We start from the raw sequence: 57,671 nt of genomic DNA on the forward strand, positions 1-57,671 counted from the left end.
TTAAAATCTCAGCAACCACTGGTAAAGATACAATCTTCGGTGGAATCGGCAACGATCTGATTGAAACGGGTTTAGGCAATGACTTACTCGTTGGAGAATATGACAATGACACCCTCAATGGTGGTGGTGGAAGTGATGCACTCTATGGCGATGATGGAAATGACTCGCTAATTGGTGGTGCAGGTAATGATAATCGAGATACCTATTTTGGTTCGAGTCGCTACGGTGGACTCTATGGCGGTGCTGGCAACGATACCCTTATAGGTGTACAGCCTACTAGTTCTAACCCTGGACGGGGCGAACAAGATTATCTAGCAGGAGGAACTGAAGCAGATCGCTTTGTTTTGGGGGATTCCACTTGGATTGGTTACGATGACGGGAATAGTGCAACCAATGGAAATAGTGACTATGCCGAAATTGCTGACTTTAATGCTGCTGAAGGAGACATTATTCAACTTGGAGGAACAAGCAGTAATTATCTTTTAGCTATTTCCGGTGCAGATACTCAAATATTAATCGACAAACCCGGAAGCGAACCTGATGAACTCATTGCCATCATTAAAAATCAAACAGGCTTGAGTCGAACTGGTACTTACTTTGTCTATAAGCCATTGCCACCTAACATTACCCTAGCTCTATCTTCAAACAGCGTCGTTGAAGATGGAACCACCAACCTAGTTTACACCTTCACCAGAACAGGTAACACCACCAATGCTTTAACCGTAAATTATAGCGTTGGTGGTACAGCCACCTTCAACACCGACTACAGCCAAAGCGGTGCGGCAAGTTTTACTGCAACCACAGGAACTATTATCTTTGCAGCAGGTGCAAGTACGGCAACTCTCACCATTAACCCAACAACAGACACCACTTTTGAAAGTAATGAAACCGTTGTTTTAACTCTAGCAACAGGCAGTGGTTACACCATCGGCACTACAACAGCCGTCACCGGAACCATTACTAATGATGATTCTTCCTCGTCCGTCAGCATCAACCTCAGTAATAACCAGACGATAGTCGAAGGTTACACCAGTCCGCAAAACGCTAGTTATAGTGTTAGTCTCTCCAACGCCAGCAGCCAAATTATTACCGTTCAATATGCCACTGCTAACGGTACAGCTACAGCAGGCGTAGACTATACCAGCACCACGGGAACCTTGACTTTCAACCCAGGTGACACCAGTAAAGTCATCAATATTCCCATTCTCAATGATTCCCTAAATGAAGCAAATGAAACCTTTACTTTAACCCTGAACTCTCCCACCAATGCCAGTCTTGGCACAACCGCAAACATCACCACAACGATTACCGATACCCTCACTGCTTCCGTTACCACCACTTTACCAACCAATGTAGAAAATCTTACCCTCACAGGAACAGAAGCAATCAACGGCACTGGTAATGCAGGCAATAATATTCTCAAAGGGAATAGTGGCAATAATATCCTCTCCGGTAGCGCTGGGAATGATACCTATTCTTTTGTAGCTACTACTGCCTTGGGAACCGACACAATTATAGAAACTACAACAGGTGGTACTGATACTATTAACTTTAGCGGTACTACAATTTCCGTAAACGTAAATCTGGGAGCAACCACATCGCAAACAGTTAATAGCAATCTGATGCTCATTATCTCTGCCAACAACGCGATCGAAAACGCCACGGGTGGTACAGGTAATGACCGTCTCACTGGTAATACACTGAATAACATCCTGATTGGTGGTGACGGAGATGACCAGTTACAAGGGCTAGGGGGAAATGACACCCTCCAGGGAGGTAATGGTAATGATATTCTCACAGGAGGAACTGGTGATGATAAATATCTGTTCCAAAGCAATGGTGTATTTAGCACAGCATTAGGTGTTGATTACATCAGCGAGTTTAAAGCGGGACAAGACCAGATTGTGCTGAGTAAAACCACCTTTAATACTATTACTAATACAGTAGGACAGGCTTTAACAGACTTTGCAGTTGTAAGTGACGATCAGTTTATCAACGCCAGTAATGCCCATATTGTCTTTAGCCAAAGTAGTGGCACTTTATTTTATAACCAGGATGGTAATGTTCTGGGTGCAGGAAGTGTATTTGAGTTTGCTAGTTTAGGGAATCCTGATATTACTCTGAGTAGTAGTGATTTCAGTTTGGTTGCCTAGTTTTCTAGGTAGTAGGCTGTTATCAAAAAAGTTAAGAGTTAACTTTTTGATATCGCATTCCTGGTAATTGCGAAACGAAACCCATAAGTTCCAACTGTAGCAACCCGCCGGAAACTGAACTAGCAGCCATACCGCTTTGTTGGACAATAAAATCGAAGGGTAAAGCTTCACTTGTGACTGCATTCATTAGCCTTTGCAATTCTGGCGATAAAGTTGGCATTAACTGTTCTGGTGCTGTATAAGCCTCAACTCCATCAATTTGTGGTATGGCTCCTAACATTGTTAACAGTTCGTCTAGCTCTTTAAGAATGAAAGAAGCTCCCTGACTGAGTAACTTTAAGCACCCTTGAGACGGATGATCGTCCAGTCTTCCAGGTAATGCATAGACATCTCTACCAAATTCATTTGCATAGGTAGCAGTAATTAAAGCACCAGATTTTAACGGCGCTTCCATTACCAGGATGGCGCGGCTTAAGCCTGCAATAATTCGGTTGCGCCGGGGAAAGTGAGTGCGATCGGGTGGGGTTTTTGTGGGGTACTCACTCACGACTAACCCAGCCGTCAAAATTTGTTTGTATAAATCCCGATTTTTATGGGGATAGATGACATCTACACCAGTTCCCAAAACTGCGATCGTGCGTCCGCCTGCTTTCATGGCGGCGATGTGGCTTTCTGTGTCAATTCCCTCTGCCATCCCAGAAACAACTGTAAAGCCATTTTTAGCCAAAGCTGTACTAATTTGGCGAGTCCAACGGATACCATATTCTGAGGGTTGGCGTGTGCCGACAATGCCAACCATCGGTTTTTGTCCGAGATTTTCTTGAAGTTCGACTTCACCGCGATAGTACAAAATCGGCGGTGGACTCGGAGTTTCTAGCAGTAAGCGGGGATAATCTGCATCTGCTGGTGTCCAGAAATGGGAATTTTCCTGCTGGTGTTTGGTAAATAATTGTTCTGGATGCAAACGCGATCGCTGTTGTACTACTTTTTCTAGTGTTTGCAAACCAAAACCCTCTACTTCTGCTAACTGTACCTTGGTAGCATTCCAAGCATTAGCCAGCGTGCCAAAATGCTGTTGCAGCCGTCGCAGTAATACAGGCCCAATTCCTGAAATTTGTGCCCAAGCTAGCCAATATGCGCCTTCTTCCACCACTTTGCAACCTCACACCTACTCTGATTGAGTATTCCCAAATTGGTGCTGACTGTTGATGTAGAGGAGTCACTTACACGCTGAAGTAGATAAAAGCTGCACGGATCGCAATGAACCACACTGCGAGGGTGGCGAATAGGTAGAGGTAGAAGCGAAGCATGATCAGATTGAATGTACAATGAACGATGCTATGCAATGCTCGAAATCCAACAAAAACCCATGCGGCATTCACATAGATTGCATCCACCTGCTTCGTGATGAAGAGGTATAGCATAAGAACGTAGAAAAGTACTGGAATCTCGAATAGGTTCTTTAGGTTATCTGATGGATTGGATACGCCAGGTGGCCATATATGCACGAGTGGCCCAGGTGCAGCCAAGTCTTGCGGGCGGATCTTTTGACTTGTAATGAACCCGATGCGGCGGATGTACATATATACCCAGACAAGGAGTGTCAAAAAAACTGTTGCGAAGAAGGGGCCAAAGACTTGATCTTGTGTCATTTCTAGCTCTTAAACTTGCTCATTTTGCTGATGCTAATATTAGGCTGAGTACTTTAATGCTTCTAGACCTCGATCGGGTACACTTCAGACCCTTAACCTATGACAAGTTCTTTGGAGCTTCTGTTTGAAGCCATCAACCAAACCGATAGCGAACATGAAATGCGATCGCAAATTGTGCCAAAAATTGGTGAGTATTTTGCAGCAAAACGATGGGGAATTTTTTTCTTCGCTCAATTGTCCTTTGAATATCCAAATCTTCAGAGAATCCTGAAAATTGCCCTCTCAATCGAACATAATCCTGTAGCGCGTTATTTAGTGGAGCGTCATGCTCCTGTCCACGAAGCATTAGTAACATCACCTAAAGCTTGGAAACTAATTTGTCCCCGTCCGGATCATTGGCATGTGATGGCTGGGCCAATCATCAATCGCGGTCAATTAGTAGGTGTAGTAGGCTGTACACGAGAAAAGTCAATGCCTGCCTTTGATACCGAAAATTTAGTCGATTTAAGTGCCATCTGCTTGCACTTATCTGTTTGGACGGCAACAGTGCGTTCACAAAGTGTTTCCGTTGGTGAATCCTATCCAATGAGTATAGAAAAGTTGCAAAATTCCCCCTCTAAAAATAATCGCTTAACGCTTCGTGAATTAGAGATTGCAGAGTTGGTTGCTTTGGGGCGAACTAATGCAGAAATTGGGACTGAACTTTGGATTACTGAAAATTCTGTCAAGCAAGCTTTAAAGCGAATGTTCCGTAAGCTTGAGGTTTCATCGCGTGCAGAAATGGTTGCACAACTTTTAGATCCAAAACATAATTCACTAAAAAGAAACTTAGTTTCCTTGCGGGGAGACAAAATACCCTAAACATAAATTCCTAATTCCCCTTGACTTTTGACTCTTGACTGTTGACTATTAACTATTGACTATCTTCTTATCTATCTTCTGTGATGAAATATTTCTATCGTCTTTTAATATGCCTATCTGGGTGCTTAATATTTTTACTGGTGCATAGTGGACTTGGTTTATTACCGAGTTTGGCTGCTGAGAAAATTACTGTCAGATACGGGTTGTTTGAGCAATCAATCCCGGTGGCCGATATACGCAGCTATAGTGAGACACAAAAGGCTTCTAGCGATCTAAAATCTTTTTTAGATTACCTCAGTGCTGAAGAGAAACAGAAGTTTCAAGAGACGCTTCAGGTGAAAATGTCTCTTGATATTGTGGCTGTAGATAAGCTGATAAATTCAGGTATGGGTAAGCAAATTTTATCTTTTGCATCCTCTGCGATCGCCCGGCGGGATCAAGCCAGTATACCAGCCCTACGCTCTGCCATTATCATCGGAGCAAAATCACCAGAAGGTCTAGGAGTAGTTAGCTTTCTAGAAGCATATCCCAGTAATCAACTAGTTATTGATGTGTCAAAAATTTCTAAGCTAGTCGGTCTGGCAAATTCCTCTTCTAGTGCTAATGCACCTCCAAAGGACAATGTAAGTTCTTCACCTTTAGGGAAAATTGCACTGCAATATCAGACACTCGCCGCCCAAGATAAACAGTTTTCCGGTTGCTTATTTGGTGATTCTATTTCGGCTGGACTTGGTAATACCCTTGGGAGTGGTACTTTTAATTTTGGGTTAAATGGTCTGAGTACAATCTCATTACTGGAACAACTTAAAATTTTAATTCCTACCAAGGTTAAATGTGAAAAAGCAATTATTGCTGTAGGTGGAAATGATGCTTGGTATGGAATTAGCGACGAGTTATTTACCAAAAATCTTCAAGAAGCGATCGCACTGATCAGAACAATGGGAAATAAAGAGATTTTTCTGATTCCAGCTTTTTATTCAACAGTTGCAGCAAGTTTAGATCCAACTGTAGCAGCCCCACTTCCTAAAGTTGAACAAATTAATGTTCTAATTAATCAAGTTGCGGAGAAAGAAAAAGTGCCAGTTGCAGCAGCAGGATTAGCACCCTTGTATGAAAATAATGTTCTTAAAGAAAATTTAACCAGTGATGGCGATCATCTGAATGCAGAGGGACTAAAAATTTATCGACAAGCCTTATTACAAATTCTACAAAAGTAATATAGCTATCCTAAATAATTAGTGGGAGTTTTAGAAGTGATTGGGTGAATTAATAGAGAGTACAACTAATTTGCCTCAATCAACCATAATTTTTCCATTGTTTACTTTATTTAATCTCCCCTCAATTGAGGGGCTGTCCAGTTTTTTGTCTTCAAAATACGTTTAACATCATCGTAATTTATAGGCGCATAATTATGGCAATCTACCCCCACATCAAAAGATAAAGACGTGGAATCGTCAGGGAGTTGACCATGTGAGTGTCCATAAAGATGACAAGTACCATAGTGAGAAGCTTGCCAAACCCTCATAGCATAGTGCAACAGAACAATTAACTGTCTACCTTGATATCCCTCAGAATCTGGAATTGTCAACTCGTAATAATCTTTGATCCACTCAAAACGTTCTTTACAACCTTCGGCTACTTTATCATGATTGCCACGAATTAGATAAATTTTACCGTTAAGCCGTTCAAGAATTTTCTGTAATTTCTGAGGAGAACAAAGTGCAACATCTCCTAAATGATATACTTCATCGTCAGCAGAAACTTTGCTGTTCCAGTTCTCAATTAATGCTTCATCCATCTCCTCAATAGAAGAAAATGGTCTTTGTGTGTACTCTAAAATTTTTTTATGCCCAAAATGAGTATCGGCAGTAAACCAAATCATTATTAAACTTGTTTTGTTAAAGTATTTTTGAAAAGTTGTATGTAAAGGGAACTCCTGGGAATATCTCAACTTTAGCCATTTTTCGCAAATAACGCTGCCCAATTCTGAACCATGAACAAAGCAATCGCTTTTAGGATTTCCAATTCAAAAACCGCGCATAAATATAAGCGATGCTTTCATCAATAATTGCCCGCACACCTTGACTAGAATCCCACCATTTGTTTGGTTCATAATCTTGTGTTTGAGCAGCGATCGCACCAACTTGAACGTTAGGTGTAAGTAGTTTTTTGAACAGAAACCAACTTCTTCGGGTGTGAACATCCAAAGAAAAAACATTAATTGATTGTAAGTTTAAATTTGAATTCGATAGCCAGCGATTAAATTCAGCAGCAGATGCATAACTACGATCCTTTATTACCATAGGTGTTGGAACGGCTACCACTTTCTCTGATTCTAAACCGAGCTTTTTGAAGGTAGCAGCTGAAACTTCTGCAAAGTTCTTGTATTCGCTCAGATAATTCCCTTTTTCTATTGAGCCTCCCGTAGTAATTACTAGACGATAAGAACCTGTTTTGAATTCACTCAGAGCTTGTTGTATGGCATAATCTGGTAGCCATCCTTCAACAACCAATACTTCTGCTGATTTGATCCGGGAAGTCACGGCGAGAAATGAGTGTACATGAGTAATAGTGAAGAATATTAAATAAGCAATCAAAGCGATGGCAATCGCCCACCCCTGAGCCGTAAGTGTCCACATTTCTTGGCGTTTTATTAGTTTGATTTTTGGAAATTTTTGACGCCGACGGTTTTTTGACTGCATTAAACCTTAGCTAAACGTTGCTCTTTTAAGTAAGTAAATACAGATTTATCTCCAATATCATCAGGAATTGCTTGCACTGTTTTTCGGAGAGCAAACACTAAAAACAACGTTGCCCAAATTCCTAATAAAACACTTTCCCCCTGAGTGGGTAAAATTCCCACTAAATGTCCCAATAACAGTAGCGGTACTATTAGGGTTAATACTTTGGTTTCCAAGCGATTGAAGCAAAAAGCTTCTTTAAAATAAATACCTGTCAAAGCAACAAAGATAAAACCAACTCCAAATAATGTAAGAGGCTGATTGTAAACAGTGAGAGTTAAAGGTTCACTACTAGAGAGTGCCAAAATCACTGATGCTATACTACCGATCGCCCAAAAAATTTGCAACATTCGGTGTAATGATGCCATATAGATATGAATGGTAAATAAACTTACACCAAGGGCAAGACTAAAACAAGCATATAGAGGTGTAAGTGCTGTTACGACAATCGGATTATTATTGAACAAAACCAAAGCGTTGCCTATGGCAAAGCTCAGTGCTGCTACCATTAACCCAGCACGGTAAATAATTACGCCAGTGCGATCGCTCTGAGTAATTGTAAATTCTCCAAACTGACCTTGATAAACCTCTGGTGTCGGTAGCGTTTGCGAAGTCATAGTTAAAAATATTGTTACGATTTACTAATAGAGTACAACGGGAATTTGCTGAGGGTTACTTTTATTATGGATAATAAGACTAACTTCGTGTCATCAATCCCTAAAGTCTTAAATAATTTTTGTAGTATTTAGTTGACTTAATAGACGCAGTAGGTGACTAATTATCTCTACCATAAGACCAGATTCTTGTGCAGAGCGAAAGACATAGTAACTAGTAAAGCACAGCATAAATCCAGTTACATACTCAATTAACCAGACTAAATAAAGGGATTTTGTGCCTTGTTAAAGATAGACAAAGTTGCTCCAGTGTGTACAGACAGTTTCTAGTTTAGCTGAGGAATTGATTCTAAAAGTGGACTCAATACTGCTCGGGTAAAGCATTTTTAACTCGGAATTGGATTTGGGCAAAAGGTTAAAGGTTTTTTCTTTCCCTTTTCCCCAAAACCCGACAAGTATTGAAAGTGGACTTTAGTTGTAGACACTAGATATTGACAAATTTAAAATTTAGTGCATAGAAAAATCTGGTAATCATCTAACCTCATAGCAAAAACAAAAGAATTGCAAGAGTGTAGATTCTTCCTTGGCTTGTCGGCAGATATCGCTTTTTGTCTAGCTGCGATCGCATTAGAGAATAGTTTCCACTTAAGTCGATAGCGATCGCAATTAAACAAACTGTATAATTTGGATCAAAAATATGCTTTGGCATAGAGGTAGGTGAGATGAGCGATGTCCAAAGACAAGCCGCTTCTCTACGAAATTCTCAGAAAGCAGCTACATCCAATTTTTCCAATCCGTCTTTTCTCTCAGCAACAACTCCAACGCTGGCAAATCCAACCCGCGGTTTTGGCGTTACAAATAACTTTCCAATCGAAACAGCAACCGAGGTATCGAAGGACTTTCACGAGGCGCAATCCTTAGAACCAGAAGTAGTCCAAGCAAAGCCCCTCAGCCATGACATTAGTCGAATATCGCTATTTCATCCACAAGCAAAACGTCAGCTAGCAACTAATTGGGTAGCTCATCAAGGAGAAGAAATTATCCCAGAAATTTTGCAGCGCCAAAGTGTTGGTTATGAACAGGGAGATATTTCGACGATCCAACGAGATGAAACCCCCATGCCACCTGTTCCCAGCTACCAACTGACTCCCCCTTCACTACTGCAACCTCCCGACCCTACTTCCCGCTATAAACTGGGTATGGATACGCATTTGCAACTAGATCCACAGTTGCAAGCAATGGTAATGCAGCATGTCGAGCAGCAACTGAATCCAGAAACCATTAGACCTGCACTAAATCAGATCAATTTAGGAGTTTTACCTACTTCGGGAACTACTAGTCCTAGCACACCAAACCCATTTGCCAGCCCAACATTACCCCCAGCCGCTCCAACCGTGCCTGCGGGTGCGGGGCCAAGCACTGCCCGAACTGCAACAGGAGGGGATTTGCTACGAGCGATTATTGCAGTTCCAGCGATCGATAGTGCCTTAACTTCCTTGAAAACCCAAGCAGGCGATCGCTTTCAACAAGACTGGCGACGGTTAAGCACAGGAGGACAGATTGGTGTCGTTAGCGCTACAGCTTTAATCGGAGTTGGAGCGCTAGCAGGTGTTCTTTCCGATCCCAATGCTCGACGGCTTGCACTCGATCAACTCAATGGACAAACCTTACCTGTACCCGGATTAAACTGGTTCCGCTTGGAAATTAATACAGCTGGCGACAACCTCATGTTAGGAATGCATGTAGATGTCGGACGATTGCTACCTCCCAGTTTAGGTTTTGGTTCATCTTCTCCAAGTGCGATCGGCGGCCCACCTCAACCTCAACCCGGTATTCCTGGTCAACCATGATTCAATAAGTTACAAATGCTCCAGAAGCGGATTCTAGGTAGGGAGTTCGTTTCAACTTGATATTAGCAGTATGTTTTAGTTTATTTTATCAAACAGAATTCAGGAGTCAGGAGCCAGAATTCAGAATTGAATTCTGAATGAAAGAGCGGATAGCGCAGCGTTAGCGAGTCCACGAGCGTCTGAATAAGTGGGTTTAAGAAAAGAGCTAAATCTTCGATTTAGCGGTCTACAATGAGTGGCGGCTCTGAATCCCCCACAAGAGTGATTCTGAATTCTGACTTCTGAATTCTGAATTCTGACTTCTGACTTCTGAATTCTTCTTCAATCATAGAGGAAAGTTAAAATGAGCGATATCCAAAGACAAACCGCTTTGCGTCCAGGAACATTGGGACGATCTGCTTTTTCAAATCCGTCCCTTGTCTCACCAACAACTCCAACACTGGCAAATCCAGTGCGCGGTTTTGCCATTGCCAATAATCCTCCGATTCAAACATCCTCTGAAGCATCAACTGACCCACAATTAGCCCAGTCTGTTGGGGAACAATCTTTAGAACCACAAGTTATCAAAAAAAAGCCAGTTCATGACATTAGTTCCATAGCGTTACACCGTCCACAGACAAAACTCACGGTTGGAGAACCAGGAGATCGGTATGAGCAGGAAGCCGATAGCGTAGCTCATCGAGTCATGTCAATGCCTAATACTGCTGTGCAACCGAAGATAGCACCAGAAGAACAGACTCAAGAAGAAGAAATACAAACCAAGCCTTCATTGCAACGAGCTATGAGTGGCAACTTGCAGGCTGGGGAAAATATTGAGAGTCGCCTGAATAGCAGTAAAGGTGGAGGAAGCCCATTAGGAGATGACGTGCGAGGCTTCATGGAACCCCGCTTTGATGCTGATTTTAGTCAGGTGCGGGTGCATACAGATGGTGCGGCTGTGCAGATGAATCAGGATTTGCAGGCGCAGGCGTTTACTCATAGTAGCGATGTTTACTTTGGGCAAGGCAAGTCGCCAGGTAATAATGAGTTGACAGCCCATGAGTTGACCCATGTAGTACAACAGACAGGTGGGGCATTGCGTAGAGATGTGTTGCAGAGAAAGCCAAAAGACCAAACAGTTACAGAACTTTCGACAAAATTGCCACTTACGCAAGCCAATGCAAGATTAATTGATGCTCATTATAATTTAGCCAGTATTTGTGTAGATTTATCTGTAGCACAGACTGATTTAATCAGTACAAAATTAAGAATTTTCTCTATAAATTACGATATGGCTTACAGCAATTACTCAAGAGTAATTGGTCAAGGAAGAGCAGAAGCACAAAATCAAACTCTTTGGAGAGGCATATTTTTAGGGATAGGAACGGGCGTTTTAGCTGGTCTTGCTGCCGCCTATATTGCTCCTTCTACCGCAGCTGGATGGTTTGCTCTTACCCTCGCTGATGGACTTACAGCAGCCGGTTCTTCATTTTTACAAGGGGCTGCATCTTCTGCAATAGCTCTTGCTGTATCAGATGCCATAACAACGCGAGGTAGCGATTTACAACCTAATGGGCTTTCCCCGGATGTGCTGAAAAGTAATATTTGGCAACATGTAGCATCAATGTATCGTGGTGCATTGCAAACTAATAAAGTATTAGCAAACTTACATCGAAATACTATTATTCTTGAGCGATTAATTGCAGAAATGAGGGTACAAATTGCTGGTGGTGCATCAGAATATTCAGCGGCAGATATACTAACAGCAACTAATGCCATGATTGCTCACATTAATGGCATGACAACTGTCCTTAGCGAATTGAAACAAAAATCAACTGCGATAAGTGACTTTAGTAAGTCTATTTCGGCTTATGACCCTACTAAGCCTGGAGTTGCTCAAATGGAAAAAGATATTTGGATAATGTGGATGGGTACTTTAAGTAATGATGATTCTGATATTCTCGATTTGGATAGTATTGAGGATCATTTGAAAAGTATTGGAATTTTAGGTAATGGCGGTTTATTAGGTGTAGATTTTGGTGACTATACTTCAGAAGATGATGAACTAGCCGCTTTAGCAGCGGCTCGTCCTCGCGCTGCAACTATAAAAGGAGAATATGATAAAACCGCCTCCCAATGGACTGCACCAAGTCCCTAAATAAATAGACCTCTTGCAAAAGTGCTTTTCGCACTCTTAGGGAAAAGGTTAAAGGGTAAGGGGACGATACAGAACTTTTTCCCCTTCCCCTTTAACCTTTTCCCCAAACCCAATTCTGAGTTCAAAATCCAAAAGCCGAGTAGTATTGAAAGGTATACTTATTACGCAGCACTGGTTAAAATTTTTTCAACTTGTTTCGGGGCTTGTATTTCAGTAAATAGCTGAATTGCTCGATTAAAATTCATTTGGCTTTCATCAGGCTTTGCCATCTTTTGATAAGTTAAACCTAATTGAAAATAAGCTTCAGCTAAATCGCACTTAGCATCTATTTTATCCAAAAGTTCTATTGCTTCTCTATGATGAGCCAGGGCTAACTCAAAATCTGTTTGTTGTCGATGAATTTCTGCTAAACCATTGAGTGTTTTTGCTTTCACCTGCATATAATGGCTTTCTTCAGCAAAGGTTAAAGCTTGATGTAATATTTGATTTGCTTGGTAAGCCTCTCCTAAGTTGACGTAGGTTTGACCTAAAATTTGCATAAAATAGACAAATCTTCCCGTCTGTTCTACCAATTTTTCGTTAGTAATATTTTGATAAGCTACATCTGCTAATTGAGATGAGGCATCACGCAAACCTAAATAAGAATATACCAAAGCTAAACAGACTGAAGCTTTCTCTGCCCAGCGATGATGCTCAGTATTTTGAGCGAGGTAAATTACCTGTTGAAATAAATTTACGGCTGCTTCTAATTCCCACAAATCTATTTTGTAAAGACCAATACTTAATAGAGAATCTACCTCTAGCATCCTTAGATAGTAAACTGGATGTTTATTTTCGGGCTGAGGTACAAGTGATTTAAGTGCTTGGGTTGCCAGAGTAATAGTTTTTTCCTGACAGGCGATCGCTTGACTAATTTTCCCTGTTATCCAATATAGATCGCCTAGTATATTATAAAGTTCACTAAGATTTTGGTCATTTTCTAAATTGTTTACAACTTGATTAATTGCAGTTAGTATCGGCTGAATTAGACCCATCCGATACAAGGTACTACCAAGAGGTAAAAACTGCTGCCATTGATTATTTCGGCTTTTGAGAATGACTTTGCCGGCTAACTCAAATTCCTGAATTTCTATATAATGATAATATGCTTCTAGAGCTTGTAAAGCATCTTTAAAAGTTTCAATTTGTTTAATACTAGCTGTCCAAAATTCTGCGGCTTTGTGGTTGGCAATTTCCCATTCATCACTGGGGCGTAAACGTGCGATCGCTTCTTTTTGAATCACGGGATGCAACCAGTATTCACCTTTATCGCACTCCACCAAAGACCGATTTCTCAAAGAGGCGATGATTTGGCGATGTTGATCGGCTGGGACATCCCACAGTAAACAAAATAAACCTGGTGATGGAATTCTGGGTATATCTTGGTAACGATAACATCCCAAACGGCAAAGTAGGCGATAAGCTTGGGGATCGAGGGCTTGCAGACGATTGATTTGACTAACAGCTAAATTTTTTAAATCGGTTGCTGCTAAAGGATCGGCATGATTTTCTTGCCAATAAAGAGCCATATCACCGTCAAAATCCTCCTGAATCGAACCACAGAGAATTCCCATTGCTTTAGCATTACCGCCATAAGTGCGATGCATAATTTGCAACGTTGGTGAGTCGATGACTAATCCACGGTTGCTAAAAAACTGTTGCCATGCACCTCGATCCAAACCAGGGAGGCGATAGTGATTTACATTAAGCCCAGGTTCACAAAGGCGATCGCGGCTAGTAATCAAGGTAACAGATTGCACCCTCGCATCAGCCAACACCCGCAATAGTTCTACATAGTTGCGGTGAGAAGCAATTAACCCACCATGTCGATCTAGTGCAGGTTCGAGATTGTCAATTAACACCCCAATGCGCCGATTGTGGAGTTGGCGCTTGAGTCTTCCTAATGTAACGCCAAATTCTACCCCAGGTTCTTGATCAAAGTCTTGTTTTAGCCATTCCTCTACGACTCGTTCGGCGGGGGTGATATTTTGGGTTTCCTTGGCCATCAGCAGTTCTAAAACCAAGTCAAACTCTTGATGGAGATATTGCTGCGCGAGAGTAGTTTTGCCTAAGCCTCCCTCACCTTGGATAACAATAACTTTCGAGCCTTGATTTACCAAAGTATTCAGGTGAGCGATCGCAGCTGTTCGTCCAATAAAATTGGTATCCTCTAATTTTGGGGTGAGTTGGTGCGATCGCGAGTAATCGATCAGACTTGATGATATTGCAGTAGTTTTTCTCAGAACTCGCTCCAAAGTAGCGCGACAATTACTTTTGGTTATCTTTTCTCGCAATACTTTAGAAAGCAACTTCCATAACTGAGAACCTGCATCCTTGGCGTGTCCTTCTGTACAACCATAAGAATGAGCGATATCCAAGTATTTTCTACCCAACCAAACTTGCACAAGAATCACTTTTTGCAAATCGCTCAACCGTTCCCCAGTCTGCGGGGGAATTATGGTATCTAACCATGCTAATGCTGCTTCAGCGTCCATTGTGTAACGACAAAGGGAGTTCAGATTTTAGGGACAACTATAGATCACTCTACAGTTATGCTGCTGAAGTTTTCGAATAAGATTCTGTAAATCCGACTTTTTTCCCGACTTTTCCGAATAAAGCTTTCTCATCTAATAAAATAAGGGTCATTAGGTAACATCAGCACCATCATTACTTATGGTGAAATCAAACCCCCGTCAATTGCCTAGTAGTGCTGAACTTCCTTGTTCAGACGATACACCTGTGGATAACGAAGACCAGAATTTTATTCCCAATCTGCTTCTCTTCTTGCTGCAATATATTTGGGCAAACCGTAATGACTGGTTTTTCAGTGTGGATATGGGCGTTTACCATACCACAGGGGTTAGTCCACTTGTGCCAATTGTACCAGACGGATTTTTGAGCTTAGGTGTAGAACGTCGCAAGGAAGGTAAATCTCGTAAAAGTTATGTTGTTTGGGAAGAAAAAAACATAGTGCCTATCTTGGCTTTAGAAATTGTCTCTTTAACTCCGGGTGGAGAATACGACAAGAAATTAGATATTTATGCCAAGTTAGGGGTACTGTACTACATTATTTATAATCCAGAGTATTGGCAAAGAGACTGCCACCAACCTTTTGAAGTTTATCGCTTAGTAGATGGTAGCTATGAACTGCAAATTGGTGAACCCTTTTGGATGCCAGAAATTGGTTTGGGAATTGGTAGAGGGCAATACATATCTGGTAATACCCAGCGTCAGGTTTTGTATTGGTATGACCAACAAGGAAAGCGCTATCAAACGTCAGAAGAACAGCTTGAATTAGCGCAAAAACAACTTGAGCGTTATCGTCAGCAATTTGGAGAATTATCAGAAGACTGAGGGGGCGATTGCATTACCCAGAGCAAAACTAATTTAGTGCTTTAAAAGTATTGCTATTTTGACAACAACTTTTAGTTCTTTCACATAGTCTTTTTAAGAGCTTCACTCCAAACAAGCTCGAACTCACTTTGTGATATTTCATGTTCTCTCCCTAAGCCAGTTTCTGATAATGGTTGATCGCACAAGGCTATTCCTCCAGTTTGTGTATGATAAACTCTGTTAGATAAAAACCATTTATCCCCATAAATCTCAACTTGCCTGGAGGCCGAATCGCCATCAAATTCTAAATAAGCAATTCCCATTCCTAAGTCAGATTCAGCCTGATGCTTAAAATATAACTTCATAGCATTGTCTTCTCACTTATCATCACTCTGCCACTAATATATAAATTATTTCTGAAATAGAATGTGGGAATTTGATCCAACTTTTTCCCCGACTTCTCCCAACTACATCACATAAAACTGCCGACTTCAGCCGACTGACAAAATGAAGTGCGTAGGTGTAGCCAGTCGTAGGCATCGCTTAGTTTTATACTATATGTTATACCGCTATCTTACGCACCCTAGCAGATTGAAGCTTATTCCCTCACATCACAAACTAACCTTTTAAATAAAGACAGAGAAATAATAGTTGTGTTTAACAAAGTTTGCGCTTCATTAAAATCAGCATCACCCGTAATAAAAAAATCTGCTTCTGTGGCAATAGCACAAGCTAAAAATTTTGCATCTTTCCTATCTCTGGGAAAATCAACCTCCACATCCACATCAATTAGTGTTGTTACTGAATCAATTAAATAAACCCATCTTTCATATTGTGCCTCAGTTAATTTTAAACGAGGACGCTTTAAAACTTCCTTATACTCTGCTATAATGCCTGCCGATACAACCCACTCAAAAGCAGAATTAGCAATCACAAATAAAATTACTGCCTCTGGATTTTTATCAGCTATAGCAGCAGAGACTACGATATTAGTATCAATAATAACTTTCATTCTCCCCGTCTATAAGCTTCAATTTCTGCTGCTATTTCTTCATCAGTTAACGGATTATCTGCGTGTATTGCTTGTATTTCTTTAAATAACTTTTTTAATTCTTCTGCTAAAGTAACCCTTTGATTATCGTCTGTTAAAATAATTACCTCAACTCTCTGTCCTGCTTTAAATGGTAAATCAGATAATACTAACTGTTTTGGATCTGCAATAGTGATATATGTTTTATAAGCGTTCATGATTTATCCTGTTACTCAACTTTTATCTACCCTTGTTCTAACAATTTCGTTACATTTTCTGCAATTCTCTCTTGTAACTTTGTAAAGTTGTCTTAGAAGGACAAAATTTTAAACCCAAATTTTCTATAACCAACTTTTTCCCCAACTTTTGCAACCCTATCACATAAAACTGCCGACTTCAGCCGACTGACAAAACAAAGTGCGATCGCTTAGGCTATTGGGCATAGAGATAAAAATTAAAGTATAAAAAAATGCTTAATACTCTCAGCCCAATTAGAGCAGACTTAGCAGGTCAAAGCTATCCCAGTCCTAACTACCTGCAAACACAGCGCCGCATTCGTTCCCTTATAGACAAATATATTGCAGTCGAACAACTACACGATCGCCTGCAAGATTTACCGATACAATTTGCCAATCCTCAACCGCGTCCCTGGAAACACATCGATTGGCAAACAATCAATCGCAATCAAATTATCGGCTTAGACGCAGAGGTATTTCTATCTATATTGATAGGTGCGATGGATACAGAAGCTCCCATTCGCGGCTATACCCAAACAAGTCGGCAGTATTTAGAAAAATTGCATCCTCAGATGGCTCGGTTTGTTGGTGGAACAGTCGGTGAAAGTGGCGAACTCCTAGAACTTGGTTTGTGGGAAAAAGAAGAACGTCAGCACACACCTGCATTAATCAAAATCTACACCCAATTAACAGGTGAGAAAATTACCCCAAAACTTCGGACTGTTAGAAGCTATCTCCCCACAGATGACGCTTACGAAGATTTATATCGCCACGGCTTACACCGCATTGCTACAGAATACGGTGCTACCTGTCTTTATATTTGGTTGATGGCTCACACCACTGGCGCACTCCAGGATGTTTTAGAGGAACTGGCACAGGATGAAATCAACCACATGACCAAATTCTGGGGATTTGGAGTCTGGTCTTTTCCTGATACTGGGTTGATGCGAATTGGACGCACGCTGATCAAAACGCGATCGCCAAACTATCAGCGTAACAACCTCATGCGTACTCTCCGCCGCATGATGGGTACACTCAACTGGAATGCTTGGTCATTAACTAACAAAACAACTCTCTTCTTCACCTTCGCCTACACAATGCATCGTCTGTGGAATTGGAACAACACCCTCACACCAAAATATTTGCAAGATTTATTTGAAATTACTCATTAGGAAATAACAAAGGACAAATGACAAATGACAAATGACAAATCAGCCGATTTAAACCTGCAAAAAATACCCCAACATATCGCCGTCATCATGGATGGTAACGGACGATGGGCAACTAGTCGAGGATTACCGCGCATTGCTGGACATCGCCAAGGAGCAAAAACGCTCAAAGAACTATTGCGTTGCTGCAAGGATTGGGGAATTAAAGCGTTGACAGCTTATGCTTTCTCAACAGAAAATTGGCAGCGTCCCGTTGAAGAAGTAGATTTTCTGATGCATTTGTTTGAGCGATTACTACACCGCGAGTTGGCTCAAATGCATCAAGAAGGGGTACGAATCTCATTTATTGGAGATTTATCGGCTTTACCTAAGTCTCTACAAACGGAAATGGAACGTTCTATGAAAGAGACATTGAATAATCAAGCAATCCACTTTACTGTTGCAGTCAACTACGGTAGCCGTAACGAAATTACCAGAGTTTGTCGTCAAGTAGCTCAACTTGTGGAACGCGGCGAACTCAGTGCGGAACAAGTAAATGAAAGTCTTATAGAACAACATCTCTACACAGCAGACACTCCAGAACCCGATTTACTGATTCGGACTAGCGGTGAGATGCGATTGAGTAATTTTCTCTTATGGCAAATGGCGTATACAGAAATGTATTTCACCGATATTCTTTGGCCAGATTTTAATAGAGAAGCATTATATCAGGCTTTGTTGAGTTACCAAAGTCGCGATCGCCGTTTTGGTCAAGTTAAAGCTTCACTGTCAGCTTAGGCTATCTGGAAAACCTTTCTCCTGAAATGAGAGAGACTTTGATTGCCCCTTTCCCAACGCGGAAAGGGGTTAGGTTTTTTGCTGCTATGAAGCATGAAAAACTCCACTCACAAGGGGATAGAGTTTTTGGGAATGGGGAATGGGGAATGGGGAAGAGCCTCTAATGCCCTAAGCGGCGGGGCGGCTATCTCTCTCCACCCACAAGGGTATGGAGTTTCCCGCCGCTTTCGATAAAGTAAAAGCACCCACATTACCAGGATGGTATATGAGCGCTAAGAAATTTAAACATTATTGAGGATAATCTATCTGCTATGACAGACCGAAGTAACTATAAGAATAGCAGGCGGTGGGTAAATAAACTGCAAGGGTAGTTACAAATGTTTTGTTAAAAATATTACTTACTGTAAGGTATTGCTTATTTTACTAAGATGTGGTAAGAATTTTACCCTGAAATTCTTATTTATGCGATCGCTATGAAGCTTCTCTGGGATAAAAATGGTTAACAATCCCAAGATAAATGATTTCCGTGCTTTTCCTCCCGATCTTGCCTGCACTCAAAATTATTTTGTTAGGTAAAATTACTCTTCGCTAGGTATTGAGCCTCTAATCTCCGCTCAATACCTATATTCTCTATCATAAATCAGACAGATATAATTATTATTTTGCCAATAGTAACTATAAAAACTCTCAATATGATTATTTGTTAATTCTTTCCCAAAATAGTATTTACTATAATTTAATACTTGCGATATAAGCTGATTTTGCGGTAAGTCAATTCAGAAAAAATCCTGAGATCAAAAATTTAAAGTTAGCAAGATTATCTGGCTAAATCTACTTTAAATTTACTTATCAATCAATTTCAAAATCGCAATTAATTTTTACCATATTATGTGTGTTGGGAGCGATCATGGTGAAATATCTACTAGCTTCTGCTAGTGGGATGGGATTTTTATGCTTAATTGCCGGGTTATCACCTGTGCAAGCCCTTCCTAATTTAGAAATTGCAGATAAAAACTTAGCTATTAATCAAAATGATTCTCATCAAAGCAACTTAACAAATAATATCTCCAGTGAATTGCTGATAGTTAATGAGAATCAAAAAAATGAAGATTTAGGTGTAGATTCTGCTGTTAAGTTTCAGCAGCAACTGACACCAGAATCTGCAAATTCATCTCCATCCTCAGACAAGCTTGCACAAGTAACATCTGTATCCCAATTATCTGATGTACAACCGACAGATTGGGCTTTTCAGGCACTCCAGTCTTTGGTTGAGCGATATGGTTGTATTGCAGGTTATCCCAATCAAACCTATCGCGGTAATCGGGCGATGACTCGCTATGAATTTGCTGCTGGCTTAAATGCTTGTTTAGAACGAATTAATGAACTAATTGCCACTGCAACTGGTGATTTGGTTAAGAAAGAAGATTTAGCCACGTTGCAGAAACTACAAGAACAATTTACGGCGGAATTGACAACATTGCGGGGTCGAGTAGATGCTGTAGAAGCTCGTACCGCAAAACTAGAAGCAAATCAATTTTCTACGACTACTAAACTTAATGGAGAGGCAATTATTGCTGGTGTTGGTGCTACCGGCGGCGCTCCTAATAACGGCGACTCGAACATCATCTTAGTCAATAGAGTGCGATTAAATCTTACCACTAGCTTTACTGGGAAAGATTTATTAATTACTGGATTGCAAGCTTATAACTTTTTGGGTGGAGCCAATGGACAAGGTAGCCTGCAACAAAGTTTAGGATTAGCTTCATCTATTTTAAGTTCTAGTAGCGCTCGTACCAGTTTTGAGCCGCAATTTCCCGGGTTAAATGTCAATACTTTGTCGAGTGTTGGCGCGAACGATGTTCAGCTTTACAAATTGCTGTATATCTTTCCTGTCGCTAATAAATTAACCTTGTTTGCCGGAACTGCGGCGGAAACATCAGATGCTTTCCCAACAATTACACCTTTTTATGGCGAAGGACAAGAGTCAATTTCTCGTTTTGCAGGCTTAAACCCTGTGTTACGGGTTTCTGGTGGTACTTCGGGTACTGGTTTAGCATCGGCGGCGGGATTTATTTATAGTATTTCCCCGAATTTGGATTTACGCGCTTTATACGGTAGCGTCAATGCCAATTTACCCCAAAAATCTGCTGATGAGGCACTACCAGGAGTTTCTACGACACCTTTGGGCGCTGGTGTATTTAGTGGGAGTAGTGTTGTTGCTGCACAGTTAACTTTCAAGCCCAGTCCTAGTTTAGATATTGGTCTAAACTATGCCAATAGTTATCACGAAATCAATATTTTAGGTACTGGATTAATTAGTGGTGATGTTGGTGCTTTAGCTGGTGTTGACGCTGGAACACCTGTCAAACTCAACTCCTTTGGTGGTACGGTAACATGGCGATTTTCTCCCAAGATAGCTTTATCTGGCTATGGTGCAGCACTATTTGTTGATGACTCTTCTAATAGCGTGAATGCTTCCACCACCTTTACAAGTTGGATGGTGGGAGTTCACTTCACAGATTTATTCAGGTCAGGGAACAATGCCGGGATTCTTTTTGGTCAGCCACTTTATCGTACTGATACTGGTGGTTCTGCTCAACTTACGCCTACGGGTGACAATCGGGCAACTCCTTACCATTTAGAAGGCTATTATCGCTTTAAAGTTAACGATAATATCAGCATTACTCCTGGTGCGTTTGTTCTCTTTAACCCAGAAGGTAATAGTAACAATGACACTACAACTGTAGGCGTACTGCGGACTACTTTTACATTTTAAAAGGTTGGGAGTGGGAATTCTTTCTCTTAAAGGGTTTTCTGATTGCATCTGTCGCAATGAGTTTTCAAATTGATCTAATATCATGTTTGGTTAAACAATCATCATTGCGAACGTTCCATTCGTTGCAATACTTGTCGGGTTTTGGGGAAAAGGGGAAGGTGGGGCCCCCTCTGGGGATAAGGGGCGGGGGAAAAGGGAAAGAAAAAACCTTTAACCCTTACCCTTTAACCTTTTCCCCAAACCCAATTCTGAGTTCAAAATGCAAAACCCGAGTAGTATTGCCATTCGTTGCACTTACAATGACATATCAGAAGAGACGCGATAAATCGCCGTCTCTACAAGTGTTTGGTGCAAAACTGGTGTGATGCTTACAGCGCTAGACTACGCAATTCCTCAAAATACTTAAAGCCACTGCCTCCGCTACCTTAATACCATCGATACCCGCCGAGAGAATTCCTCCCGCGTATCCCGCACCCTCACCAGCTGGATAAAGACCGACTGTATTTAAACTCTGATAATCCTCTTTGCGTTTAATCCGAATTGGTGATGAGGTGCGGGTTTCTACCCCAGTTAACACGGCATCGTCCATTGCAAATCCCTTGATTTGTTTGTCAAAAGCGGGTAGTGCTTCACGGATGGCTGCGATCGCATAATCTGGTAAACTCTGACTCAAATCGCCCAAACGCACCCCTGGCGTATAGGATGGTTTAACTGTGCCAAATGCTGTTGAGGGGCGATGATTGAGAAAGTCTCCCACTAACTGCCCCGGAGCTTCATAAGTTCCGCCGCCCAACTCAAAAGCCTTTTCTTCCAAGCGCCGTTGGAAATCAATTCCCGCCAAGGCGTTGCCCGGATAATCTTCGGGAGTGATGCCCACAACGATCGCACTGTTGGCATTACGCTCATTGCGAGAGTATTGGCTCATCCCATTGGTGACAACTCGCCCCGGTTCTGATGCGGCTGCAACTACCAAGCCCCCTGGACACATACAAAAACTATACACAGAACGGCCATTTTGACAGTGATGGACTAGTTTATAATCGGCTGCACCTAAAAGCTTATGACCGGCTTGAGCGCCAAAACGACATTTATCGATGAGAGTTTGAGGATGTTCAACGCGAAAGCCAATAGAAAAAGGTTTAGGCTCGATGTAAACCCCGCGATCGTATAGCATTTGGAAGGTATCACGGGCGCTGTGTCCTACCGCTAAAACTACATAATCGCTAGCGATATATTCCCCACTAGCGAGGGTGACTCCGCGCACCTGTCCATTTTCGATATTGATATCTTCTACCAAACTTTGAAAGCGAATTTCACCACCGAGGGATTCGATTCTGGCACGCATACTTTGGACAATTCCCACCAGTTTGAATGTGCCGATATGCGGTTTGTTGATATAGAGAATTTCTGGTGAGGCTCCCGCATTGACGAGTTCGGTTAATACCTTACGTCCATAATGCTGAGGATCTTTGACTTGGCTGTAGAGTTTGCCATCGGAAAATGTACCTGCCCCACCTTCGCCAAACTGGGCATTAGATTCTGGGTTGAAGTCTGATTTTTTCTTCCAAAAGCCAAAAGTATCAGCAGTGCGATCGCGGACTTGTTTGCCACGTTCTAAAATGATCGGACGGAAACCCATTTGCGCCAGCATCAAACCCGCAAACAATCCGCAAGGCCCAGTACCAATGACGATAGGGCGAATCGCCAAATTGCTTGGTGCTTTTGCCACTGGGCGATAACTCATGTCTGGCGCGATCGTCACATGAGGATCTTTTTTCAGACGCTTGAGTAGATGAGTTTCCTGAGTCGTTTCTACATCCAGAATATAAACAAGGGTAATCTCTCCTTTCTTACGGGCATCGTAGCTACGCTTGAAGATAGAATAGCCGATCAAATCTTCGTCCGTGATTTGCAGCTTTTTGAGGATGGCAGTCTTGATCTCATCTTCAGGATGATCGAGCGGGAGCTTTACTTCTGTTAGGCGTAACATAGCGAGGAGAAATGCATACTGTCTATCAAAATATTAACAAGAGAGGCAGTAAGCATGACGGTCAAGCAAAATTCAGCTTTTTACTTGACCAAAATTTCAGATACACTGTATCCGCCACGATACTTTAGTTAGCTTAAAGTCTCTGATTCTTCTCTGCCTAGAAATTGTTTTTTAAGCGAGCGAATTTCTGCTGCTAGTTCTTGCCGAGTAGAATCTTTGAGCAAATAGCGGAAAGTAAACCAAATTGTGTAACCAAGTCCAATTAATTCGAGAAATGGAGAAACTAGAGGGATATCATTTATGGCCTTGAGTACCGCTAGAAAAATCCTTAGTGCCGTAACTGTTATCACAAGCAACGCAAAGCTGATAATCAGCAATTTGTATTCTTGGTAGAAGCTACCTATATACTCAGGTATTTTTGCCAAAAATATAGAAATCTGGCTACCAACTTTTTGCCATTGTTCTTTATTTTCCGAGGCGGGTGGCAACATTGCCAGGTTTCCAGACTCTGAAGTTTTAAGTGCTTCTATCTGGTTTGGGGAGGCAGTATCAACATACGGGTCTTGCTGTAATTTGGTATTCATAATTATCTCCTGGTTTTCTGATTTTCTGCAATGAGAGCAGTTTTAAAGTTTACACTTTGTTAGTGCCAATTTTAGCAATACTTGCTTTGCAACTAGATTTATTACTCCTTAGCGGCACGGCTAAATATTTATTTGCAAATTTGTTAGTACTTTAATAAAAGTAATACATTTTTAGATTTCCTTATCATCAATCTTTTGGCATAGATTTTATATTTTATAAGAGTGATAAAGCAGGTATTCCAAGTTAAGGAAATAAACCTTTAACAATGTGAGGGTATTTAATTTAAGTGTAAGGTTTTAAAAAATATATCAACCCAGCTAGATTTGATACTATATATTAATTTAGCTAGTTTTAGTTTTGATATTTACTGCTATAAGCTAGTCACATAGTTTACGAAGTTTTAGTTAAAATAAAGTTGATAATTAGTAATATATTAATAACAAAAACATTGTTTCAGGCTTTTATTAATTATTGTTTGATGCTAAATATACCTGCAATTTAGAGGCACAGCAGTGCTGTGCCCTTACGAGAGATATAATTTTTCAAAACATTCATATTTAGTATTTTATGTCAATGCGTAAGTCCTAAAATTATTCAATCTTGTGGGGTGGACAACATGAGCGCCCAATTCACAAGACGGGCAAGATGCCCATCCTACAAGAAATATTAGAATATTTTATTACTTGGAAGTTCCATAAATCAATAATCTGTCACTTCCCCTCTATTAGACTTAACCTGTCCGTGCTTAGTTTTATAGTCAAGGCGCTTTCTTTGAGAACTGCGAGTTGGTTTGGTAGGTTTGCGTTTTATCGTTACTACAACTGCGCTTTGAATTAACTCTTGAAGTCGTTTCAAAGCTGACTCCCGATTGTTTTCTTGGCTTCGGTGTTCCTGCGCTTTAATTACAACAACTCCATCCTGGGTGATGCGTCGATCGTTTAGCTTTAAAAGCTGTTCTTTATAATAATCCGGTAGTGATGAAGCGACAATATCGAAGCGCAAGTGAATCGCTGTGGAAACCTTATTGACATTTTGGCCTCCCGCTCCTTGGGAACGAATCGCACTAATTTCAATCTCACTCTGTGGGATGATAACTTTATTGGAAATTTGCAACATTACTCACAAAGAGAAACTTTATCAATTTGGGATAAAAATCTTTTACTCGGTTTGTTCAGGAAAATCTATCACTACGTGTTGGTCTTCATTGTTATCCAAATTCACCTCTAAAGTTTTTCCTTCTATTGTCACTTTATCACCCGGTACTAGTCGTCGCCCTCGTCGAGTTTCCAACATCCCGTTTACTTGGACATCGCCACCTTGAATCATTAGCTTGGCTTGCCCTCCAGTTGGCACTATACCCATCAACTTTAAATATTGATTTAACTTAATTGTGTTGTCTCTAATTTTCTTCATAGTCAATAAAACTACATCACCTTCATTGTATCGTGGCGTTATTAAGGCAGGGATAAAGAGGCAGGGGGCAGGGGGCAGGGGGAAAGAATTGTCTCCGTTTCTCTCTGTTCCCTGGAGCGTAGGCGCAGCCCGTCGTAGACATTGCTATGACAAAAAACTGTAATACCAATTTATTATCTATAATGTTGATCGACAAAACTGCCAGATATAGGTGAACAAACTAGTCTGGAAGATTCTTTTAGTGTGTTCAGGGGACTGGATCTATGATTAAGCTCGGTTTATTGGTACAGTCCCAGAATAACTCTTTGGGTATCGGAAAAGTTACCGAAATCTCTGATGCCAATGCAAATGTTGAGTATTTCTGCTCTATAGGGCAACGTCTTCAAAAAACTTTACCTTTAAGTTCTCTGTCTGAGGTCAGGCTTGAACCACAGGCTCGATGCTATATTAAGTCTCAGACTCAGGATAAATGGATAGTTGGCAGAGTTTTCATCTGGGATGAAGATACCGAAATGTATCAAATTGATTTACCAGATAAGAAAACTGCGATCGCTACTGAAGAAGACATTTACGTTCGTTGTAATCTGCCAAACACTGACCCCATCGAAACTTTAGCGATGAAGGGTCACGAAACGCCTTACTTCCACGATAAAAGATTGGCTTTCGTCAAATCCTTGATTAAGCAACGCGCTGTCAGTCGCGGGATGACGGGACTGATTTCGGCAAATATTAATCTTTATCCTCACCAAGTTGAAGTAGTGCGGCGGGTACTGGAAGACCCAATTCAACGCTACTTGCTTGCAGACGAGGTGGGACTCGGAAAAACCATCGAAGCTGGTGCGATTCTGCGTCAATTCCTTTTGGATGAGCCGAAAAAAGGAGCGATAGTATTAGTTCCGCAATATTTACTCAAACAATGGCGGACTGAGTTAGAAAACAAATTTTACATTTCCCATTTTCCGAAACGGGTAGCGGTGCTGGCGGTTGAAGATATTCATAAAATCAACCTGAAAGCGAGGATAGGTTGCTTAATTTTAGATGAAGCGCATCATATTGCAGCAATGGCGACCTCTAAGGATGCAACAGTACGCCAGCGTTTTCAAACTTGCAAAGAACTTGCTCATAAAAGCGATCGCTTACTTTTATTATCCGCTACTCCTGTTCTCAATCACGAGCAGGATTTTCTGGCAATGTTGCACCTACTCGACCCAGCAACCTATAAAATTGGCGATTTAGCAGGTTTCCGCGCCAAAGTTGAAAGCCGTCAGGAAATTGGTAGGCTTCTGCTTTCTTTTAAAGAAGGTGCGGAACCTGCTGTACTCAAAAGCAACTTGCAACAATTACGAACCCTCTTAGCTGAGGATGAGTATTTACAAAAGCTGGCGGATGATTTAGAAAATTTACAAGCTAATTCTACCGAGCAAGATCAAATAGTTCAAGCGATTCGGACTCACGTTAGCGATATCTATCGACTACACCGCCGAATGCTTCGCAACCGTCGCGCGGCGGTGGAAGATGTGATCTTTGACCGCAACTTTACGCCCAAGGAAGAGTATGATTTAGACGAGCGATCGCTTGATATCCACGAACTACTCAATCAATGGCGTAGTGTTGCTCCTGATGAAAAGCCGTATCAGCGAATTTTTCTGTTGTTATTCCTAGCTGCTGGTACTTGGTTAGGCATATTAGAACAGGTAATTACCGCTCGGTTAACTGGTAAGCCTCATGCTAAACTCACCCAGGAGTTTAAAGAAGATGATGTTCGCCTATTAACTAAAACCCCTAAATTTTCAGGGGAAGAAGAGATTCTGCAATCCTTCCTCAAAATTATTCGTCAACCCCAAGAGGATGGAGAACGGACGGAGAATTTGAAAACAGTGCTGCTGAATCAGCTAGGTACATACTACAAAATTCCCGCCAACATTCGGAAGAATCAAAACGAATTCCTCACGAGAATACAGCAGAGGATTCGCAGACCAATTACTGGCGATATTCTGCCCAAATTTATTGTCTTTACCAGTTTCGCGCAGACTTGTGGCGAAATTGTCCGGTATTTGTCTAATATCTTTGGTGCAGAGGCTCTAGCAAAACATCAGTTTGGAGAATCACCCGACAAAGTTGAAGAAGGCTTAAATAGGTTCAAGAATAACCCAAACTGCTTTATTCTAGTATGCGATCGCTCTGGAGAAGAAGGGCTTAACCTCCAATTTGCCGATTGGTTAATTCATTTTGACCTTCCTTGGTCGCCGAATCAATTAGAGCAAAGACTTGGTAGACTTGACCGTATTGGTAGTAAAATTGGTGTCCAATCTTGTATATTGATTGGCCCTTATTTGGAAGATAGCCCTCACAACGCTTGGTATCAAGTATTGAAAGATGGGTTTGGTATTTTTCAACAATCAATTGCGAGTTTACAATTTTATGTGGATGATAAACTTGCAGAATTAGAAACAGCTTTGTTTAAATCTGGTGCTGCTGGATTGTTAGAGATGATTTCGCCAATTCAAAAACAAATTGAAACCGAAATCGCCAAAATTAGCGAACAAAATGCTCTAGATGAAATCGACGCTAACGACGAAATTGCTACGGAGTATTTTCAAGAGCTAGATAATTACGATGCTTGTCATCTAGAAATGAAACGAGCAATTGAAGGCTGGATTTGTGAAGCATTGGGATTCCGAGGACTCAATAATCCTGATTCATCAGAGATGCGACGTTATCAACCATCAACGCGGACATTGGTTCCCATAAATGATTTAAAAAACCGTTTTGCTGATAGTAACCTCGACCAATTTGGTACTTATAATCGCAGAGTGGCAAACCAGAATCCTGGTATTAAACTCTTTCGAGTTGGGGAAGGATTTGTTGAAGCACTGTGGAACTACATTAACTGGGATGACAGAGGTGAAGCCTTTGCTTTGTGGCGCACTGATGCATCTTGGGATGCTAAAGAAGGCAAAGAGTGGTTCGGTTTTCAATGCAATTATGTAGTGGAGGCAAATTTAAGAATTGCCAAACAAGTTTTACTAGATAACAAACTAGATAGTTCTCAATTCAAACACTTACAGCGACGTGTTGATGCTCTATTTCCACCAATTATAGAAACTATCTATGTTGATGGTCGCAAAGAGCCAATCCGGGTTGTTGAAGATAAAGCACTCTTAAGTATTCTGCAACGTCCATATAAAGATAAAAACAATAATCAAGGACGAGATTATAATTTGGCAAAAGAGCGCTTAGGAATTATTGACGATTTTGTTGACCCTAGTAAATGGCAAAATTTCTGTTATCAAGTGCGGAACACTTCTTCAGAATTACTCTCAAATCGTCCAGATTTTATTGAGTTGTGCCAAAGTTGTGCTAGAGTCGCCGAGAAGAAATTAGCCAATCGAGTCGAACAATTACGCCTGCGTTTGAACCAACAAAGTTGGGATAATGCATTAGCTGAAGAATTAAAGATAGAAACTGCTTTAAATGCAGCCATCCTAGAAGGAATTCGCCAACCCCAGATTAGGCTTGATTCTGTCGGCTTTATTGTTGTATCGGGGCGATCGCTTGTGCAATTTGAGTGATATCATTGTATGTACGGTTAAATAGCCTTAGTAAGTATACTAACCCCACCCATCTAAGAGGTGGGGTTTTTTAAGACTTGTAAATATCATCAGAGAATCATTTCTTCAATAATTTGCACTGCTGTTGCAACACCATTTTCTGAGCAGATTGTTTCGCCAAGTATGGTAGCGCGATCGCATATACTTTAATCTTGAAGTGCAGTTATAATTGCGATCGCAAGAGAATTGACAGTTAATTCATTAGAGATTTCTATATCTTCGTTACTGATGACATTGCTGTAAAAACATATATAGTAGTGCCTATATGCAAGGCAACTTGCCATTAGTAATTGCAACACTATGTTAATTAATGAATTAAGAGATATTAATCTTATTATTTTTCCTGACTGGTCTAATTTAGAGACTGCGATGCCTTCTCTACGAGAGGCTGCGCCAACGGCGAGCTTTCCTGCGGAATGCTGTGCGAACGCTAACGCAGAAGATTTGATAACTGTTCTCAGAACTCTTTTCACACATCCAGCTAGACAAGATATAACACTATTAATCGACAGCCAAAGCTTATCGGATGAGCTACAAGATAATGCTAACTCATTGCTTTTTGAGACTGTTCTGAAACTTAGCTTAGAAGATATTATCTGTGAAGACCTCAATGTAGGGCTTACAGGTCAGTTAAGTACACAAGAATGGTCTGTAATTAAATCATTAATTAACTTTCACATTCCAATTCATAACGAAGATGGCTATATTATTCAGCAGCCAGAAATTGCCCAAATTCCGAGATGTGAGTTGTCAGAAATTTGCCAGCAAACTGTTTATGAAGCTGCTCGGTTAGAATCTTGGCAAAGATGGGGTGACTATTTTGCAGATAGTAAATCGCCTGAAAATGCTATTCCATATTACAGCAAGTATTTATCTAGTTGTTCGTACCAGATTGACTATTATCTGAAGCTAAGTAATATTTTCTATAAAACTGGTCAGGTGCAAGGGGCTATCGAAACATTGCAGAACGGTATTAGCCATTGTCCTCAAGCAGAAGAACTCTATTTCTGGCTAATTATTCGCCTAAAGCAAAGCCACAAGTATTTAGAAGCTCGTAACTTTGCTCAACAGGTTACGGATAACTTTCCTGAAAACTATATATTTAAGATGTTTAGTCATCTTATGCTGCCAGAAATTTATCATACTCCTGATGAGATTGATACTTACCGTGCATGGTTTCAGCATGGGCTAGAAAAACTCATTCAAACAATAAATAGCCCTGATGAAGAGAAAAAAGCTTTAACAGGAATCAGGAATCATACAAACTTTTTTCTTGCATATCAGGCAAAGAATGATGTGTTACTACAGCAGCAATATGGGCAGCTAGTTCACCAAATTATGGCGGCAAATTATCCGCAATGGATTCAAGAACGCCCGATTTCTTCTATTAGTAACACTCAGCGAATTAAAATTGGCTATCTTTCCTATTTTTTGTGTGGCTGGAGCGGAACAGTTTTATTCTTAAACTGGTTGAAATATGCAGATAATCAAAATTTTGAAATTTATTCATATCACATAGGAAATCAAATTGATTCTGCTACTCAATTATTTCAGTCTTATAGCACCAAGTTCTATCATTTACCGAATAATTTAGAACAGGTTTGTCAACAAGTTATTGATGACAACCTTGATGTGTTAATTTTTCCAGAATTAGGGATGGATGCCACCACGCTATGTATTGCTGGACTTCGTTTAGCACCGATTCAATGTATGGCTTGGGGACAACCTGTAACTTCTGGATTGCCCACCATTGACTATTTCTTATCTAGCGAATTGATGGAACCTGTGAATGGGCAAGATCATTACACCGAAAAGCTTGTCCGTTTGCCTGGTGTGGGGATTTCCTATCCTGTTATCAAAGTTGACTCAATCCGCCGCAACCGATTATTTTTTGGATTACGAGAAGATGCTGTTGTCTATATCTCTAGTCAAGCTGGCTATAAATATCTACCGCAGCACGATTACATTTATGCCGAAATTGCCCGTCAAGTTCCCAATGCTCAGTTTATGTTTCTTCGCTGTGGGATTTCTCAAGAACGTTTGCAACGGGTATTTGCGGCTGTAGGTTTAGATAGTCTTGACTATTGTGTATTCTCGCCTGTTTTACCGCGTGAAGATTACTTTGACTTGCTTTCTTTGGCAGACATTTATTTAGATACCTTCGACTGGGCGGGTGGGAATACAACACTGGATGCGATCGCTTGCTATTTACCCATTGTCACTTGTCCTGGTGAATTTATGCGAGGGCGACACTCTTATGGTTTCTTGCAAGCTATGGGTGTAACTGAGACAATTGCTGATGATGCCTCGCAATATATCAAGATTGCAGTGCGATTAGCAGTAGATATTGATTGGCGCTCTTCAGTTCGTGAAGCTCTAAAACTGTCAATCAACGTTCTGTTTGACAATCCCACTGCTACTCAAAACTTAGAAGCATTCATCAAACAGGCGATCGCATTGAGAAAATAAAGCCACTTGATTATATTTTTGACTTTACCTGAAAAATAAGTAAGTATTAACACTTGTGATCCTGAAACGAAGCGATCGAAAATGAAACGTTCAAATCGGCTTGCTTGGATAGGAGCGATCGCAATCGCTGCGATCGTTTTACTGAGTTTGTTCGCGGCTCCCAATAATACAAAAATTAGTACTGGCTCTACTTATAACCGCGCCTCCAATGGCTATGGTGCTTGGTATGCTTTTATGCAACAGCAGGGAATTTCTATCAAACGCTGGCAAAAGCCTTTTAGCGATCTTCAGCCAGAAAAAAGCCCAGTTACCTTTGTACAGATTAGTGGTTATCCCAGAGAGACGATACTGGATAGTCAAGAGCGCGAATGGGTAGAAAAAGGGAATACTTTGGTAATTTTGGGTGCAGGGGCGCGGGTTACAGAAGCGGAGTTTAGCACTATGCAAAAATCTCCCCAAGGTGATATCAAAATTGATACACGTAGACGATATCAGAAAGCTAACTCCAAGGAAGTTAATTTAGGCGATCGCTTTGGTGCTATTGTCTGGGAAAAAAATTACGAAAAGGGAAAGGTAATTTTTTCTACCACTCCTTATTTAGCTGCTAACGCCTATCAAGATAATTTAAGTAATTTCAAGTATCTATCTAGTTTAGTAACTGAAAAAAGTAACACAGTAATTGTCGATGAATACATCCACGGTTATAAAGATGCTGATGTCAGAAAGAAAGAAAGTGAAGGTAATTTATCTAGCTTTTTTGCGAAAACTCCTTTATTTCCAATATTAATACAGGTAAGTATTGTGCTATTAGTGTTAACTTGGGCGCAGAATCGTCGCTTTGGGAAACCAGTGGCTTTAGTTACACCAGTTGCAGATAACAGCGAAGCATACATCCAAGCCTTAGCGGGAGTTTTGCAGAAAGCTGATACTACCGACTTTGTTGTAGAGATGGTGGGTAAAGAAGAACAGCTACAACTCCAAAAAGCTTTGGGATTAGGACAAGTACTTTTAGAACCTCAAGCCTTAATCGGTTTCTGGGTAGAAAAAACAGGCAAAAGTGCAGCAGAACTAGATGCAGTTTTAAAGCTACAATCTCGTAAAAAACCGATCGGTGAACGAGAACTGTTAAGCTGGTTGGGGAAATGGCGAACCATTAAGGGAATTAAAAATTAAAAATTAAAAATTAAAAATTAATTTTTTGAATTGGATATAGTATTTCAGCGTTGCTTATTTATCAATAAAAAATATGAGCGAAACTCATCCTATCTTAATTCGGCTTGGGCAAGGTCTTAATCAAGTAGTTGTCGGACAATCTAGGCTAATACAACAACTTTTGGTAGCACTGCTAGCTGGTGGACATGTAATTTTAGAAGGAGTGCCGGGAACTGGGAAAACTCTACTAGTAAAAGTGTTGGCGCAGTTAATTCAAGGGGATTTTCGCCGAATTCAATTAACACCAGATGTTTTACCTTCAGATATTACTGGGACAAATATTTTTGACTTAAATAGCCGCAATTTCACTTTAAAAAAAGGGCCAATATTTACCGAAGTGCTGCTTGCAGACGAAATCAATCGTACTCCTCCCAAGACACAAGCGGCGCTACTAGAAGCGATGGAAGAGATGCAGGTAACGCTAGATGGTGAAAGTTTACCTTTACCCGATTTATTTTGGGTGATTGCAACCCAAAATCCCCTAGAATTTGAGGGGACTTATCCTTTACCAGAGGCACAGTTAGACAGATTTTTATTTAAGCTGGTAGTAGATTATCCAGATCAAGCTGCTGAAAAACAAATGTTACTCAATCGTCAGGCAGGTTTTACAGCACGACGTTTAGATATTAGCCGTTTGAAACCGATCGCAACAGTAGCCGATATTTTACAAGCACGACAAGCAGTGAAAGAAGTTAAAGTATCAGAAGCGATCGTTGATTATTTGTTGGGGTTGGTGAGAATATCGCGTCAATATCCTGATTTAACTTTGGGTGCATCACCTCGCGCCGCCGGTGCTTGGTTGCAGACATCTCAAGCCTTGGCGTGGTTAACTGGAAGGGATTTTGTCACGCCAGATGATGTGAAAGCAGTTGCATCGCCGTTGCTACGTCATCGACTGATTTTAAAACCAGAAGCAATGCTGGATGGTTTACAAATGGATGCGGTAATTGCATCGGTGATTAATCAAGTGCCAGTTCCAAGGTGAAAAAATTCGTTGCTGCGTTAGCGGAGCTTACCGTAGGTATCGCCTAAACTTAGAGGTTGTTTGAAAAGTAGTTTGCTGTAATTTTAACAACAAGCTCTACAAATCATTAGATGGTACAGATGGCGAATTGAACAACTATTTGCCATCCTCAAAACTGCCGATTTAAATCTCGAAGCCACTCAGCTTGAGTCGATTGCTGCTACTGATGCCAATACTTGTCGGGTTTTGGGGAAAAGGGGAAGGGGAAGGGGAAAAGGGAAAGAAAAAACCTTTAACCCTTCCCCTTTAACCTTTTCCCCAAACCCAATTCTGAGTTCAAAATCCAAAACCCGAGTAGTATTGCCACTGATGCCGCTTTATCAATGCGCTTGCGGATCGCTTTCTCCAAAATTGCGAGAAAAGCAACTCATAAGTTAGTTACAACGATTGTTGCAATGATTTAAACGTTTCTTATACATGACGCAGTAATTGTTGCAAAGTATGTAACAATTGCTGCAATTGCTTATACCTTTCTTGGAAATACTTAAACGTTTCTTATATATAACGCAGCAATTGTTGCAAACGCTTCAATTTTGGCAACTAGTTTTGAAAGTTAAGCGAGTTATACCATTTCACGAAATACCTGATACAAATAATTTATCTCTAATTCTTTCCCCCCTGCTCCCTTGCTCCCCCGCTCCATATTTGTATCAACCTTAAAGTGAAATGGTATTAGAGGCTCTTTCCCATGCCCCATTCCCAATTCCCCATTCCCAAAAACTCCATTCCCTTGTGGGTGGAGTTTTTCATTCACGCCCATTTACTTACTACAAATACTTCTGCAACAATAACCCTAACTTTTCTTTAGTAGCTGCGGGTGCTTTATCCAACTGAGTCAAAATCGCATATTGCAATGCTGAATGCGCCTCACTCGCAGGTGGATTTTCACTCAATCGCCGCACAGTTTCTTGAATCACTTTTTGAGCATTGGCAGCATTCCGCAGCAAATTACCAATTACCAATTCCACCGTCACACTGTCGTGATCTGGATGCCAACAATCATAATCTGTTACCAGCGCTAAGGTTGAGTATGCAATTTCGGCTTCCCTAGCTAGCTTCGCCTCTGGTAAATTCGTCATCCCAATGATGGTTGCACCCCAACTCCGGTAAAGATTCGATTCCGCCTTAGTAGAAAAAGCTGGCCCTTCCATGCATACATAAGTACCGCCGCGATGGAGGGTAACTTCTGGTAAATTGAGAGATGCGATCGCATCTGCCAACACACCAGCCAAGTTCTTACAAATCGGATCGGCAAAGGCAATGTGAGCCACAATTCCCTCACCAAAAAACGTGGAAATCCGATTTTTCGTTCTGTCAATAAACTGATCTGGCACTACCATATCTAATGGTTTCGCCTCTTCTTTCAAGGAACCCACAGCACTAGCTGAAATTAAATACTGCACTCCCAATTGCTTCATTGCATAGATATTAGCGCGAAACGGTAATTCCGAGGGTAACAGCGTGTGATTGCGGCCATGACGTGCTAAAAAAGCTACTCGTGTACTATCTAATGTCCCCAGAATCAAAGCATCAGATGGTGAACCAAAAGGGGTTTGGATATGCACCTCTTCTATATCTTTGAGTGCTTCCATCTTATACAAACCACTGCCACCAATAATCCCAATACTAGCTTGAGCCATGATTCTGAACCTGTTCTTTGCTGATCTGCTAAGTTATTTTACCGAAAAGGGGAGTAGCAGAGAATTAACAATTCAAAATTCAAAATTCAAAATTAAAGACAATTTCAGACGGAGATTTAAACCCGACTGAAACTGGGCCTATTTGTAGGCGTAGGGATATTAAACCTTTTTATTTACGATAAATAGATCAGCACTGTTGGGGTAATTAATATTGCTGATTTGCTCTTAAGTTAATCGTCACCACAGCATTAAATCAATACTTAATGTATACAAATGTTAAGTAAATGCACTCCTGAGCAACGAAAGAAAGTTAGGGTTATACTTTTGGGAAAAGGCTTATTTTAACCACTGTTTTTAACATTCTCATAAATCAATGGCTCTCAATTTTCGTTTTGCGGTAGTCAGTGACTTACACCTGGCACTTCCCCACACAATCTGGGATCATCCTAGTCGGTTTCATCTGGTAGAAGTTAGTATTTCGGCGTTTCAAAGTGTACTCGAACATCTAACTCAACTCGATTTAGATTTCTTATTATTACCAGGAGATTTAACTCAGCACGGCGAACCAGAGAATCACGCCTGGTTACAACAATGTTTAGCCCAGCTACCTTTTCCCGTCTACGTTGTTCCTGGTAATCATGACGTTCCTGTGCTGTTGGCTGATGAGCAATCAATCGCTTTTGCGGATTTTCCCTACTATTACACCAAGTTTGGCTATGAAGATCCACAGCAGATGTACTACGTTCGTCAATTGCTGCCTGGAGTTAAGCTAATTGGATTGAATTCTAACTCCTTTAATGACCAAGGTGAGCAAGTAGGGTGTTTGGATGCTAAACAGCTACGGTGGTTAGAAGAAGTATTGGCGGCATCTGTTGGTGAGTTAGTTTTGGTGATGGTGCATCATAATGTGGTGGAGCATTTGCCCAATCAATCGAACCACCCACTGGCAAATCGCTATATGTTGGCGAATTCAGCAGAATTATTGCAATTGCTAAGACATTACGGAGTCAAACTAGTATTTACCGGGCATTTGCACGTTCAAGATATTGCTTACTCAGAGGGAGTATATGATATTACCACTGGCTCTTTAGTTAGCTATCCTCACCCTTATCGCGTGCTAGAGTTTCATCGAGATAACCAAGGTAAAGAATCGTTGCAAATTGTATCCCATCGGGTAGAGTCATTACCTGATTTTCCCGACTTGCAAGAGTCATCACGGCAATGGATGGGCGATCGCTCTTTTCCTTTCTTAATCAAGTTACTAACTCATTCTCCATTAAACTTACCACTATCACAGGCGAGAAAATTAGCTCCGAGTTTGCGAGACTTCTGGGCAACTATTGCCGATGGCGATGCAGTACTAGACTATCCTCAGTTTCCATTGGAAGTGCGTCGCTACATTGAGACTTATAATGCATCGGCACAGCCAAACCCAGGTATGAATACTAGTGGAATGGCACTGATCGATAACAACAGTACGCTTTTACTGCGTTAAGAGTGATGAAGTGTCTGGGCTAAAAGTTTGGTAGTCTATTCTCCAGTGTTTCCTTTTAAATAGCGATCGCTCCTGTCATAATTCTCTGATAAAAAGTCACCTTGGCAGGGCTAGACATCGCTTTTAAATCCCAAAGGATATCTTTTGGCTAAGACTCCTATGTGCCTTTTGACAGATTCCATTTGGAGCTTAAAAATCCATACTTATATAACTAGGGGATGCCTACTCTTCAAGTCTATGTTATTTAGTTATAGGCAGTGTATGCAGATGCCAAATATTGATAAAATTAACTCGAAATTTACTGATGAATTAGCAGTTTTACGGCAGCGCATAGCTGAGTTAGAGCAATCAGAAATCTTTTATCAGCAAAGGCAAGCAGCACTTGAAGAACAATTAACAAAAACAAGAATTCAACTAGCATTAACGGCACAAAATCTCCCTAATCAAGTAAGCAATGATGATATTGAATATCATCTGGAACAGGGTAAATCCACAGGCTTAAATGCGCCAGAAAATGTGACGGCGATTTTACAGCACTTTCAACAAGAAATTGCAGAACGGCAGCAACTAGAAATAATTTACAGGGAAAGTGAAGAACGGCTAAGGTTAGCTTTAGATGTTTCCCAGATGGGTTTGTGGGATTGGAATGTTTTAACCAACAAAGTCATCTGGTCTGGAAATTATGAACTGCTTTTTGGTGTAATTCCAAGTAATTTTGATGGGCCTTATGAGACATTTCAGAAGTGCGTTTATCCTGATGATAAGCAATCTGTAATGCAAGGCATTAGCCAGGCTTTGGCACAAAAAACTGATTACAACGATGAATTTCGGATAGTTCGCTCAGACCAAAGTGTACATTGGATTTCTGCTAAGGGAAAATTTATCTATGACGATCGCGGACAACCCGTGCGAATGATCGGTGTTTGCATGGAAACTACTGTGTGCAAGCAGGCAGTAGAAAGTACTCGTGAACTAACAACTCAAGTTCAAGAACAGGCAAATATTTTAAATGCCATTCTCACCGCCTCAGTCGATCATATTTACATCTTTAATCGCGAAGGTTGCTATCAATATGTCAGTCATGATGCAGCTACTATATTAGGTTTTCAACCCCAGGATATTGTCGGAAAAACTTTGCATGAACTGGATTTACCTACAGACCTTGTAGAACAGGTAGAGAATCAACGACAAGCTGTGATGAAAACAGGGCAGCCAATCAAGGATGAGTGTAAATATGTAACTGCTGATGGGATGCATTATTATGAATACATTATTACCGCATTACGGAATTTAGACCAAAGTATTGAAGGCGTAATTATTGTTTCTCGTGACATTACCGAACACAAACGAGCAGAAAAATCATTACGTGAAAGTGAAGCGCGATTTCGGCGGTTGTTTGAGTCTAACCTAATTGGGGTCGCTTTTTGGAATATAGATGGCTTCATTATTGATGCTAATGATGCCTTTCTACAATTAGCTGGCTATACTCATGAAGAGTTTGCGACTTTAGGTAAAATTAATTGGCAAGAAATCACTCCAATTGAATACAAGCATTTAGACGATCGCGCCATTTTAGAGGTGCAAACTACTGGAGTTTCCAAAATTTTCGAGAAAGAATATATTCACCGCGACGGAAAGCGAGTACCAATTGTTTTGGGCATAGCTTTGCTGAACGACTCCGAAGACAACGGTGTTGCTTTTGTACTAGATATTACCGATCGCAAATTGGCTGAAAAAGAATGCGATCGCCTCCTCGAATGCGAAAAAACAGCACGTCAACAAGCAGAGATCGCCAATAAAATTAAAGATGAGTTTCTAGCAGTTCTCTCCCACGAACTACGAACTCCGTTAAACTCTATTCTGGGATGGTCGAAAATGTTGCGGACTCGCAAGTTTGATGAACACACTACTAACCGCGCTTTAGAAACCATTGAACGCAACGCCAAATTACAAACCCAGTTAATTGAAGATTTGTTGGATGTGTCTCGTATCCTTCAAGGAAAATTAAACTTAAATGTCTGTCCAGTGAGTTTGGTAATGGTAGTTGAAGCAGCACTAGAAACGGTACGACTTGCAGCAGAAGCTAATTCAATTCAAATTCAGACCATATTTGATCCCAATTTAGGGCAAGTTATGGGCGATCCAAATCGGCTCCAGCAAGTTGTGTGGAACCTGCTTTCTAATGCGGTAAAATTTACACCAGCAGAAGGACGGGTAGAAATTCGACTCCTGGAAGTTGGCAATCAGATTCAAATTCAAGTCAGCGATACAGGTAAGGGAATTAACCCAGACTTTTTACCTTATGTATTTGATTACTTTCGCCAAGCTGATGGTACAACTACCCGCACATTTGGCGGACTAGGTTTAGGATTAGCCATCGTGCGTAAGGTTGTAGAAATGCATGGAGGAAAAGTTCAAGCCGAAAGTCTTGGAGAAGGATTGGGTGCAACTTTCAGTGTTGAGTTACCGCTTTTGGTGAGAAGCGAACAAGTTAGGGGAGAAGAAAATGAGTCTTTCGATTGCGATCCTGAATCCTCGCTGCTTTCAAACACTCAAGTTTTAGTGGTAGATGATGAACCAGATATCCGCGACTTAGTGAGCTTCATTTTGCAAGATTATGGTGTAGAAGTAACCGCCGTATCTTCAGCACAGGAAGCATTAAAAGCACTGTCTGAATCGATTCCAGACGTTTTAATCAGCGATATTGGAATGCCAAAAACAGACGGTTATATGCTGATGCGGGAAGTGAGGGCGCGATCGCCCCAAGAAGGAGGACATGTACCCGCGATCGCTCTGACAGCTTATGCTGGTGAAATGAATCAGCAGCAAGCACTAGCAGCCGGATTTCAAATGCATATTTCTAAACCAGTAGATCCAGATGTATTGGTGAAAGCGATCGTTGATTTGATAAAGTAGTCATTTGTCATTTGTCATTGGTCATTTGTCATTGGTACATACGGAGTGTTTCGTTGGAGAAAAAAACTTCTGTTGAGCAAGTCATGAAAGAAGCCTTAGCTTTGCCCAGGCTCATAACACTACTAACGATACTAGTTATCCCTTTGAGAATCGCTATAAGATTAGTGAGAGGGTCTTCTACGTTTGGATGGAAATGACTGAGCAACGTGATGCTGACTTGCCGTTAACTGATTCTCAGGAATTGAGTAAACCGACTGATGGAGCAACTACCAAGTCGGTGGATAATTCCTGGACAAATCGCATTGGTGGTGTCTGGAACAAAACAACAACACGTTTAACCCAACTGCTACCCGTAGAACAAGTGGCACAAACGGTTGTTGAATGGTTTAGTGTGAGTGAAACTCAGGTTGCAGAGATTTTAGAGAAAATTCGAGCCGAACTGCCAACCACAGAAGCACTGCTAATTGGTAAACCCCAAGCCGGAAAAAGTTCAATCGTGCGGGGATTGACTGGAGTTTCGGCTGAAATTATCGGTCAAGGATTTCGTCCGCACACACAACACACGCAGCGCTATGCCTATCCTTCCAATGACCTGCCGTTACTAGTTTTTACTGATACGGTGGGGCTAGGCGATGTCAACCAAGATACTGAATTAATCATTCAGGAGTTAGTTGGCGATTTACAAAAGGAAACTCGTTCCGCCAGAATCCTCCTGTTGACGGTCAAAATCAATGATTTTGCAACTGACACACTCCGACAAATTGCTCAACAGTTGCGCCAGAAGTATCCAAATATTCCCTGCTTGTTAGTAGTTACCTGCTTGCATGAGGTTTATCCTGCCAATACCGTCGATCATCCTGCCTATCCGCCAGATTATGAGGAAATCAACCGCGCATTCGCCGCAATGCAGCAAGCTTTCGCAGGAATAACTGACCGCTCGGTACTTATTGATTTTACCTTAGAAGAAGATGGCTATAATCCGGTATTTTATGGCTTAGAAGCACTTAGAGATTCCTTGGCAGAAGTACTCCCACAAGCAGAAGCCGAAGCGATTTATCAGCTATTAGACCAAGAAGAAGCTGGGAAACAACTTGGTAATCTTTATCGAGATGCTGCACGCCGTTATATTTTGCCATTTGCGATTATGTCTGCGACCCTCGCGGCTGTACCTTTGCCCTTTGCCACAATGCCTGTACTCACTGCATTGCAAGTATCAATGGTGGGTCTGTTGGGTAAATTATATGGACAGACAATTACACCATCACAGGCAGGAGGTGTTGTGAGTGCGATCGCAGGTGGTTTTGTAGCACAGGCAATTGCACGGGAGTTAATTAAATTTATACCAGGTTTTGGCAGTGCGATCGCAGCATCTTGGGCAGCCGCCTACACCTGGGCGCTAGGGGAAGCAGCCTGCGTTTACTTTGGTGATTTAATGGGAGGTAAAAAACCCGATCCCCAAAGAATTCAGTTAGTAATGCAAGAAGCATTTCAAGCCGCGCAAGAACGTTTTAAGGGAATCAAACGTTAAGCCTTCAAAATTACCAGAAACGTCAAGTCGCTTTGCTCCAATTAAAAATTCAAAATTATTAATTAAAAATTTAAGAATCAAATCTTAATTTTACATTTTTATAGGACTTACGCAAAATCATGATAAAACGAACCGCAAAGGACGCAAAGGAATAAGAGTTTTAGAGGGTTCTTGCGTAAGTCCTGTTTTAATTAAAACTGGTCACAATCACTATTATTGAGTGAATATTATTGACCTATCACCAAAGTCTTTTTTAGCGAACTTTGCGTAATTACTATTACTGAAATATACAAATTTGAGCTTCAAACCATCCAGAAAGCTCATTTCGTATCTGAATACTAGATTTGGATTTTCATGACTGATTCATTTACACATCACGTCCTTTTAAAAAGTTGTAAATTGCAAGCCCAATAGCTAAAAGTAATACTGCATGAATTAAACTTCCCGCAATATGAAATACCAGTCCTAATGCCCAAAAAGCAATCAGTACAACAACAACACCCCAAAGTATGCTAAACATATATTTATTTACTCTTGCTTAAGTGATTTTTCTTTGTTAAAAGATTTTATCATCTCACTTACGCTTATTCTATTTACCCTGAGATGGGTTTATAAATATAAATCATCTATCTAGAGACATAACACTAAACTATTTATTTTTTTGGATAAGAACAATTTAAGGGAATCAAACATTAAGCCTCAAGAATCCGTTTCTCAAAATAAACACTTAGATACACCACTTTGCAAATAAATGAGGTACAAAAAATGTATGACTAAGAATCAGATATAAAATGTTTCTGCCTCCTGCCTTCTGCCTCCTACCCTCAAATATGTTTAATTAGGTTCTACACTTTCTCCTTTGCTGCTGGCACAATACCAAATTTATTCAAACCTGCATCAATTTCTCTAAGTGTTTGAAAATCCACTTCTGGTAAGGGATAGCTACTGCTGCTAAATAAACCCTCATTAACAGCAGACTGCTTTTCCAAAAAAGAGAAAGCTTGGCGAAACTGATGCGGTTCGGCTTTAATTGGTGAATCAAAGTGACAGGGAATAATCCACTGGAAATTCCAACTTGCAACTTTATCAGCCCATTCAATGGTTTCCTTGGGTGCGCGGTTGAGAATGAGCGTCTGTAAAATTGGTGCGACAAACAACCGCCCATTCCCTCGTAGAGCATCAAACGATCGCAGCCAATCGGGATGCCATGTAAAGGGGTACAATCCAAAATACGCTTTTCTTGAGCGTTCTGGGGCTTTGAAGGCATCTTGCAACACCTGACTCCATTGGGGTATATGTAGTGCGCTTGGTTGAAAGTACAAAGCAAATAGACAAATGCGCTGCCAACCCTTACGGCGATTTACTTGAATGTCTGCAACAATATCAGAAGCCCGATCTTTGGCATGGAATAATAGGGGATATGGATCTAATAGAACGATCGCAGGTGGATCTTCTGGGATCGAAAGTACTGAATCTGTTACTAAAAGAGTATGCGATCGCTTGTGAAAAAAAGCAACCTCCGCAAATCGACCAGGGCCAAGCTCGATGGGGCCTAGCATTGCATAATCGAACTCATCAGCAAAGGGTGTTTTGCTACTATCTTCAGGGAGTACCTGAGTCCGTTTTCGGGGTAAACCAAGCCAGCTAAGGGGCAAATTTAGCGGAAAACTCCACTGATGGGGAGCCACAAACACCTGTGCAGTCGGAAAGTATCTAGCGAAGGGGCCGACAAAAACCTTATGTTCTATACCGGAGATAGTCGGCAGAATAATATACTTAACACTACCATGTTCCACCACCAACTCATTCACAAGCCGAATGCACTCTGGAGTTGGTGCAACAGGTGCATAGATGAGAAGACCCCCGGTTTCGAGCTTAACAACAGTCATGCGAATCGGCACAACTACGTAGAAAATGCCCTGAATCTGGTCAAAATTCCAGATTGTGTCCTTAACCACTTCTTTACGGATTGTTTGCCGCCTGCCATAAGGGTAAAGTGGCAGAACAGGCCATAATCTCCATGAAAAGTCTTTGGGATGTATCCGTTGTGCATTGACTATACGTTCATCATCAGCCACTCTGCAACCCCCTCCAAATTCCCTGCTCAAATTGTTTGTATTTGCTATCCCCAAAGTTGAAGTTTAGCAAATTTTGAGATAATCATATCAATTATTAATTGTAATTCTTAATATCTCCGGTGTAATTCATTCAGAATAAAACTCATGACTAAATATAGGATTTTAAAACCCGATCAAAGTTACACTTTTAGTCAATACTTTTTGTTGCCTAATCCAACAATTGATGTAGTAGCTGAATTTGAGTACAACTACGATCGCACAGAACTAGAATTACCAAGATACTTTGGTGAAGTTAGCTATTTAGGATTTTTACAAAATTACTTACAGCGTAATATAAAACTTTTTAACCCGACGGCTGAGATATCAATCAGAGAATTTATGATTGCTCCTATCCTTGCTGAAATCTGCGATCAGACAAAAGCTCAACTATATAGTGAGTATCCAATTAATATAGATGAAAAGCTCAAAGGTACTTTAGATTATTATTTACATAAATCTAACTCTTTATTGGTGATTGAAGCAAAACAATCAGATATTAGAAGAGGGTTTACACAGCTAGCAGTAGAATTAATAGCTCTGGATAGGACTCTAGATGAGCAATCATCAATTTTATTTGGCGCAGTGACTAATGGAGATGACTGGAAATTTGGTACACTTGATAGACAACAAAAGCTAATTACAGAAGATATTAAACTTTATCGTGTTCCTGAAGGTTTAGAAGATTTGGTACAAGTACTAGTAGGCATCCTTTCATCTGAAGCTTGACGGAAAATGAAAAAAAGCTTAAATACTTAATTAATGGTGACGCTCTGACACAAAGAGTTTTTTTTATTAAGTGATTAGCCAGATATAATATGACCGAAACAGACTCATGATCTAAAGCAAGTAAATTTATTTATGGGTATTTTTAATTTTTAATTTTTAATTTTTAATTGGAGCGAAGCGACGTGACTCACCATATTTTAAAAGCATCAAAGGAAACCGTACATCTGGGTGGTTTCTCCCATCTATTAGAACCAGCACTCATTATTGATTCAGGCGATACAGTTGATGTGGAAACTTATACTGGTTACTATGTTTATGACAAAGCACCACCTGAATTTGTCACACCAGAATTTCTCGACATCTGCCAAAATCTTCTACCAGAACGCAAAATTGCTGGGGGGCCGCATTTACTCACAGGGCCGATTTATGTGCGCGATGCCGAACCAGGTGATGTTTTAGAAGTACAATTAAATGCGATCGCACCTAGTTTACCTGTTGGCTTCAATGCTATTCGTACAGGTTGGGGAGCTTTACCACATCAGTTTTCTCAACCTGCTTTGAGATTCATCCCTCTAGATTTAGTCAACAATATCGCTGAATTTCCGGCTGGTGCTGGTATAAAAATTCCCCTCAAACCGTTTTTTGGAATTCTTGGTGTCGCTACTCCAGAAACCTCTCGAACTTCTGTCCCACCAGGTTCTTACGGCGGTAATATCGACAATCGGGAATTACTTGCTGGTTCTCGTTTATTTTTGCCAATTTTCGTACCAGGTGCATTATTTTCTATTGGTGATGGACATTCTGCACAAGGAGATGGCGAGGTAAATGTTACTGCCATTGAAACTTCCATGAATGGTACAATTACCCTCAAACTTCGTAAGGATTTACACCTAACAACACCAATTGCCGAAACTCCAACTCATATTATTACAATGGGGTTTGCTCAAACCTTAGATGAAGCCTTGGAATTTGCTTTAAAAAACATGATTGATTTTCTGGAACGCTTTGCAAATTTGTCGCCAGAAGATGCTTATGTATTGTGTAGTTTAGCTGTGAATTTTCACATCACTCAAGTTGTGAATAGTCCCCACAAAGGTGTACATGGGATGCTACCAAAATCAATTTTGTTCAAGAATATTAATTTATGATTTGTGAGAATTGAAATGCTCAGATTTCCGATTGATTTAAACAGTCGGTAATCTAGAAACTGCTACTATCACCAGGTCGAGGTTGAAGGTAATAGAAAGTAGTAGCCACGCTTTCATACCCCAAAATCTGTATTTAATGATAGGTGTTCGCTATTTACTGAACACCTGAACAATTTAGTTGAGCTTCAGCAATATTTTTGTTAAGCCCTCGCCTAACTTTTCAATAGATTCTTGCTGTTTAGGATCTACTAACGTGCCATCAGGATTAAAGGCTTCGTAAGCTTTAGTTACTGCAATTTGATCGGGTAGTACCAAAACTTTGATGTTTCCTAAAATAGACCGCAGGTGAACCAACCCCCGCAAACCACCAAGAGCGCCTGGAGAAGCGCTCATAATGGCAGCAACCTTACCTGCAAAAGCAGCCAATGGCGCTTCATTTGGGGCTGGACGGGATGCCCAATCAATAGCGTTCTTCAAAACTGCTGTGAGTGAACTGTTATATTCCGGTGAAGCAATGAGCAATCCTTGATGAGAAATCAACAAATCCTTTAAAGTCCGGGCGTTGGTAGGTAGTCCTTCTTGAGCTTCCAAATCTTCATCATACAGAGGTAGAGGCAAATCGCGGAAGTCTATATAAGTCACTTCTGCGCCTGCTGCTCTAGCGCCAGCCGCCGCTATTTTTACCAATTTTTTGTTGTAAGAATCAATCCGGGCGCTGCCGGCAAAGGCGAGGATTTTAGGTGTAGATGCCATAGTTTTAGGTTAAATGAGAAGGATTTGACAGTTCAGCTGCATTATCCTGTTTTCAGGCGATCGCTATTTGCTACCTTTAGATTTTCTTTATAAACATCGTACCTGCGGAATGTGGCTTGAAACCATAAAACTCTTATATAAGAATCCGGTTTGATTTGGAGAAAATATACGTAGGATGTGAGCGCAAAGAGTACGGCATCAAACACGTGATAATAGTGCGTTACAAACTCCGTTCTAACACACGCTACGATACCTAATTTTGTTCAAAAATCAAATAGTAATCCTATACCAACTCTAAGTATTTATTTAGATTCTGTTTATCTAGAGGTTCAGTTACAATATTATTTATCCCAATCATCTGACTTAATACTAAAAGACCTGCTTGATGAAATTGATCGCCTCCCGTTGATGCTGAGTAATATTCTAAAACATAAGGGTTAATATTGTTTTCAAATAAATCAATAGCAGTTTTTAAAACACAAGAATCAGTATCCAAACCACAAATAAATACTTTTTGGATATTATTGTTATTTAGGAAATTAAGTGTCTCTTCGTTACAAGCAGTATATATAGTTTTATCAAAAGTTACTTGAGCAAATGGTTCAATTTCATCCACAATTTTTTGCTCAACTAGTGATATGAGATTATGCCAATTCAAATATTTGACATAAGGACTGTTAGGCGTATTTATAAATTTTGTGAAGATGACGTGTTCAAATAAATTCTGCTCTAATAAGGATTTAACCCTTTGTGGAATATGGCTTGTATCTTGAGTGATAAATCCATTTTGAATATCAATGATAAATAGGCAGAAGTTCATATAGTAGATGTACAAACACTGAAGTAAATTTAGATGCTATTTGCTACCTTTAGAATTTATCTAAGATTATGGCGAATTGGTCAGACTCTTATCTGGGCAAGTTACGACAAGTTGTAGGCGATCGCTTACTTCTATTATTTGGCACACGTGTGATCATTGAGGATAACTTGGGGCGCGTTTTATTGCAAAAGCGGAGTGATTTCAAACTTTGGGGGCTACCTGGTGGCTGTCCTGAAGTCGGTGAATCTGCCGAAGAATGTTCAGCACGAGAGGTTTTTGAGGAAACTGGTTTAACGGTTAAGCGTTTTCAAGCTGTGGGATTTTCTTCCAACCCAGCCTTTGAAGCTGTAACTTATCCTAATGGCGATCGCGTCCAAAACTACATTTTAATTTTACGAGCCGTTGAATGGTCAGGTAGTCTCGCTTGCTTAGATGGAGAATCGCTGGCGCTGGAATTCTTTGATTGGACTGACTTACCGATGTTAATGCCAAACGATCGCCCCGTTTTGGAAAAGTTTCAAGAATACAAAAAAAGCGGCGAATTTCAATTGTTCTAAAGCATTTTTTCTAAGAACTGCTTGGCGCGATCGCACTGGGGATTTTGGAAAAACTCGCCAGGAGTAGCATCTTCTGCTAAACTTCCCTGGTCGAGGAACATAATCCGATTGGCAACTTCTTTTGCAAAGCCCATTTCATGGGTAACGATCGCCATTGTCATCCCAGATAGCGCTAAATCTTTCATCACCTCCAGCACATCCTTAACCATTTCGGGATCTAGTGCAGAGGTGGGTTCATCAAACAAAATCATCTCAGGTTCCATTGCTAATGCACGGGCGATCGCTACTCGCTGTTTCTGTCCCCCCGATAGTTTAGATGGATAGACAGACACTTTTTCTTCTAAACCTACCTTAGCCAGCAATTCTAAGCCATGTTGTTCTGCTTTTTGCTTGTTTATTCCTTTCACCTTTATCGGTGCGTAGGTGACATTTTGCAGCACATTCATGTGGGGAAACAAATTAAAATGTTGAAATACCATCACCAAATGCTGACGTACCTTTGCGATGTTTGCCTTGGGATTGGTAATTTCTTGCTCGTTAAAGTAGATTCTTCCCCTTGTGGGTTGTTCTAGTAAGTTTATGCATCGCAGAAAGGTAGACTTCCCTGAACCAGAAGGGCCTAGTATCGCAACCACTTCCCCCTGGTAAAACTCAGTGGAAATATCTTTGAGTACGTCGAGTTTGCCAAAGGATTTACATAAAAATTCCGTGCGAATTACTACATTATTCACTTTGCCGTAACCTCCTTTCTAAAGCCGATGCACCCAAGGTCATACCCATTACTAAAACATAGTAGATTAACCCTGCAAATAGCAGTGGTTCAAAATAAATATACTTGTTTGCACCAACGATTTGAGCGCTGCGTAATATTTCCACTACGCCAATAGTTGACACCAGCGCGGAATCTTTAAGCAGTCCGATAGTTTCATTTACCAATGCGGGGAGAATGTTCTTCAATGCTTGGGGTAAAATCACATCCCACATCATCAACCAATAGGGAACACCCATAGACATCGCCGCTTCACTTTGCCCTTTATCCACCGCCTGAATTCCACCTCTGATGGTTTCCGACATATAAGCGCCAGAATTCAAGGTAAAAGTTAGCACCCCAGCTTGTAATGCGGAAATGTCATAGCCTGTAAGCTGGGGTGTTGCGTAGTAAACCAATGCCAATTGTAATAACAAAGGTGTGCCTCGAAAAACAGAGGTGTAGGCATTAGCAACCCAGGTAAGCGGCTTGATGCCGAGAATTTTTAATAGAGATAGGATTGTTCCCCAGATTAACCCCAAGGATACAGATAATAGCGTGAACAACAAAGTTAAAGGGATTCCTCGAAGAATAAAGGGAATGTCGGGAAGGATTCTAGTGAAGTCGAGATTCAATCCGCCTTTGGCAGGAGTTGAGGATGCAGAATTGGCGGTGGTATTCTCTGAAAACCACTTGGTTACTAGTTTAGCCAATGTGCCATTGTCCTTCATTTGTTGAAGGACTTTGTTAAATGGTTCTACAAAAGAAGAACCTTTGGGAAAAGCGATCGCAGATCCACTCGCTTCCTTTGAAGGAATTGTATTAAATTCTAAATCTGGATTAGCTTGGGCAAATCCCTTAGCGACGGTATCCTCAACAATTGCTGCATCAATTCGTCCAGATTTGATTTCCTGAACTACTTCCGGCACTCTGTTGAGTTGCTTTAGTTGAATACCCGTAACTTTTTTCGCAATTTTCTGAGCATTTTGTTCTTGTATCGTTCCCAGTTGTACCCCAACCTTTTTTCCTAATAAATCTTGGGGCTGTTTCAGATTGCTACCTTTAGGAGCGACAATTGTATCCTTAGCTTCGTAATAAATAATTGAGAAATCAATATTTTTCTGACGTTCTGGAGTCGGAGTCATCCCAGCCATTACAAAGTCAGCGCGATTTGCTTGGAGTGCAGGTATTAATCCATTAAAATCGGATTCCATTATTTGAAGTTTAAACCCTAATTTTTCAGCAAGGGTTTTGGCAATATCTATATCAAAGCCAACGATTTGGCGTTCGCCTCCTTTCGTATCATAAAACTCATAAGGCGGATAATCCGGGGAAGTAATCATCGTCAGCGTGTCTTTACCTAAAGATGAAGCAGCCTTTAGAGAATTAATATGTCCTGTGATGATGCTGATTCCTACTGCTGCTACAACCAGTATCGTTAATAGCCATCCTTTTTTTCTCTTCATAAAATATTCTGCACCTTAAACTGATTACATCAATCGAGCAAATAATACCTGTGATATAGCAAGGGACTGGGGACTAGTGACTGGGTGAAAAGTCTTTTTGTGTCTAAGTTTCATCGTTTGTTGATGTCTTAACCACCAAGTCTTGTGCTATATCATGTCCGCTAAATGGCTATGGTGTACACACAAATTTTCTAAATATTTCCTTATATCATTTGCTCTGCAATGCTAATGCATCGACTTACAATGCTAATGTATCAACTTGCAATGCCATTGCATCGACTTGCAATGCTAATGTATCGACTTGCAATGCCATTGCATTGGCTTACAAGTGCTAATTAATGCATAGTAAAGCCTCTGCTTAATCCCATAAGAACTTCGGGACTGTCAAATTCTGACTTTAGTCGCTTCCAGCAGCTTAACGCTGGCATAAATCGCATCAATATAAGGCGTGGGAATTTGAGTGAGTTTTCCCAATTCGGCCACCGCGCCAACAATAGCATCTATCTCCGTAGCGCGTCCAGCTTCAATATCTTGTAACATTGAGGTTTTATGGGCACCAACATTTTCTGCCCCATTAATTCGCTGTTCTAAAGTGATGCCAAACTTTATACCCAAATTTTCTGCGATCGCTTGAGTTTCACTCATCATAAGCCGCGCTAGTTCGCGGGTGAGGGGATAGCGGCAAATATCCTCTAAAGTAGCACCAGTCAGCGCACTGATGGGATTAAACGCCACATTACCCCACAACTTAATCCAAATTTCCGTGCGAATTTGATTGCGGATTGGGGCTTTGAATCCTGCCTGTTTTAAAGCCTGTGCCAATAATTGGATGCGATCGCTTTTACTCCCATCGATTTCACCAAGAGTAAAGCGATCGCCTTCAATATGCTTAATCACACCTGGTTCAATTATCTCAGTTGCCGGGTAAACAACACAACCGATGGCGCGTTCAGCACCGATACTAGTTTCAATAATCCCATCTGGATCGACAGATTGAATCCGCGTACCTTCATACTCACCGCCATGCTGACGAAAATACCACCAAGGAACGCCATTTTGGGCTGTCACCACCATTGTGTGAGGATGGTAGAGTGCTGGGAGAAGAGGTGCGATCGCCGGAACACTGTGAGCCTTAACAGTTAAAATTACTACATCTTGCGGCCCTGCTTCCTCAATATCGCTAGTTGCTATTGGAGTAGCAATTTGGCTAGAACCGTCTGCCATGAGTAACTTCAGCCCATTTTTTTGAATTGCTTCCAAATGAGAACCACGCGCAATCAACGTCACTGCTTCACCTGCAAGTGCCAGTTTTGCCCCTAAATATCCACCAATCGCACCCGCGCCAACAATACAGATTTTCATTTTGTTTAGGGATAGTTAGCAAATAATTAACTACTTATTTACCCTCAAACAGGTAGGCTTTGTATCGCTTTCAGTAAATCTTGATGAACAGATTTTGAGTTAGCTATTATCAATCCAGGCAGACTATAGTTTTTACAAGTATGCAATGGCGGTAAAGTCGAACCGTCCAGAGTTGTTACAATCCAACCAGCCTCTTTCGCAATAAAAGCGAGTGCAGCAACATCAATAAATTTACCCGATTTAATCACTGCTCCACTTAAGTCACCAGTGAGAATACCATTAAGATTAGGAATTTGAATATCACTAGAGTAATCATTCGCTATATCAATCACTTGATATCGATCTTTTAGTAAATGTCCAATAGAATTAATCGCCCATCCCAACAAAATAGCAGGTTTGGCAGATGTTATGTGTAATGGGGCACAGGCTTCTAGGCTCATGTCTAGAGTCCCTTTAAAAGCACCTTCACCTCGAAGGGCATAAAAATAAATGTTTTGGGCAGGAGAAATGGCGATCGCTGCTTCAAAATCATCCGAATTTAAAATACTGAGAATAATTTGGTAATTAGAATGTCCATCCATGTAAAACTTCGTGCCATCAATCGGATCGAGTGTAACTAAATAATCACCTTCTGAACCGAGATCGGTAGCGCGAAAATACTTGGTGTTGTTAGAACTTGCATACTCTTCACCAAAAAAGCGAATCTTTGGAAAAGTGCCCAGTAATACTACTTCTACTAGATTTTGAATAGCCACATCCGCATCAGTAAGTGCAGCACTAAAAAAGTTGTTTCCTTCTCCTTTGGCGGGAAGTGCAGCAATTTTTGGTTGCAGAAAATTGGCATAAGCTGCTGCTACTTTGAGATGCGGGAGTAAAGTCTCTAAAATTAGTCGAGTAGTTGGTGTTGTGGACATTGCAGCAAACTCCTTTCAGAAACAATCTTTCTTTGGCAGGGCGATACAATTCTATATCTAAACAAAATTACGGTATTATTTGGATACAATGATACCACCGAATTACTCTGAACTATTGAAGAAGAATTTAACTATTTATCATGAAAAGTGCTGAGTGATGAGTTCAGAGTGCTGAGTTATAGCAAGGGACTAGGGACTGGGGACTGGGTGAAAAGTCTTTTTGTGTCTAAGTTTCATTATTTGTTGATGTCCTAACCACCAAGGCTTGTGCTATAAAATACCGGCCACACTATGCGCGTTTATTATTAAAGGTTTGTTATCCAAAGCTTGTAGAGATGCGAAATTTCGCATCTCTACAACCCAGCGCGATGCTAATGCGCCAACTACCAAGAATATTTATCCCTCAATCTAACCAATTAATTTCTGCCAGCTAGCAGGCCCAACAATTCCATCAGCATCTAAACCATTTTGCTTTTGAAAGTTCTTGACTACAACCTCTGTTTGCGGCCCGTAAACGCCATCGTTATCGACACCTAAACGGTATTGCAAATATCTCACAACTGCACCACCAGCATGATTTGGTCTGATAATTCGTTTTGCCAATATTAGATTTATGGCATTCCATGTAGTTGCGTCAGCAATTCCAGTTGCCTGAACTCCGACAATAGTCTGAAATTTTTCTACAGCAGATTTGGTGTTAGCCCCAGTGAAACCATCTTCCACTAATGCCTTACCATTTCTATCGGTTATTTTGAGTCGATTTAAGGCTTTTTGCAGTCTGAGAACAGTTGTATCTATATTCTCTTCTTCATCTGGTACAGGTTTAACAGGAGTGCTTGGCAGTGTACCAGTTAAGCCTTTGACGATCGCATTAGCCATTGCTTCAGGATTAAAAAGATTCATATCTTTTTGTGAATCGATGAAGCAACATTCTACAAGAATTGCAGGCATATCTGTATTTTTCAGAACATACAAATGGGAACCACTCTTAACACCGCGATTAAAAAATCCCAATTTGACGATTTCATCTAATACAGGTTTAGCAATTTTTCTGCCTGTATCGCTAGTTGCAAATACTTCTGTACCATTAGCTTGATTGTTAAAAGCATTAAAATGAATCGAGACGTAAATATCTACTTTACTCCCATTAGCTGTAGAACACCTTTTTGAGAGTGAGTCACGGACTGTACTAGCACTACTCGGTCTACATACTACAACTTCATTGCCTAAAGCTCTTAACTTGGCTATAACTCTATTACCTACATCTAGAGTTAAATTATCCTCAAATTTAATTCCTCTGGCTCCTGTATCTGGTGGACAATTATGCCCGCTATCAATTCCAAATTTCATGATTTTATCCTCAATTTACTTATTTTTACACTACTTCCAAACTCTTTCAATTTTATAGAAAAAGTTTTGTTAATAACATTGTTGAAATACTTTTTAGCAATGTCTGCATTCTTTTAAGCATTACTACGCTGCTAAACAAAACAAGTTTTTCTGCGAACCTGAACAGTAAACTTTACGTGGTAAAATTTACTAATTTATAAGTATGCTGTAGCCAAAAACACAATTATTATAATTTATAAAAATCGAAAATAACAAGTTAATTTTTGCAATAAAACAGGAGTCTGAATTCAGAATTCAGGAGTCAGAATACTCTACTCATAAAGGGATAGAGTTTTAAGGCAAGAATATTTTAATTCTTTTCGTCCACTAGGGGCGAGGTTAAAACCAATATTCGTCACCCACTCGTACATAATTCATACCTGTTAGCGATTAGCTAAGGTTTAGCCCATTCTTACTCCTGAGTTCTGAATTCTTCTTATAAACTTAAATGCATCTATTGCCTCCATTATTCAGATAATAACGCTTTAGAAAAGTATAAAGCCATGAAAAATGTACTTAGTACCGCAAGGCGAAATTAAAAATTAAAAGTTAAAGATTAAAAATGAATACAGCGTAAGCGTTTCATAGATTTGAAATGGATGGTTTATTTCCCCCGTGCTGTACTAGTTAGATGCTCACATCCCTAAGCTGAACGTACCTCATGATGTTAACGTGGCGTTATAGAGTCGTAAACCCTTTACAGACTCTTCCTTTGGCTTGTTGTTAACCCTGAGCAGCTAACACATACTGCTTTACAGTATTAAAGAATACGTGAATAGTTTCGAGACACCTGTGGAAGATTAATCAGATAAACTGCTCAATATGGGATCTTTAAATTTTGTGAAGCTGCTGGAGAATTCCATCAATGAACATTGGTGATGCTGATACCCTAGCTACCTCAAGGAATTATTGACAGAAATTTGTGGGTAGATATTTAACAATCATGCTGAAAGCACGTTTAAGATTTAAGTAAAGAAATATTTCTTAGTTTACAGGCATGAAACGCATCGTCTTGGTTGCTGGGTTTGAATCATTCAACGCTGACTTGTACAGGAAAGCAGCTTTTTTGGCTAACTCTCGCTGTCCTGAGTTGGATATTCAGGTATTTAGCGATCGCAATCTTACCAGTCAACGCGCCGAAGTAGAAGCAGCACTTGATGGCGCTGATGTTTTTTTCGGTAGCCTACTATTTGATTATGACCAGGTTGTGTGGTTGCGCGATCGCATTTCCCAAATTCCCATCCGCCTAGTCTTTGAGTCAGCCTTAGAATTGATGAGTTTAACCAAGATAGGTGACTTTGCCATTGGCGACAAACCCAAAGGAATGCCCAAACCAGTTAAATTTATCCTCGACAAATTTAGCAACGGCCGAGAGGAAGATAAACTTGCTGGTTACATCAGCTTCTTAAAAATTGGCCCTAAATTATTGAAATATGTCCCAGTGCAAAAAGTCCAAGACTTACGTAACTGGTTAATTATCTATGGTTATTGGAATGCCGGCGGTTCAGAAAACGTCGCTTCATTATTTTGGACACTAGCGGAAAAATACTTAGATTTAAAAGTCGGCGACATTCCCCCGCCAATCGAAACCCCCAACATCGGATTACTCCACCCCGATTATCCAGGATTTTTTGAATCACCCCGCGACTATTTAGAATGGCATAAAACCCATTGTAGAGACGCGATTCATCGCGTCTTCCCAATAGACGCGATGAATCGCGTCTCTACAAAACCGATTATCGGAATTCTCCTCTACCGCAAACACGTAATCACCAAACAACCATACATTCCTCAACTAATTCGCCGTTTTGAAGCAGCCGGTTTAACTCCTTTACCCATCTTCATCAACGGTGTAGAAGGACATGTGGCGGTACGAGATTTAATGACAACCGACCATGAAATTCAGCAACGACAACTAGGTAATATAGAGACACCCTCACTTTCAAGTGAAGCAGTTAAAGTAGATGCGATCGTTTCCACAATTGGCTTTCCTCTGGTGGGTGGCCCGGCTGGTTCAATGGAAGCCGGCCGTCAGGTGGAAGTAGCAAAGCGCATCCTCACTGCCAAAAATGTACCTTATATTGTTGCTGCACCACTATTAATTCAAGATATTCACTCGTGGACGCGCCAAGGTGTCGGCGGATTGCAAAGTGTTGTGTTATACGCCTTACCAGAATTAGATGGGGCAATTGATACTGTTCCTCTTGGTGGTTTGGTAGGCGAAAATATTTATCTGGTTCCCGAACGCGTGCAGCGATTAATTGATAGGGTGAAAAGTTGGGTAGCTTTGCGACAAAAACCTACATCGGAACGCAAAATTGCGATCGTTTTATATGGATTTCCGCCAGGTTATGGTGCTGTGGGAACGGCTGCATTATTAAATGTGCCGCGTAGCTTGCTGAAGTTTCTCCACGCACTTAAAGAACAAGGTTACACTGTCGGAGATTTGCCGGAAGATGGGGAAGAATTGATTCGCTGGGTAAAAGAGGCAGATGAATCTTTTGATGATCCAAAAATCCCTGTATCTGTTAATGTTCGCACTTTAGAAAAATGGCTGGGATATTTGCAAACTTCCCGTATTGAAAAACAATGGAAATCTCTGACGGAAACTGGTATTAAAACTTATGGCGATGAGTTTCAAATTGGTGGTGTGCAATTAGGCAATGTCTGGATAGGTGTACAACCACCTTTGGGGTTACAAGGCGACCCGATGCGCTTAATGTTTGAACGAGATTTAACGCCTCATCCCCAATATGCTGCTTATTATAAATGGCTGCAAAATGAGTTTCAAGCTGATGCTTTGGTTCATTTTGGAATGCATGGAACGGTGGAATGGTTGCCTGGTTCTCCGTTGGGGAACACGGGTTATTCTTGGTCGGATATTTTGTTAGGAAATCTGCCTAATCTCTATATATATGCGGCGAATAATCCTTCTGAATCAATGTTGGCAAAACGTCGCGGTTATGGTGTATTAATTTCTCATAATGTGCCTCCTTATGGGCGGGCAGGTTTGTATAAGGAATTGGTGGCGTTGCGTGATTTGATTTCGGAGTATCGGGAAGATCCACAAAAGAATTATGTGTTGAAGGAAGGGATTTGTAAGAAAATTGTAGATTCTGGGTTGGATGCTGATTGTCCGTTTGAGGATGCTAAACGGTTGGGGATTGCGTTTACTCCAGAGAATGTTCGGATGTTTAGCGATCGCGCTTTTGATGATTATTTGGTGGAGTTGTATGAATATTTGCAGGTTTTAGAAAATCGGTTGTTTTCTTCGGGGTTGCATACTTTGGGGGAAAGGCCGAGTGCGGAGGAGTTGGGATCTTATTTGGAAGCTTATTTTGGAGGGGAGGAGGAAGAAAACGAACCGCAAAGGCGCAAAGAACGCAAAGAAGGAAGAGAAGAGGAGGAAAAGCAAATAAGGGATTTGTTGATGCAGTCTACGGATGAGTTGACGAATTTGTTGAGGGGGTTGAATGGAGAGTATATTCCGCCTGCGCCAGGTGGGGATTTGTTAAGGGATGGGGCTGGGGTTTTGCCGACTGGGAGGAATATTCATGCTTTAGATCCTTATCGGATGCCTTCGCCTGCGGCCTATGAACGGGGGCGAGAAGTTGCTCAAAAAATTATTGTGCAGCATTTGGATGAGTATGGGAAATATCCAGAAACGGTGGCGGTGATGCTTTGGGGATTGGATGCGATTAAAACTAAGGGTGAATCTTTGGGGATTCTGTTGGAATTGGTGGGGGCTGAACCTGTTAAGGAAGGAACTGGTAGAATTGTTCGTTATGAGTTGAAGCCGTTGGCGGAAGTTGGACATCCCCGTGTTGATGTGTTGGGTAATTTGTCTGGGATTTTCCGCGATAGTTTTGTAAATATTATCGAATTATTAGATGATTTATTTCAACGGGCGGCTGATGCTGATGAACCGGAAGATCGGAATTTTATTAGGAAACACGCTTTGGCTTTAAAAGCCCAAGGTGTAGAAAATGCATCGGCGAGATTGTTTTCTAATCCGACGGGTGATTTTGGTTCTTTGGTGAACGATCGCGTGGTTGATGGTAACTGGGAATCTGGTGAAGAGTTGGGGAATACTTGGCAAAGTCGCAATGTATTCAGCTACGGGAGAGAGGATAAAGGTCAAGCTAGACCGGAAGTGTTGAATACTTTGTTAAAAACTAGCGATCGCATTGTTCAAGAAATCGATTCGGTAGAATATGGTTTAACTGATATTCAAGAATATTACGCCAATACCGGTGGTTTGAAAAGGGCAGCAGAAAAACAAGGCGGTAAGAAGGTTACAACCAGTTTTGTAGAAAGTTTCTCGAAGGATACTACACCCCGCAATTTAGATGATTTGCTGCGAATGGAGTACCGCACTAAGTTGGTAAATCCCAAATGGGCGCAAGCGATGGCAAATCAA

Annotated in this window: 45 protein-coding genes (1 of these 45 running past the window's edge); 20 read left to right on the forward strand and 25 right to left on the reverse strand. The window is 40.8% G+C overall.

The genetic code is table 11. From position 1 onward, the window contains the following. On the forward strand, nt 1–2,153 hold a 2,153-nt coding region (locus RMZ41_RS24850), incomplete at its 5' end, for a Calx-beta domain-containing protein (protein ID WP_409875921.1). Between the two features lie 31 nt (nt 2,154–2,184). Here RMZ41_RS24850 and dprA read toward each other — a convergent pair. Together dprA and RMZ41_RS24860 are read right to left on the reverse strand one after the other, a co-directional pair. Continuing rightward, on the reverse strand, nt 2,185–3,306 hold the full coding sequence (gene dprA / locus RMZ41_RS24855) for a DNA-processing protein DprA (protein WP_322643974.1): 1,122 nt from the start codon (nt 3,304–3,306) through the stop codon (nt 2,185–2,187). Nucleotides 3,307–3,376: 70 nt separating this feature from the next. Continuing rightward, nucleotides 3,377–3,805 carry an MAPEG family protein gene (locus RMZ41_RS24860; protein WP_322643975.1) on the reverse strand — a complete coding sequence of 143 codons (429 nt, stop codon included), beginning with the start codon at nt 3,803–3,805 and terminating at the stop codon, nt 3,377–3,379. A 99-nt stretch (nt 3,806–3,904) separates the two neighbouring features. Here RMZ41_RS24860 and RMZ41_RS24865 point away from each other — a divergent pair, with 99 nt between their 5' ends. Together RMZ41_RS24865 and RMZ41_RS24870 are read left to right on the forward strand one after the other, a co-directional pair. After that, nucleotides 3,905–4,666, forward strand: a complete 762-nt coding sequence (locus RMZ41_RS24865; protein ID WP_322643976.1) for a LuxR C-terminal-related transcriptional regulator — start codon at nt 3,905–3,907, stop codon at nt 4,664–4,666. A 140-nt stretch (nt 4,667–4,806) separates the two neighbouring features. Beyond that, nucleotides 4,807–5,883 carry an alpha/beta hydrolase gene (locus RMZ41_RS24870; RefSeq protein ID WP_322643977.1) on the forward strand — a complete coding sequence of 359 codons (1,077 nt, stop codon included), beginning with the start codon at nt 4,807–4,809 and terminating at the stop codon, nt 5,881–5,883. 110 nt (nt 5,884–5,993) lie between these two features. Here RMZ41_RS24870 and RMZ41_RS24875 read toward each other — a convergent pair whose 3' ends face one another. The 4 genes from RMZ41_RS24875 to RMZ41_RS24890 all read right to left on the reverse strand — a co-directional run bounded on the left by RMZ41_RS24875 (nt 5,994) and on the right by RMZ41_RS24890 (nt 8,730). Next, nucleotides 5,994–6,548 carry a metallophosphoesterase gene (locus tag RMZ41_RS24875; protein WP_322643978.1) on the reverse strand — a complete coding sequence of 185 codons (555 nt, stop codon included), beginning with the start codon at nt 6,546–6,548 and terminating at the stop codon, nt 5,994–5,996. Nucleotides 6,549–6,678: 130 nt separating this feature from the next. Continuing rightward, the gene (locus RMZ41_RS24880) at nt 6,679–7,368 is read right to left on the reverse strand and encodes an ElyC/SanA/YdcF family protein (RefSeq protein WP_322643979.1); all 690 of its coding nucleotides are present in this window, start codon (nt 7,366–7,368) and stop codon (nt 6,679–6,681) included. Continuing rightward, on the reverse strand, nt 7,368–8,024 hold the full coding sequence (locus RMZ41_RS24885; RefSeq protein WP_322643980.1) for a DUF2301 domain-containing membrane protein: 657 nt from the start codon (nt 8,022–8,024) through the stop codon (nt 7,368–7,370). The genes RMZ41_RS24880 and RMZ41_RS24885 overlap by 1 nt, the downstream gene beginning before the upstream one ends. Before the next feature lie 538 nt (nt 8,025–8,562). Beyond that, nucleotides 8,563–8,730, reverse strand: a complete 168-nt coding sequence (locus RMZ41_RS24890; RefSeq protein WP_322643981.1) for a hypothetical protein — start codon at nt 8,728–8,730, stop codon at nt 8,563–8,565. Nucleotides 8,731–8,743: 13 nt separating this feature from the next. On the opposite strand from RMZ41_RS24890, the gene RMZ41_RS24895 reads away from it, so the two are divergent. Together RMZ41_RS24895 and RMZ41_RS24900 are read left to right on the forward strand one after the other, a co-directional pair. Next, nucleotides 8,744–9,871, forward strand: coding sequence for a hypothetical protein (locus RMZ41_RS24895; RefSeq protein ID WP_322643982.1), 1,128 nt, complete (start codon nt 8,744–8,746; stop codon nt 9,869–9,871). A gap of 343 nt (nt 9,872–10,214) precedes the next feature. Then, nucleotides 10,215–12,008, forward strand: coding sequence for a DUF4157 domain-containing protein (locus RMZ41_RS24900; protein WP_322643983.1), 1,794 nt, complete (start codon nt 10,215–10,217; stop codon nt 12,006–12,008). 161 nt (nt 12,009–12,169) lie between these two features. On the opposite strand, the gene RMZ41_RS24905 is transcribed toward RMZ41_RS24900, so the two are convergent. Next, on the reverse strand, nt 12,170–14,542 hold the full coding sequence (locus RMZ41_RS24905; protein ID WP_322643984.1) for a tetratricopeptide repeat protein: 2,373 nt from the start codon (nt 14,540–14,542) through the stop codon (nt 12,170–12,172). Between the two features lie 178 nt (nt 14,543–14,720). Between RMZ41_RS24905 and RMZ41_RS24910 the strand changes: the two genes are divergently transcribed. Then, on the forward strand, nt 14,721–15,401 hold the full coding sequence (locus RMZ41_RS24910; protein WP_322643985.1) for a Uma2 family endonuclease: 681 nt from the start codon (nt 14,721–14,723) through the stop codon (nt 15,399–15,401). Between the two features lie 80 nt (nt 15,402–15,481). Here RMZ41_RS24910 and RMZ41_RS24915 read toward each other — a convergent pair whose 3' ends face one another. The 3 genes from RMZ41_RS24915 to RMZ41_RS24925 all read right to left on the reverse strand — a co-directional run bounded on the left by RMZ41_RS24915 (nt 15,482) and on the right by RMZ41_RS24925 (nt 16,628). Then, nucleotides 15,482–15,745, reverse strand: coding sequence for a hypothetical protein (locus RMZ41_RS24915; protein WP_322643986.1), 264 nt, complete (start codon nt 15,743–15,745; stop codon nt 15,482–15,484). 233 nt (nt 15,746–15,978) lie between these two features. Next, a complete protein-coding gene (locus tag RMZ41_RS24920) occupies nt 15,979–16,392 on the reverse strand; it encodes a putative toxin-antitoxin system toxin component, PIN family (protein WP_322643987.1) in 414 nt (137 codons plus the stop codon). Next, nucleotides 16,389–16,628: a hypothetical protein gene (locus tag RMZ41_RS24925; RefSeq protein WP_322643988.1), complete on the reverse strand. Its 240-nt coding sequence runs from the start codon at nt 16,626–16,628 to the stop codon at nt 16,389–16,391. The genes RMZ41_RS24920 and RMZ41_RS24925 overlap by 4 nt, the downstream gene beginning before the upstream one ends. 251 nt (nt 16,629–16,879) lie before the next feature. Here RMZ41_RS24925 and RMZ41_RS24930 point away from each other — a divergent pair, with 251 nt between their 5' ends. From RMZ41_RS24930 to RMZ41_RS24940, 3 genes are all read left to right on the forward strand, one after another. Beyond that, entirely contained in the window at nt 16,880–17,818 is a 939-nt protein-coding gene (locus RMZ41_RS24930; protein WP_322643989.1) for a ferritin-like domain-containing protein, read from the forward strand. A 24-nt stretch (nt 17,819–17,842) separates the two neighbouring features. Then, nucleotides 17,843–18,592, forward strand: a complete 750-nt coding sequence (locus RMZ41_RS24935; RefSeq protein WP_322643990.1) for an isoprenyl transferase — start codon at nt 17,843–17,845, stop codon at nt 18,590–18,592. Nucleotides 18,593–19,499: 907 nt separating this feature from the next. Continuing rightward, complete coding sequence (locus tag RMZ41_RS24940; protein ID WP_322643991.1) at nt 19,500–21,368, forward strand: iron uptake porin; 1,869 nt, start codon at nt 19,500–19,502, stop codon at nt 21,366–21,368. Nucleotides 21,369–21,744: 376 nt separating this feature from the next. On the opposite strand, the gene RMZ41_RS24945 is transcribed toward RMZ41_RS24940, so the two are convergent. The 4 genes from RMZ41_RS24945 to RMZ41_RS24960 all read right to left on the reverse strand — a co-directional run bounded on the left by RMZ41_RS24945 (nt 21,745) and on the right by RMZ41_RS24960 (nt 25,356). Beyond that, nucleotides 21,745–23,358: an NAD(P)/FAD-dependent oxidoreductase gene (locus RMZ41_RS24945; RefSeq protein ID WP_322643992.1), complete on the reverse strand. Its 1,614-nt coding sequence runs from the start codon at nt 23,356–23,358 to the stop codon at nt 21,745–21,747. A gap of 128 nt (nt 23,359–23,486) precedes the next feature. Further along, the gene (locus RMZ41_RS24950) at nt 23,487–23,942 is read right to left on the reverse strand and encodes a CAAD domain-containing protein (RefSeq protein WP_322643993.1); all 456 of its coding nucleotides are present in this window, start codon (nt 23,940–23,942) and stop codon (nt 23,487–23,489) included. A gap of 700 nt (nt 23,943–24,642) precedes the next feature. Continuing rightward, nucleotides 24,643–25,059, reverse strand: a complete 417-nt coding sequence (gene arfB, locus RMZ41_RS24955) for an alternative ribosome rescue aminoacyl-tRNA hydrolase ArfB (RefSeq protein ID WP_322643994.1) — start codon at nt 25,057–25,059, stop codon at nt 24,643–24,645. A 42-nt stretch (nt 25,060–25,101) separates the two neighbouring features. Further along, complete coding sequence (locus RMZ41_RS24960) at nt 25,102–25,356, reverse strand: RNA-binding S4 domain-containing protein (RefSeq protein ID WP_322643995.1); 255 nt, start codon at nt 25,354–25,356, stop codon at nt 25,102–25,104. Nucleotides 25,357–25,619: 263 nt separating this feature from the next. Between RMZ41_RS24960 and dpdE the strand changes: the two genes are divergently transcribed. Continuing rightward, complete coding sequence (gene dpdE, locus RMZ41_RS24965) at nt 25,620–28,928, forward strand: protein DpdE (protein WP_322643996.1); 3,309 nt, start codon at nt 25,620–25,622, stop codon at nt 28,926–28,928. Between the two features lie 185 nt (nt 28,929–29,113). Here dpdE and RMZ41_RS24970 read toward each other — a convergent pair whose 3' ends face one another. Then, a complete protein-coding gene (locus tag RMZ41_RS24970) occupies nt 29,114–29,251 on the reverse strand; it encodes a hypothetical protein (RefSeq protein WP_409875928.1) in 138 nt (45 codons plus the stop codon). Between the two features lie 16 nt (nt 29,252–29,267). Here RMZ41_RS24970 and RMZ41_RS24975 point away from each other — a divergent pair, with 16 nt between their 5' ends. The 3 genes from RMZ41_RS24975 to RMZ41_RS24985 all read left to right on the forward strand — a co-directional run bounded on the left by RMZ41_RS24975 (nt 29,268) and on the right by RMZ41_RS24985 (nt 33,633). Beyond that, on the forward strand, nt 29,268–31,436 hold the full coding sequence (locus RMZ41_RS24975; protein ID WP_322643997.1) for a glycosyl transferase family 1: 2,169 nt from the start codon (nt 29,268–29,270) through the stop codon (nt 31,434–31,436). Between the two features lie 81 nt (nt 31,437–31,517). Next, nucleotides 31,518–32,609: a DUF4350 domain-containing protein gene (locus RMZ41_RS24980; RefSeq protein ID WP_322643998.1), complete on the forward strand. Its 1,092-nt coding sequence runs from the start codon at nt 31,518–31,520 to the stop codon at nt 32,607–32,609. A 73-nt stretch (nt 32,610–32,682) separates the two neighbouring features. Then, a complete protein-coding gene (locus tag RMZ41_RS24985) occupies nt 32,683–33,633 on the forward strand; it encodes a MoxR family ATPase (RefSeq protein WP_322643999.1) in 951 nt (316 codons plus the stop codon). An 806-nt stretch (nt 33,634–34,439) separates the two neighbouring features. Here RMZ41_RS24985 and RMZ41_RS24990 read toward each other — a convergent pair. Next, nucleotides 34,440–35,312: an S-methyl-5'-thioadenosine phosphorylase gene (locus tag RMZ41_RS24990; RefSeq protein ID WP_322644000.1), complete on the reverse strand. Its 873-nt coding sequence runs from the start codon at nt 35,310–35,312 to the stop codon at nt 34,440–34,442. 373 nt (nt 35,313–35,685) lie between these two features. On the opposite strand from RMZ41_RS24990, the gene RMZ41_RS24995 reads away from it, so the two are divergent. From RMZ41_RS24995 to RMZ41_RS25005, 3 genes are all read left to right on the forward strand, one after another. Beyond that, complete coding sequence (locus tag RMZ41_RS24995) at nt 35,686–36,807, forward strand: metallophosphoesterase family protein (protein WP_322644001.1); 1,122 nt, start codon at nt 35,686–35,688, stop codon at nt 36,805–36,807. A 267-nt stretch (nt 36,808–37,074) separates the two neighbouring features. Continuing rightward, a complete protein-coding gene (locus tag RMZ41_RS25000; protein WP_322644002.1) occupies nt 37,075–39,723 on the forward strand; it encodes a PAS domain S-box protein in 2,649 nt (882 codons plus the stop codon). Between the two features lie 193 nt (nt 39,724–39,916). Next, nucleotides 39,917–41,251 carry a 50S ribosome-binding GTPase gene (locus RMZ41_RS25005; RefSeq protein WP_322644003.1) on the forward strand — a complete coding sequence of 445 codons (1,335 nt, stop codon included), beginning with the start codon at nt 39,917–39,919 and terminating at the stop codon, nt 41,249–41,251. Between the two features lie 367 nt (nt 41,252–41,618). On the opposite strand, the gene RMZ41_RS25010 is transcribed toward RMZ41_RS25005, so the two are convergent. Then, complete coding sequence (locus tag RMZ41_RS25010) at nt 41,619–41,771, reverse strand: lmo0937 family membrane protein (protein ID WP_322644004.1); 153 nt, start codon at nt 41,769–41,771, stop codon at nt 41,619–41,621. 325 nt (nt 41,772–42,096) lie between these two features. Next, nucleotides 42,097–43,329, reverse strand: coding sequence for a DUF4336 domain-containing protein (locus RMZ41_RS25015; RefSeq protein ID WP_322644005.1), 1,233 nt, complete (start codon nt 43,327–43,329; stop codon nt 42,097–42,099). A gap of 144 nt (nt 43,330–43,473) precedes the next feature. Here RMZ41_RS25015 and RMZ41_RS25020 point away from each other — a divergent pair, with 144 nt between their 5' ends. Together RMZ41_RS25020 and RMZ41_RS25025 are read left to right on the forward strand one after the other, a co-directional pair. Then, nucleotides 43,474–44,094 carry a hypothetical protein gene (locus tag RMZ41_RS25020; RefSeq protein ID WP_322644006.1) on the forward strand — a complete coding sequence of 207 codons (621 nt, stop codon included), beginning with the start codon at nt 43,474–43,476 and terminating at the stop codon, nt 44,092–44,094. Nucleotides 44,095–44,276: 182 nt separating this feature from the next. Further along, complete coding sequence (locus RMZ41_RS25025) at nt 44,277–45,242, forward strand: acetamidase/formamidase family protein (RefSeq protein ID WP_322644007.1); 966 nt, start codon at nt 44,277–44,279, stop codon at nt 45,240–45,242. Nucleotides 45,243–45,416: 174 nt separating this feature from the next. On the opposite strand, the gene RMZ41_RS25030 is transcribed toward RMZ41_RS25025, so the two are convergent. Both RMZ41_RS25030 and RMZ41_RS25035 read right to left on the reverse strand, forming a co-directional pair. Next, a complete protein-coding gene (locus RMZ41_RS25030; RefSeq protein WP_322644008.1) occupies nt 45,417–45,995 on the reverse strand; it encodes an NAD(P)H-dependent oxidoreductase in 579 nt (192 codons plus the stop codon). Nucleotides 45,996–46,278: 283 nt separating this feature from the next. After that, the gene (locus tag RMZ41_RS25035; RefSeq protein WP_322644009.1) at nt 46,279–46,815 is read right to left on the reverse strand and encodes an isochorismatase family cysteine hydrolase; all 537 of its coding nucleotides are present in this window, start codon (nt 46,813–46,815) and stop codon (nt 46,279–46,281) included. Nucleotides 46,816–46,883: 68 nt separating this feature from the next. Here RMZ41_RS25035 and RMZ41_RS25040 point away from each other — a divergent pair, with 68 nt between their 5' ends. After that, complete coding sequence (locus tag RMZ41_RS25040) at nt 46,884–47,372, forward strand: NUDIX hydrolase (RefSeq protein WP_322644010.1); 489 nt, start codon at nt 46,884–46,886, stop codon at nt 47,370–47,372. On the opposite strand, the gene RMZ41_RS25045 is transcribed toward RMZ41_RS25040, so the two are convergent. The 5 genes from RMZ41_RS25045 to RMZ41_RS25065 form a co-directional block, all read right to left on the reverse strand. After that, nucleotides 47,369–48,103 (reverse strand): amino acid ABC transporter ATP-binding protein, encoded by a 735-nt coding sequence (locus RMZ41_RS25045; protein ID WP_322644011.1) that lies wholly within the window; start codon nt 48,101–48,103, stop codon nt 47,369–47,371. The genes RMZ41_RS25040 and RMZ41_RS25045 overlap by 4 nt on opposite strands. Continuing rightward, nucleotides 48,096–49,586 (reverse strand): ABC transporter permease subunit, encoded by a 1,491-nt coding sequence (locus RMZ41_RS25050; protein WP_322644012.1) that lies wholly within the window; start codon nt 49,584–49,586, stop codon nt 48,096–48,098. Before RMZ41_RS25050 ends, RMZ41_RS25045 begins: the two co-directional genes overlap by 8 nt. A 384-nt stretch (nt 49,587–49,970) precedes the next feature. Beyond that, nucleotides 49,971–50,948: a 2-dehydropantoate 2-reductase gene (locus RMZ41_RS25055; RefSeq protein WP_322644013.1), complete on the reverse strand. Its 978-nt coding sequence runs from the start codon at nt 50,946–50,948 to the stop codon at nt 49,971–49,973. A 44-nt stretch (nt 50,949–50,992) separates the two neighbouring features. Further along, complete coding sequence (locus RMZ41_RS25060) at nt 50,993–51,862, reverse strand: inositol monophosphatase family protein (RefSeq protein WP_322644014.1); 870 nt, start codon at nt 51,860–51,862, stop codon at nt 50,993–50,995. Between the two features lie 408 nt (nt 51,863–52,270). Next, a complete protein-coding gene (locus RMZ41_RS25065) occupies nt 52,271–53,212 on the reverse strand; it encodes an N-acetylmuramoyl-L-alanine amidase (protein WP_322644015.1) in 942 nt (313 codons plus the stop codon). A 1,036-nt stretch (nt 53,213–54,248) separates the two neighbouring features. Here RMZ41_RS25065 and bchH point away from each other — a divergent pair. Then, nucleotides 54,249–57,671: the 5' portion of a magnesium chelatase subunit H gene (gene bchH / locus RMZ41_RS25070; protein WP_322644016.1), read on the forward strand. The gene runs 294 nt beyond the window's last position; only the first 3,423 of its 3,717 coding nucleotides appear in the window; its start codon is at nt 54,249–54,251; its stop codon lies off the right edge, out of view.

This window comes from Nostoc sp. DedVER02 (assembly GCF_034530675.2).
Lineage (GTDB): Bacteria > Cyanobacteriota > Cyanobacteriia > Cyanobacteriales > Nostocaceae > Nostoc.

Excerpts from the sequence above, each read along its gene's own strand:
- RMZ41_RS24915 (WP_322643986.1), bottom strand. The coding sequence starts at position 15,745 with ATGAAGTTATATTTTAAGCATCAGGCTGAATCTGACTTAGGAATGGGA.
- RMZ41_RS24890 (WP_322643981.1), bottom strand. The coding sequence starts at position 8,730 with ATGCCAAAGCATATTTTTGATCCAAATTATACAGTTTGTTTAATTGCG.
- RMZ41_RS24885 (WP_322643980.1), bottom strand. The coding sequence starts at position 8,024 with ATGACTTCGCAAACGCTACCGACACCAGAGGTTTATCAAGGTCAGTTT.
- RMZ41_RS24895 (WP_322643982.1), top strand. The coding sequence starts at position 8,744 with ATGAGCGATGTCCAAAGACAAGCCGCTTCTCTACGAAATTCTCAGAAA.
- RMZ41_RS25035 (WP_322644009.1), bottom strand. The coding sequence starts at position 46,815 with ATGAACTTCTGCCTATTTATCATTGATATTCAAAATGGATTTATCACT.
- RMZ41_RS24970 (WP_409875928.1), bottom strand. The coding sequence starts at position 29,251 with ATGGCAAGTTGCCTTGCATATAGGCACTACTATATATGTTTTTACAGC.
- RMZ41_RS25040 (WP_322644010.1), top strand. The coding sequence starts at position 46,884 with ATGGCGAATTGGTCAGACTCTTATCTGGGCAAGTTACGACAAGTTGTA.
- RMZ41_RS24910 (WP_322643985.1), top strand. The coding sequence starts at position 14,721 with ATGGTGAAATCAAACCCCCGTCAATTGCCTAGTAGTGCTGAACTTCCT.
- RMZ41_RS24920 (WP_322643987.1), bottom strand. The coding sequence starts at position 16,392 with ATGAAAGTTATTATTGATACTAATATCGTAGTCTCTGCTGCTATAGCT.
- RMZ41_RS24860 (WP_322643975.1), bottom strand. The coding sequence starts at position 3,805 with ATGACACAAGATCAAGTCTTTGGCCCCTTCTTCGCAACAGTTTTTTTG.
- arfB (WP_322643994.1), bottom strand. The coding sequence starts at position 25,059 with ATGTTGCAAATTTCCAATAAAGTTATCATCCCACAGAGTGAGATTGAA.
- dpdE (WP_322643996.1), top strand. The coding sequence starts at position 25,620 with ATGATTAAGCTCGGTTTATTGGTACAGTCCCAGAATAACTCTTTGGGT.
- RMZ41_RS24900 (WP_322643983.1), top strand. The coding sequence starts at position 10,215 with ATGAGCGATATCCAAAGACAAACCGCTTTGCGTCCAGGAACATTGGGA.
- RMZ41_RS25060 (WP_322644014.1), bottom strand. The coding sequence starts at position 51,862 with ATGTCCACAACACCAACTACTCGACTAATTTTAGAGACTTTACTCCCG.
- RMZ41_RS24975 (WP_322643997.1), top strand. The coding sequence starts at position 29,268 with ATGTTAATTAATGAATTAAGAGATATTAATCTTATTATTTTTCCTGAC.
- RMZ41_RS25005 (WP_322644003.1), top strand. The coding sequence starts at position 39,917 with ATGACTGAGCAACGTGATGCTGACTTGCCGTTAACTGATTCTCAGGAA.
- RMZ41_RS24875 (WP_322643978.1), bottom strand. The coding sequence starts at position 6,548 with ATGATTTGGTTTACTGCCGATACTCATTTTGGGCATAAAAAAATTTTA.
- RMZ41_RS25065 (WP_322644015.1), bottom strand. The coding sequence starts at position 53,212 with ATGAAATTTGGAATTGATAGCGGGCATAATTGTCCACCAGATACAGGA.
- RMZ41_RS24940 (WP_322643991.1), top strand. The coding sequence starts at position 19,500 with ATGGTGAAATATCTACTAGCTTCTGCTAGTGGGATGGGATTTTTATGC.
- RMZ41_RS25000 (WP_322644002.1), top strand. The coding sequence starts at position 37,075 with ATGCCAAATATTGATAAAATTAACTCGAAATTTACTGATGAATTAGCA.
- RMZ41_RS24925 (WP_322643988.1), bottom strand. The coding sequence starts at position 16,628 with ATGAACGCTTATAAAACATATATCACTATTGCAGATCCAAAACAGTTA.
- RMZ41_RS24980 (WP_322643998.1), top strand. The coding sequence starts at position 31,518 with ATGAAACGTTCAAATCGGCTTGCTTGGATAGGAGCGATCGCAATCGCT.
- RMZ41_RS24995 (WP_322644001.1), top strand. The coding sequence starts at position 35,686 with ATGGCTCTCAATTTTCGTTTTGCGGTAGTCAGTGACTTACACCTGGCA.
- RMZ41_RS25055 (WP_322644013.1), bottom strand. The coding sequence starts at position 50,948 with ATGAAAATCTGTATTGTTGGCGCGGGTGCGATTGGTGGATATTTAGGG.
- RMZ41_RS24935 (WP_322643990.1), top strand. The coding sequence starts at position 17,843 with ATGACAAATGACAAATCAGCCGATTTAAACCTGCAAAAAATACCCCAA.
- RMZ41_RS24880 (WP_322643979.1), bottom strand. The coding sequence starts at position 7,368 with ATGCAGTCAAAAAACCGTCGGCGTCAAAAATTTCCAAAAATCAAACTA.
- RMZ41_RS25010 (WP_322644004.1), bottom strand. The coding sequence starts at position 41,771 with ATGTTTAGCATACTTTGGGGTGTTGTTGTTGTACTGATTGCTTTTTGG.
- RMZ41_RS24950 (WP_322643993.1), bottom strand. The coding sequence starts at position 23,942 with ATGAATACCAAATTACAGCAAGACCCGTATGTTGATACTGCCTCCCCA.
- RMZ41_RS24990 (WP_322644000.1), bottom strand. The coding sequence starts at position 35,312 with ATGGCTCAAGCTAGTATTGGGATTATTGGTGGCAGTGGTTTGTATAAG.
- RMZ41_RS24985 (WP_322643999.1), top strand. The coding sequence starts at position 32,683 with ATGAGCGAAACTCATCCTATCTTAATTCGGCTTGGGCAAGGTCTTAAT.
- RMZ41_RS24905 (WP_322643984.1), bottom strand. The coding sequence starts at position 14,542 with ATGGACGCTGAAGCAGCATTAGCATGGTTAGATACCATAATTCCCCCG.
- RMZ41_RS24865 (WP_322643976.1), top strand. The coding sequence starts at position 3,905 with ATGACAAGTTCTTTGGAGCTTCTGTTTGAAGCCATCAACCAAACCGAT.
- RMZ41_RS24930 (WP_322643989.1), top strand. The coding sequence starts at position 16,880 with ATGCTTAATACTCTCAGCCCAATTAGAGCAGACTTAGCAGGTCAAAGC.
- RMZ41_RS24945 (WP_322643992.1), bottom strand. The coding sequence starts at position 23,358 with ATGTTACGCCTAACAGAAGTAAAGCTCCCGCTCGATCATCCTGAAGAT.
- RMZ41_RS25030 (WP_322644008.1), bottom strand. The coding sequence starts at position 45,995 with ATGGCATCTACACCTAAAATCCTCGCCTTTGCCGGCAGCGCCCGGATT.
- RMZ41_RS25020 (WP_322644006.1), top strand. The coding sequence starts at position 43,474 with ATGACTAAATATAGGATTTTAAAACCCGATCAAAGTTACACTTTTAGT.
- RMZ41_RS24960 (WP_322643995.1), bottom strand. The coding sequence starts at position 25,356 with ATGAAGAAAATTAGAGACAACACAATTAAGTTAAATCAATATTTAAAG.
- RMZ41_RS25050 (WP_322644012.1), bottom strand. The coding sequence starts at position 49,586 with ATGAAGAGAAAAAAAGGATGGCTATTAACGATACTGGTTGTAGCAGCA.